This is a genomic window from Micromonospora sp. NPDC049559 (genome assembly GCF_040676675.1).
Lineage (GTDB): Bacteria > Actinomycetota > Actinomycetes > Mycobacteriales > Micromonosporaceae > JBFAPK01.
Genome location: NZ_JBFAPK010000054.1, coordinates 1 through 49,416, shown reverse-complemented (window position 1 = coordinate 49,416; position 49,416 = coordinate 1). Strand labels below are relative to the sequence as shown.

Here is a 49,416-nt window from a genome sequence, read left to right as displayed (position 1 = left end):
GAACCGGTCGCGCAGCTCCCGGTAGAGCGGCTCGTCGGTGACCAGCTGCTTCTCAAGCCTGACGGGCTTCGCGGGGCACGGCGGGCCCCACCCCAACCCCGCACGGCCAGGCCCCGCACGGCCAGGCCCGGAACGGCCAGGCCCGGAACGGCCAGGCCCGGAACGGCATGGTCAGGCCACGACCCGCGCCGGGTCGAGGCCCGGCGGGCGATCAGCTCGCCGACGAGGTACGCACCAGCGTGCGGATCTGCCGCAGCAGCACGGAGAGCGCCGCGAGATCGGCCCGCGACTCGTCGAACTCGCCCATCGCCTTGCGCGCCCGCGTCACCGACGTCGCGTTCGACTGCTCCCACTCCTGCACCCGCTCGTCCGGCGGGCGCGAGTCGGCGGTCGAGCCGAGCACCTCGGCGGTCAGCGCGGCGAGCGCGGCGTACAGGTCGTAGCGCAGCGCCATCCGGGCCAGGGTCTGCCAGCGGTCCTCCCGCGGCAGCAGCGAGATCTTCGACAGCAGCGAGTCGACCCGGAACCGGTCGGAGAGGACGAAGTAGACCGAGGCGACCTCCTGCACGTCGCGCCCGGTGCGGGTCGCCGTCTCCACCACGTCCAGCAGGCCGAAGCTGTACATCAGCCGGGTCGCCTGCCGCGCCAGTTCCCGTGGCAGGCCGCGGCCCTCCAGCATGTCGACGTGCGCCTCCAGCGCCTGCCGTTCGGCGCCGTAGAAGAGCCGCTCCAACTCGGGCAGGAGCCGGGAGACGCCGTCGCGCAGCCGCGCGATCTCCCCGGGTACGTCGATCGGGGAACGCCGGTTGGTGACCAGCCAGCGTACCGCCCGGTCGAGCAGTCGCCGGGTGTCCAGGTAGACGGAGGTCTGCACCTCGGTCGGCACCTTGTTGTCGAGCGCCTCGATCGCGCCCCAGATATCGCCCAGTCCGAAGACGTCGCGGACCACCACGTACGCCCGGATCACGTCGGCCGGGCTCGCCGCGGTCTCCTCCACCACCCGGTAGATGAACGAGATGCCGCCCCGGTTGATCGCCTCGTTGACCAGGACCGTGGTCACGATGTCCCGGCGCAGCCGGTGACCGGCCATCCGCTCGGCGTACCGCTCGCGCAGCGGGGTCGGGAAGTAGCCGGCCAGCACCTCGGAGGTCCACTCCTCGTCGGCGATCCCGTCGGCCAGGATCTCCCGCTCCAGCGAGATCTTGACGTACGCGAGCAGCACCGCGAACTCGGGCGCGGTGAGCCCGGACTCGGTCCGTACCGCCAACTCCTCGTCCGGCGGCAGCGCCTCCAGCTCGCGGTTGAGCTGCCCGGAGCGCTCCAGGTCGCAGATCATCCGTCGGTGCACCGGCAGCAGCGACGCGGCCTGCGCCTGCGCGTTGCCGATCGCCCGCGCCTGGTCGTAGTTGTCCCGCAGGACCAGCTCGGCCACCTCGTCGGTCATCTCGGCCAGCAGCTCGTCGCGCTGCTGCGGGGTGAGTTCGCCGTCGGAGACCGCGCCGCCGAGCAGGATCTTGATGTTCACCTCGTGGTCGGAGGTGTCCACGCCGGCCGCGTTGTCGATGAAGTCGGTGTAGATCCGGCCGCCCTGGAGGGCGTACTCGATCCGGCCCACCTGGGTGAAGCCGAGGTTGCCGCCCTCGCCCACCACCCGGGCCCGCAGCGCCCGGCCGTCGATACGGATCGCGTCGTTGGACTTGTCCCCCACCTCGGCGTTGGACTCGCTGGAAGCCTTCACGTACGTGCCGATGCCGCCGTTCCAGAACAGGTCCACGGGCGCGGTCAGGATCGCCCGCATCAGCTCCTGTGGGGACAGCGTCTCCACGCCCTCGTCGAGGCCGAGCACCCGCCGTACCTCGGGCGAGATCGGGATCGACTTCGCCGTACGCGGGTAGACCCCGCCGCCCGCGGAGATCAGCGACTCGTCGTAGTCCGCCCACGACGAACGCTCCATGTCGAACAGCCGGCGGCGCTCGGCGAACGAGCGGGCCGGGTCCGGGTCCGGATCGAGGAAGATGTGCCGGTGGTCGAAGGCGGCGACCAGTTTGATGTGTTCGGAGAGCAACATCCCGTTTCCGAAGACGTCGCCGGACATGTCGCCGACGCCGGTCACGGTGAAGTCCTCGCTCTGGATGTCCATCCCGAGGTCGCGGAAGTGCCGCTTGACCGACTCCCAGGCGCCGCGCGCCGTGATGCCCATCTTCTTGTGGTCGTAGCCGGCGGAGCCGCCCGAGGCGAACGCGTCGCCGAGCCAGAAGCCGTGCGAGTTCGAGATCTCGTTTGCGATGTCGGAGAAGCTCGCCGTGCCCTTGTCGGCCGCGACCACCAGGTACGGGTCGTCGGCGTCGTGCCGGACCACCTCGCGCGGGGGCACCACCTGCCCGCCGACCAGGTTGTCGGTGACGTCGAGCAGCGCCGAGATGAACTCCTTGTAGCAGCTCACGGCCTCGTCGCGGTCGCCCGGCTTCTGCTTGAGCACGAAGCCGCCCTTGGCTCCCACCGGCACGATCACGGCGTTCTTCACCATCTGCGCCTTGACCAGGCCGAGCACCTCGGTACGGAAGTCCTCCCGCCGGTCCGACCAGCGCAGGCCGCCGCGGGCCACCGGGCCGAAGCGCAGGTGCACGCCCTCGAATCGGGGCGAATACACGAATATCTCGTACTTCGGTCGGGGCGCCGGCAGGTCCGGCACCGCCTGGGGGTCCAGCTTGAACGCCACGTACGGCTTGGGCCGTCCGTCGGTACGGCGCTGGTAGAAGCTGGTCCGCAGGGTGGCCTGGATCAGCGTCAGGTACGAGCGCAGGATGCGGTCCTGGTCCAGGCTGGCCACGTCGTCCAGCTGCTGCCCGATGCTGGTGACCAGCTCCTTGCTGCGCAGCTGGCGCTCCTCGGTGCTGATCTGCAAGGTCGGCGAGAACCGCACCTCGAAGAGTTCGACCAGCAGCGAGGCGATGTTCGGGTACGCGATGAAGGTGGACTCCATGTACTCCTGGGAGAAGATCGTGCCCGCCTGGCGCAGGTACTTCGCGTACGCGCGGAGCACCACCACCTGCCGCCAGGTCAGCCCGCCCCGCAGCACCAGCTCGTTGAAACCGTCCACCTCGGCCTCGCCGCGCCACGTCGCCGAGAAGGCGTTCTCCACGTGCGGCCGGACCTCGGACAGCTCCCGCGCCCCGTCGGGCAGCTGCAACCCGAAGTCGTACAGGTAGATCCGCCCGTCGATCCGGTCCACCTCGTACGGGTGCTCGTCCACCACGCGCACGCCGAGGGAGTGCAGCACCGGCAGGACGGCCGAGAGGACCATCGGCTCGCCGTACCGGTAGACCTTGAACCGCACATCCAACCCGTCGTCCGGCCGCGCGTGGGTGTGCCCGTTCGCGCCGGTACGGGGCGGGTAGTGCTTACGGAACATGTGCATCTCGAGCTGGCCCGGCTCTTCGAGCAGCTCCAGCTTGGCGAGGTCCTTCATCGCCTCGTACGGGGTGTGGCCGTCCTTGTAGCCCTCCGGGAACGCGTCGGCGTACCGGTGGAACAGGTGCTTGGCCTGCTCGTCGCCGAGCTTGCGCTCCAGCACCAGCCGGTAGTCGTCGTCCCAGAGCCGGGTCGCGTCGGCCAGCTCCTCGGCCAGCACGTCGGCGTCGATCTCGCCGGGCGGGTTGCCCGGATCCGTACGCACGATGAAGTGCACCCGGGCCAGCATGGACTCCGTCACCCGGGTGGTGTAGTCGACCCCCACGCCGTTCAGCTCGCGCAGCAGGATCTCCTGCATCCGCAGCCGGTTCTGCGTGGTGAAGCGGTCCCGGGGCAGGTAGACCAGGCAGGAGATGAACCGCCCGTAGCCGTCGCGGCGCAGGAAGAGGCGCAGCTGGCGGCGGCCGGCCATGCGCAGCACGCCGATGACCGCATGGTAGAGGTCGTCCGTTTTGATCTGGAACAACTCGTCGCGCGGGTAGGTCTCCAGGATCTGGAGCAGCTCCTTGCCGGAGTGGCTGCGCGGGCTGAGCCCCGAACGCTCCAGCACCTCGGCGACCTTGCGCCGGACCACCGGCAGCTCGCGCACGCTGGTGCGGTAGGCCGAGGTGGAGAAGAGGCCGAGGAAGCGGCGTTCGCCCACCACCTCGCCGGCCTCGTTGAAGATCTTGAAGCCGATGTAGTCCAGGTAGGCCGACCGGTGCACGGTGGCGCGCGAGTTCGCCTTGGTGATGAAGAGCAGCCGCTTCTCCATCACCTTGTGGTACGCCTCGGGCGTCATCGAGGAGAGGACCCGGGCCTGGGTGGAGTCGCGGCGCAGGATGCCCAGGCCGGTGCCGAGGACGGCCTCCAGCGCCTTGTCGCTCCCGTCGACGCCGCTGGTGTCGCCGGTGTCGACCAGCCGGTACTCGCGGTAGCCGAGGAACGTAAAATGATCATGGGCCAGCCAGCGGAGCAGTTCCACCGAGTCGGTGATGTCCTTCTCGGGCACCGGCGGCCGGGTGTCGGAGGTACGCGTGGCGGCGAGTTCGTCGGCGAGCGAGAGCGCCCGCTGGCGCATCTTCGGCCAGTCCTCGACCGCCTCCCGCACGTCGGTGAGGACCCGTTGCAGCTCGGTGCGGAGCTTGTCGCGCGCGTCCGCGTCGCGGATCGGATCGATCTCTATCCGCATCCAGGATTCGATCACGTCGCCGTCGATCGCGTCGTCCGGCTCCACGTCCGCGGCCACCTCGGCGAGGCGGCCCAGCGGCTCGCGGCGGACCACGACCAGCGGGTGCACCAGCAGGTGCACGTCGAGGTGGTGCTGGGTCAGCAGCGCGGTGACCGAATCCACCAAAAAGGGCATATCGTCGGTTACTATCTCAATGACGGTATGCTGCTGCTCGGGCTCCGGCTCGTGGATACGCAGCTTCAGTTCGCCCGGTACGCGCTGTTTGGCCAGGTCACGGTGCTCGCGGGCGGCGGCCAGCATCTCCTCGGCCGTGAACCCGATCAGCTCCTCGTCCGGCGCGAACCGCCAGAACCGGTCCACCAGCGTGGCGGCGTCGTGGTCGTCGCCGGCCAGCGCGACCGCTTGGGCCACCAGCCGCTCGGCGTTCGGCACCGGCTCGTCCAGGTCGGCGTCCTCGACGTCGTCCGCCAGCGCCTCCGGCGGCAGACCCATGTCGTACAGGGTGTCGACGCTGGCCCCTGTTACGCCCGTGGCTCCTGTGTGGTAGGGGGTGCCGATGTCGTCATCGGTCGCCGTGTCGAAGTCGTCGTCCCCGCCGGCGTAAGCCCGCCGGACGTCGGGTTCCGGTTTGATCGCCGGACGCCGGTCCATCGGTGCACTCCCCTCGACCCACCCCATCGTGGGTCCGTCTCCGCTCCGCTCATGATGCCCTACGGGTGAAGTTCCTCCTCGGCGGACCATCGGCCGGACCTTCGGCCGACCCCGACTCCCTACCTGCGGCCCGCCGCGGATACGGGACAGACCCGGCCCTGAGTACCCCGACTCATCCCTTCTTCACACCCGCACGGGATCTTGTTTGCGGCCCTGGCCTGCGGCTGCCCGCGTCCGGGGTGACACGGGGCAGTACCGTCGGGGGGCATTTCGCGCCCGTACGGGCGATCAGCGGAAGGTGAACACATGCGCACTCGGTACCCGTCCCGTCACGCTGGACGCCGGCCGCACCACCGGTACGCGTCCGCCCTGGCGTGTCTCGCCCTGGCCGCCGGCGCGCTCGCCGGCTGCTCGGACGGGGACAGTCCGGAGAGCGCCGTCGATGCCTTCCTCGCCGGCTGGCCGACCGGCAAACTGGATCAGCTGGGTTTCGTCAACCCCGCCGGGGAGAAGATCGCCGCCACCGAGGTGGCCGAGCAGATCAAGCAACTCTCGGGCGAACTCGGCCGGACGCCGCCGAAGCTGCGACGTAACGGCGAGGTAAAGGTGATCAAGAACACCGGTACCGCCACCGCCAACGTGGACTGGACGCTCCCCGGCGACGTCCACTGGAGCTACCCCGTAACCATGCGGCTCAGCGTCGGTCCCGACGACGCCTGGCGGATCATCTGGGAACCGAGCGTGGTGCAGCCGCAGCTCACCTCGGGCGACAAGCTGGTCCTGCAGCGGTCGCCGGCGCAGCGGGCCGGCATCCTCGACGGCGCCGGGCAGCCGATCGTGGCCGCGCGCAAGGTCGTCGTGGTCGGCGTGCAGCCCGGCGAGGTCACCGACGTACCCGGCCTGGTCAAGGCGCTGGACACCGGCTTCAAGGCGATCCGCCCGGCGCTGAACCCGCCGATCGACCTGAGCGATCTCCCCGACCGGCTCAGGACGGCGGACCCGGGGGCGTTCGTCGACGTGGTGACCCTGCGGGATGAGGCGTACCAGCAGATCAAGCCGCGCATCTACGACCTGCCCGGGACCAAGTTCCGCCCGGAGACCCGGGACCTGGCGCCCACCCGGGAGTTCGCCCGCGCCCTGCTCGGCTCGGTGGACCCCGCGCAGAAGGACGACCTGGACGCCAACCCCGACCTCTACACCGCACAGGACCTGATCGGCCACGGTGGCCTCCAGGGCCGGTACGACAAGCAACTGCGCGGTACCCCCGGGACCAACGTGGTCATCGCCCGCAAGGGGCCGGAGGGCAACGTCGAGCCCACCTCCACCGTGGTGTTCCGCCAGGAACCCAAGCCCGGCACCCCGCTGCGGACCAGTCTCGACGTACGGGTCCAGACCGCCGCCGACGCCGCGCTCGCCCCCGAGCGGCGACGCAGCGCGCTGGTGGCGATCCGGATCAGCGACGGCGCGGTCCTGGCCGCCGCCAACGGGCCCGGCGCGGCGGCCGAGAACCTCGCCTTCACCGCCCAGGTGCCGCCCGGCTCCACCTTCAAGATGGTCAGCGCCTTCGGCCTGCTCGACGCCGGCGCGGTCGGCCTGGACACCCCGGTGGCCTGTCCGAAGACCTTCACCGCCGACGGCCGCTCGTTCAAGAACTCGGACAACTTCGAGCTCGGCACCGTGCCGTTCCGAACGGACTTCGCCAAGTCCTGCAACACCGCGTTCGCCTCGCTGGCGCCCAAGCTCGGCGCCGACGGGCTGGCCAACGCCGGACGCAGCCTCGGCCTGGAGGGTCAGTGGAACCTGGGCGCCGAGGCCTTCACCGGCAAGGTCTCCACCGGCGGCTCCGCCGCCGAGCGGGCCGCCGCCGCCTTCGGGCAGGGCACCACCGTGGTGAGCCCGCTGGCCATGGCGGGCGCCACCGCCGCCGTGGCCCGGGGTCAGTGGCAGCAGCCGAAGCTGATCCTCGACCCGTCCCCCGGCGAGCCGGCGAAGGCCGGGCCGCAGCTCAAGCCGGGCTCGGTCGAGCCGCTGCGCACCATGATGCGCGAGGTGGTCACGCAGGGTACGGCCACCGCGCTGCGGGACGTGCCGGGACCGCCGGTGCAGGGCAAGACCGGCACCGCCGAGTACGACAACGACCCGGCCCACACCCACGCGTGGTTCGTCGGGTGGCAGGGCGACGTCGCCTTCGCGGTCTTCGTCGAGCAGGGCGGGTCGAGCACGGCCAGCGCGGTACCGATCGCCGAGCGCTTCCTGCGCGGGCTGGGCACCCGCTGACCCCGGGGCTGGGCACCCGCTGACCCCGGGGCTGGGCACCCGCTGACCCCGGGGCTGGGCGCCCGCCGGCAGCCGGGCCTGGGTCGGCCGGGCGGGCGGTCAGGCGATGTCGGCCGCGGACCCGCCGCCACCGGCCTCGGGCGGACCCGAGCCCGCGTCGCCGTCCCCGTCGACGTCGGCCGCCCGGCGTAGTCGCCCCGGACCGGTGAGCAGGGGCGGTCCGACCAGCTCCGGTCCGGTCGGCTCCGGACGGTCCGACCCGGCCGGTCGCAACAGCTCCGGCAGCTCCGGTCCGGCCGTTGCCAGCGGTGGGGCGGGACGCAGCGGCGGGCCGGGGCGCCGCGACTGCTCGGCCGGGTCGGGCTGGCGTCCGGCGGGCCCCGGCTGGGCCGGTACCAGCCGGGTCGGCTGCGGCGTGGGCTGGCTGACCGGCGAGAGCCCGGCCACCAGCGTGCTGACGATCTCGGCCGCGTACGCCCCGTCCGGGTCGTAGTCCGGGTCGAAGACGGTGATCTCCACGCCGAGGCAGTGCGGCGTGTCGACCAGACCGGCCAGGAGCAGCTCCAACTCGGGAAAGGCGATGCCGCCGGGGTCGGGCGCGTCGACCGCGGGCATCACCGCCGGGTCGAGCACGTCGACGTCGATGTGCACCCAGTAGCCGGCGCAGTCGGCGAGCTGGTCGTGCGCCCACTGGGCGGTACGGGCCGCCCCCTCGGCGCGCAGCTGCGGCACCGGACGGGTGACGATCCCGGCCGCCTGCAGGTCCAACCGGTACTCGTCCTGCGCCCGGATGCCGAGGACCACCACGTCGATGTCGCGGAAGTACGGCCGGCGCCCCTCGATCGCCGCGAGGTCGGCCTGTCCCCGCCCCGTCACCAGGGCCAGGTCCTCCCCGGCCGCGGCGCCCACGTAGGAGGCGTTGCCGGGGTGGCGGAAGTCGGAGTGGCCGTCGACGAAGACCAGCCCGATCCGCCCGCCCACCGCCTCGCCGAGCCGGTGCATCGCCAGCGCCGAACCGATCAGGATCGAGCAGTCGCCGCCGAGCACGACCGGGAACTCGCCCTGGTCGATGATGGCCCCGATCCGCCCGGCCAGCGCCCGGGAGTAGGCCGCGATCGACCCGGCGTGGCAGACCCCGTCGCCGGGGCGCCAGTCGCCGGGGTCGTACCGCGGCGGGGTGAGACAGCCCGCGTCCCGGGCGCCCAGTCGGGCCACGAGATCGTGGTCCCGCAACGCCCCGGGCGCCTTCGCGCAGCCGGGTACCGAGGTGGCCGTCGGCGGGCGCAGGCCGAGATTCGACGGCGCGTCGAGGACCGCGATCCGGCGCGTCATAGGCTCCCGTCCTCTCGCTCGCCGCCCGGCTGGGTGGGTTGGCTCCTCGGGTCCGGTGTCTCAGAACAGCGCGCTGGCCAGGGCTCGTCGGGCCCGGGCCACCACCGGGTCGTCCGGCCCGGCGATGGTGAACAGCGACACCAGCCGCTGCCGGGCCGTCTCCCGGTCGTCCCCGGCGGTGCGGCGTACCACCGCGAGGAGCCGGTCGTACGCCTGCTCGGCCAGGCCGCTGAGCACCTCGACGTCGGCGGCGAGCAGCTGCGCCGCGACGTCGGCGGGGTCGGCCTGCGCCGCGGCGAGCGCGGCCGCGGCGTCCACCCCGGTGACCCGGCGGGCCAGCGCGACGTGGGCGAGCCCGGCCTCGGCGGCGGCGTCGGCCGGCGTGTCCGCCAGGATCTTCTTGTACGCCCGCTCGGCCGCGTCGAGATCCCCGCTCATCAGCGCGTCGTCGGCCTCGACCAGGCGCGGGTCCTCCTGCGGCGCGACCGCGACGCCACCGGCCTTGAGCACGGCGTCGATCCACTGTCGCAGCTGTGCCTCGGGGACCACCCCGGAGAACGCGTCCACCGGCTGCCCGCCGATCACCGCGTAGACCATCGGGATGCCCTGCACCCGGAACATCTGCGCGATCCGGGGATTGCTGTCGACGTCGATCTTGGCGAGTACCCAGGCGCCGCCGCCCTCGACGGCGAGGCGCTCCAGCACCGGCGAGAGCTGCTTGCACGGCTCGCACCACTCGGCCCAGAAGTCGATGACCACGGGGGTGGTCAGCGACCGCTCCAGCACCTCCGACTGGAAGGTCGCCTCGGTGACGTCGATCACCGTGACGCCGCCGGGTCCGGCCGCGGGTCCGGCACCGGCCGGTCCGCCGGGGGCGGGGGGCGCGGCGGCGGGCCGGGCAGGGGGCTGGGCGGCGCGCAGCGCGCCGAGGTCCACCGCGCCGCGGGTGAAGATCGACGGGTTGATCCGTGGGTCGCTCATGGTTGTCTAGTCTCGCACGCGTACCGCGCAACACCGCCCAGCCGGCGCTGCCACAAATGTGACCGTGGCCAGCGCCCCCGCCCGCCCCACCCCACTAGAAGCGGGCCGGCTCGCGGTAGACCCCCCACTCGGCCCGCAGCGCGTCGCAGATCTCGCCGAGCGTCGCCTCGGCCCGTACCGCGTCGAGCATCGCGGGGATCATGTTCTCGTCGGTACGCGAGACGGCGACCATCCGGGCCAGCGCCGCCTCGACCGCCGCGCCGTCGCGCTCGGCCTTGCGCCCGGCGAGCAGCCGCCGCTGCTCCAGCTCCACCTCGTGCGAGATGCGCAGGATCTCCAGCTCCTTGGCGACCGTACCGGTGTGGCAGTTGACTCCGACGATCTTCTTGTCGCCCCGCTCCAGGGCCTGCTGGTAGGTGAACGCGGCCTCGGCGATCTGCCCGGTGAACCAGCCGTCCTCGATCCCGCGCAGGATGCCGGAGGTCATCGGGCCGATCGGGTGCGGCCCGTCGCCACCGAGCTGCCGGATCCGGGCGAAGATCTCCTCGGCCTCGGCCTCGATCCTGTCCGTCAACGCCTCGACGTACCAGGAGCCGCCGAGCGGGTCGGCGACGTTGGTCACCCCGGTCTCCTCCATCAGCACCTGCTGGGTACGCAGCGCGATCTCGGCGGACTCGTCGGTCGGCAGGGCGAGGGTCTCGTCCAACGCGTTGGTGTGCAGCGAGTTCGTGCCGCCGAGCACCGCGGCGAGCGCCTCCACGGCGGTGCGTACCACGTTGTTGACGGGCTGCTGCGCGGTGAGCGAGACGCCCGCCGTCTGGGTGTGGAACCGCAGCCAGAGCGCGCGCTCGTCGGTCGCGCCGTAGACCTCGCGCAGCCAGCGGGCCCAGATCCGGCGGGCCGCGCGGAACTTCGCGATCTCCTCGAAGAAGTCGACGTGCGCGTCGAAGAAGAAGCTCAGCCCCGGCGCGAAGACGTTGACGTCCAGGCCCCGGGAGAGCCCCAGCTCGACGTAGCCGAAGCCGTCCGCCAGCGTGTACGCGAGCTCCTGCGCGGCGGTCGAACCGGCCTCGCGGATGTGGTAGCCCGAGACGGAGAGCGGCTTGTACCGGGGGATCTCCGTGGCGCAGTACGCCATCAGGTCGCCGATCAGGCGCAGGTGCGGCTCGGGCTCGAAGAGCCACTCCTTCTGCGCGATGTACTCCTTGAAGATGTCGGTCTGCAGCGTGCCGTCCAGGGTCGACAGGTCGGCGCCCTGCCGCTCGGCCGCGACCAGGTACATGCAGAAGACCGGTACCGCCGGTCCGGAGATCGTCATCGAGGTGGTGACCGCGGCGAGGTCGATGCCGGCGAAGAGGGTCTCCATGTCGGCGGCCGAGTCGATCGCCACCCCGCAGTGACCGACCTCGCCGAGCGCCTCCGGGTCGTCCGAGTCCCGCCCCATCAGCGTGGGCATGTCGAACGCCACCGACAGACCGCCACCGCCCGCGCCCAGGATCATCTTGTAGCGCTCGTTGGTCTGCTGCGCGTTGCCGAAGCCGGCGAACTGGCGGATGGTCCAGGTCCGGCCCCGGTAGCCGGTCGGGTAGAGCCCCCGGGTGTACGGGTACTCGCCCGGCCAGCCGATCCGCTCGAAGCCCGGATAGGCGCTGCCCTCCGGCGGTCCGTACACGGGCTCCAGCGGCAGGCCGGAAAGGGTGGTGAAGTCGGCGTCCCGCTTGCGCGCGGCGTCGTACCGGGCCTGCCAGCGGGCCCGACCGTCGGCGATCTCGTCGGCGTTCATCCGGGGCGCTCCTCCTCGAGTCCTCGACTGCCAGTCGAGTCTAGAGGGCACCCTGAACGATCGCTAAGCTGTGTATCCGCGCTCGCGCTTCGCGGCGCCCGAGAGGCGGTGCCTTCCCCTCCGCGGCGGTGTGAGTGGGTGGTTGCTCGCCGCGACGCTCCGGTCCAGACACCGCCGCGCCGCTACGCGCGCTCGCTGGGGGAGCCTGCGGAGCACGGCGGCTTCGCCGCGCGCTCCTCGGCTCCGGGAGTGCGGCGCTGCGCTCGCGGGGGCTTCTCGACACAGCTCGGCGCCGCGCCGCCGTGGTCACTCACGGTGGACGGCGCGGCGCCGGTGGGTGGTCCTCAGGCCGTGGCCGGCGGGGTGTTCAGTTCGATGTCGTCGACCTTGACGTTCACCTCGGTGACGGTCAGGCCGTACTTCTCCACCGCCTCCTCGACGGCGGCGCGGACCGCCTCGGTCACCTCGCTGACCACGCGGCCGGCCTCGATCACCAGCACCACGTTGATGACGGCGCTGGTCCCGGTCACCTTGGCCGAGACGCCCCGCCCCGCGTCCCCCACGTTGTCGAGCCCGACGCGGTCCAGGACGCTGTCGAAGAACCGGGCGACGTCGCCGCCGAGGTCCGCGACCCCGGGCACCTGCCGGGCCGCGGTACCGGCGATCTTCTCGATGACCTCCTCGGACACCTCGGTGCCGCCCCCGGCGTTGTTGGCCGGCGCGGCCGGCGCCGCGGTGTTCTCCGGCCCCCCGGCCGCGTCGTTCTGCACAGCCTCGCTCATTCTCGCTTCTCCCCTGGTCTTCGTGTCTCTTGCGGCGACATCAGCGTGCAGGGAGCCTACTCGTCGGCGGCAAGCCGATGGTGAACCCAACGGCTCCGATCTGCGCGGTTCCGATTTGTACCGTTGCAAGGCGCGTCCGGTTCGCACCGTCCACACCGGCCGGACGGGTGACGCCGCCGCCCGCGCCGGTGGCACCCCGGGCGCCCCGGCTCAGCCGAGTTCGCGCTCGTAGCAGACGGAGAGGGTCGAGCCGACGTAGCTGCCGAAGAGCGGGATCTCGCGGTACCCCTCGCGCTGGTAGAAGCGCCGCGCGTCCGGCTGGGCGGTCCCCGTCTCCAGCCGGAGCGTGCGCCATCCCCGGGCCACGGCGGCCTCCTCCAGGGCCCGCAGCAGGCGCGTGGCGACGCCGCTGCCCCGGGTGGCCGGCGTGACGAACATCCGCTTGACCTCGGCCGAGTCGCGGTCGAGCCGCCGGAGCGCGCCGCAGCCGACGGCCTCGCCCGAGGCGGTGTCGACCGCGACGAGGAAGACGGCGATGTCCTCGCCGGAGGGCGGCGGGCCGGGCTCGTGGTCGTCGCTGCCGTACCGGGCGTCGAGCTCCGCGCGCTGGCGGTCCCGCAGCGCCGCGCCCACCGGGTCGCCCCAGGGTCGCTCCTCGATCCTCCACCGCGCCTGGTCCACCGCCGCCGCCCCCGATCCGCTCCGTACCGCTCGTTTGGTAACGCATGTTACGGTAACGGTCGTTACGGTTTCAAGAGAGAAGGACGCCATGCCACGGAGGGCCGACCGCCCAGCCCAGGAAGCGCTGCTCTCGCGGGCCGTCTGGGACGTGCTCGCCCGCTCCGGGCCGGACGGGCTGACGATCCGCGCCGTCGCGGCGGCGGCGGGTTGCACCACGGGGCTGGTGATGCACCGGTTCCCCAACCGTCGCGCCCTGCTGGCGCACGCCCGCCGCCTGCTGCACGAGCGGACCCGGGCCCGCGTCGAGGCCCTGGAGGCGGGGGCGGCGTCACCCCGGGCCGCGCTGCGGGCCGTACTCGCCCAGGGGCTGGCGCTGGACGAGGAGACCCGCACCGAGAGCATCGTCTGGGTGGGCTTCCTGGCCGTGGCGATCGGCGACGAGGAACTACTCGCCCTGCACCGCGCCAACAACCGGGCCTGGCGGGACCGGGTGCAGCGGCTCGTCACCGCCGCCACGGGCTGGCCGGAACAGCGGGCGCGTACCGCGACGTACGGCCTGATCTCCCTGGTCGAGGGGGCGGCGGCGCTCGCCTGGGCCGACCCGGAGAGCTACCCGCCCGGCGTCCAGCTGGCGACGTTGGACGCCACCCTGGCCGCGCTCGACCTGGCCTGACGGGAGGCGCGGCCACCGGCCGGGCGAACGCGTCCCGGGGCGACCCCGGGTCGGGAGGTCAGCGGCTCCGCGTCCGGTCGAGCTGGTCGAGCAGCTCGCCGGCGGCGCCGTACGGATCCGCCTCCCCGGCGGCGACCCGCGCGGCGAGCGCCGCGAGCCCCGTACCGTCGCGGAGCGAGCCCATCCGCTCGCGCAGCACGCCCAGCGCGATCGCCTCGACCTCGGCGGCGGCCCGCACCTCGCGGCGGCGGCGCAGCTCGTCGTGCTCGACCAGCCAGGCCCGGTGCTTGTCGATCGCCGCGGCGATGTCGTCGATCCCCTCGCCCCGTGCCGCGACCGCGCGCACCACCTGGGGTCGCCACTGTCCCGGACCGCGCTCGCCGAGCGCGATCATGCCCTGGATGTCCCGCACGGTGGCGTCCGCGCCGTCCCGGTCCGCCTTGTTGACCACGAAGACGTCGGCGATCTCCAGGATCCCGGCCTTCACCGCCTGGATGGCGTCGCCCATGCCCGGCGCGAGCAGCACCAGCGTCGTGTCGGCCAGGGACGCGACCTCGACCTCGGCCTGGCCGACCCCGACCGTCTCCACCAGCACCACGTCGCAGCCGGCGCCCTCCAGCACCCGTACCGCCTGGGGCGTGGCCGCCGCCAGCCCGCCGAGGTGTCCCCGGCTGGACATGGAGCGGATGTAGACGCCCGGGTCGGTGGCGTGGTCCTGCATCCGAACCCGATCGCCGAGGATCGCCCCGCCGGTGAACGGGCTGGACGGGTCGACGGCGAGCACGCCCACCCGGTGCCCCCGCGCGCGCAGCGCCCGGACCAGCTCGTTCGTGGTGGTCGACTTGCCCACCCCGGGCGAACCGGTCAGGCCGACGACCTGGGCGCGGCCGGTGTACGGCGCGAGCGCCGCCGCGACCTGCGGCAACAGCTCGTCGCCGGACTCGACGAGCGTGATCAGCCGGGCCATCGCCCGGGGATCGCCCTCGCGGGCCCGCCGCACCAGCAGCGGTACGTCCCGGCTGCGGCGCACGCCGGCGCCGGACGGCTGGTCGGCCGGGGTCGCTCCCCCCGGCGGGGTCCGCTCGGTCATCACGCCCCGGGAACGTGGATGATCAGCGCGTCGCCCTGCCCGCCGCCGCCGCAGAGCGCCGCGGCACCGGTACCGCCGCCGCGGCGGCGCAGCTCCAGCGCGAGCGTCAGCACGAGCCGCGCACCCGACATGCCGATCGGGTGGCCGAGCGCGATGGCGCCACCGTTGACGTTGACGATCTCCGGGCTCACCCCGAGGTCGCGGGTGGACTTGATGCCCACCTGCGCGAACGCCTCGTTGATCTCGATGAGGTCGAGGTCGGCGACGCCCAGCCCGCTCTTGCGCAGCGCGTGGTTGATGGCGTTCGAGGGCTGGGAGTGCAGCGAGTTGTCCGGCCCCGCGACGTTGCCGTGCGCCCCCACCTCGGCGAGCCAGGTGAGTCCCAGCTCCTTGGCCTTGGCCCGGCTCATCACGACCACCGCGGCGGCACCGTCGGAGATCGGCGAGGAACTGCCGGCGGTGATGGTGCCGTCCGGGGTGAAGGCCGGCCGGAGCCGGGCGAGCGACTCGACGGTGGTGTCGGGGCGTACCCCCTCGTCCTCCGAGATCACGATCGGGTCGCCCTTGCGCTGCGGGATCACCACCGGCGTGATCTCCTCGGCGAAGACGCCGTTCTTCTGGGCGGCGGCGGCCCGCAGGTGGCTGGCCACGGCGAAGGCGTCCTGCTCGGCCCGGCTGATGTCGTGCCGCTGCCCGTGCCGCTCGGTCGACTCGCCCATCGCGCAGCAGTCCCAGGCGTCGGTGAGGCCGTCCAGCGCCATGTGGTCCTTGATCACCACGTCGCCGTACTTGTAGCCGGCGCGCTGGTTGAGCAGCAGGTGTGGGGCGTTGGTCATCGACTCCATGCCACCGGCCACCACGATGTCGAACTCGCCGGCCCGGATGAGCTGGTCGGCCAGGGCGATCGCGTCGAGGCCGGAGAGGCAGACCTTGTTGATGGTCAGGGCCGGTACGGACATCGGGATGCCCGCCTCGACCGCCGCCTGCCGCGCCGGGATCTGCCCCGCGCCGGCCTGGAGCACCTGACCCATGATCACGTACTGCACCTGGTCGGCGGGGACGCCCGCCCGCTCCAGCGCCGCCTTGATCGCGATGCCCCCGAGCTTGGCCGCCGGCAGGTCCTTGAGGTTGCCGAGCAGCCGCCCCATCGGGGTACGGGCGCCGGCGACGATCACGGAACCGGTCGCCCGTCCGACTTGCTCGTTCCTCGCGCTCACCGAAGCCATAATGTCGCCTCCGAGGGGATGGGTGGCTGGCCGTGCACCTTAACGTTCGGTCAGACTATCGCCATGGCAGAAGAGTCCCCCCGCGAGCCCGCTGCGGACTACGTCACAGGTATCGGGCTCCGACGCATCGACCATGTTGGTATCGCCGTCGCCGACCTCGACGCGGCGATCGAGTTCTACCAGCAGACGTTCGGCATGCGGTGCGTACACACCGAGACCAACGCCGAGCAGGGCGTACGGGAGGCGATGCTCGCGGTCGGGCCGGACACCGAGGGGGGCTGCGTGCAGCTGCTCGCCCCGCTCTCGCCGGAGTCGACGATCGCGAAGTTCCTGGACCGCAACGGGCCGGGCGTGCAGCAGGTGGCGTACACGGTGGCCGACGTCGACGCGGCCTGCGCGGCGCTGCGCGAACGGGGCCTGCGGCTGCTCTACGAGACCCCGCGACGCGGTACCGCCGGCTCGCGAATCAACTTCGTCCACCCGAAGGACGCCGGCGGCGTGCTGGTGGAGCTGGTCGAACCGGCCGAGGCACACTGAGCCGGGCCGGCCAACTCCCCCCGGGGCTCCGCCGCCTCCGGCCACCGCGACGGGCGCGTTGGTCCGCCTACCGGACGGGCGCGTTGATCCGCCTTACCGGACAGGCGCGTTGGTCCGCCTACCGGACAGGCGCGTTGGTCCGCCTACCGCGACCACCCGGCTAACGCCCGGCCGTGCGGTACGCCTCGACCAGCTCGGCGGGGATCGGGGCCAGGTCGGCCACCCGGCGGAAGTCGCCGAGGGTGGTGCCGGCGCAGGCGGAGTCGACGTTGTCGGCGCCGGCCCGGCTCGCCGCGTCCCCCCGGTCGACCGCACGGAAGTCGATCGAGAACCGGGTCCGGCCGGTGGTGTTCGGCACCGTGGCGTGCAGCTGGGCGCCGGAGAAGACGAGGATGCCGCCCGGCGGGGTGATCACCCGTAGCTCGCCCCCGTCGACCTCCTGCTCCAGCGCCGGTTGCTTGCGGGTCTCCACCTCGATCTGCCCGGCCGCGGCGGTACGCCCGTGCGCCACCCAGTCGGCGTAGTCGTACTCGCGGGAGCTGTTGCGCACCCCCACCCCGAAGTACGCCGGGTAGAAGGTCATCGCGTTCGCCTCCTGCACCTCGTAGACCGGCACCCAGAAGTTGAGCTGGCACATCGGCGCGGAGAACCAGGTGTCCCGGTGCGGCGCGAACTGCAGGGTCAGCCCCGCGTTGAGGTAGTCGCTGGTCATCGTGCGCAGCCGGGGCACGTCGAAGTAGGTCCGTACCGGGTCCACCCCGAGTTCGGCGAGGAGCAGCCGGACCAGCTCGGCGCTGCGCGGGTGGTTGATGAAGGTGGGCTTGAGCCCGGCGAGCACGTCGACGTACGCGGGGCCGGCCAGGTGGTGCTGCGCGTCGGGCGGGAAGTGCGGCGCGAAGGCGGACTCGGCCAGCTCGCGGGCGAAGGCGACCAGCTCCAGCGAGCGCGGCGTCGGCGAGTAGACGAAGAGGTCGCCGGCGTAGAGCCGGTGTCGCCGCTCCTCGTCGGGCCCGGGCCAGTCGAAGTACACCACCGTCATCGCGACCTCCCCTTCTCCGGCCAACCGCTGGTCACGGTAGTTTCCGCGGTTCGTTGCGCGGGCCGACAGGCGCGCGGAGGGCGCCCGTTGTCGTCGATCCGACTGCCCCACGCCGCACCGGCCCGGCATCGCGTCGCGGGTCGCACCCGGAGTGCGTCCCGGGCGCCGCCCGCGGTCGTACCGTCGCCCGATCCGCCAGGACGCGACGCGTTCACGGCTCGACCAACCCACGGGCACCAAACAACCCACGGGCACCAACAGCAACCCACGGGCACCAGGCAATTCACGGGCACGACGGGTTCACGGCACGGCAGGGAGGTTCGAGATCGGCGCTCCGCCACCGTTCCGGTTCACCGCCGCGATGCCCGCGCTGGACCGGCCGGTACCGCGCTGGCTCGACGAGGTACGCCGGATCGAGGACCTCGGCTTCAGCTCGGTCTCCATCTCCGATCACCTCACCGGCGGATGGGCGATGGACCCGCTGGTGGCGATGACGATGGCGGCGGCCGCGACGTCCCGGCTCCGGGTGCTCGGGCTGGTCTTCTGCAACGACTTCCGGCACCCGGCGCTGCTGCACCGGTCGCTGGCCAACCTCGACGTCTTCTCGGGCGGTCGGGTGGAGATCGGGCTGGGCGCCGGGTGGCTGCGCGACGACCACGACGCGGCCGGGCTGCCGTTCGACCCGCCCGGGGTACGCGTCGACCGGCTCGCCGAGTCGATCGAGGTGATCACCGCGCTCTTCGACGGCGTACCGGTCGACTTCACCGGGCGGTACTACCGGATAGGCGGGCTCGCCGGGGTGCCCGCGCCGGTGCAGCGGCCCCGGCCACCGCTGCTGGTCGGGGGCGGGAGCCGGCGGATCCTGGAGCTGGCCGGCAGCCGGGCCGACATCGTCGGGATCAACCCCCGGCTCGCGCCCGGCGTCGACCCGGGCGCCGCGCTGGCCGAGCTGACCGAGGAGCGGACCGCCCGAAAGATCTCCTGGGCCCGTACGGCGGCGCGCGCGGTCGGGCGCGACCCGCACGCGCTGGAGTTCCAGCTGCGGATGTTCGACGTCCGGGTCGTCCACCGTGGCCGGGAGCACCGCAGCTCCTCCAGCCACGCCCGAAGCCTCGGCACGACGCTGCCGGTCCGCTCCCCGGCCGTGCTGCACGGCGGCGTGGACGAGTGCGTGGAGCGGCTACTGGAGATCCGGGAACGGTTCGGGGTGAGCTATCTGCACCTCGGCGGCAACCTCGACGCGGCGGCGCCGATCGTGGCGCGCCTGGCCGGCAGGTAAGCCCCCGCCTCCGCGCCCGCCCCCGGCCGACGCCCCCCGCCCCCGTCCGCGTCCGCGTCCGCGTCCGCGCCGATCATGGACTTGTGGTCGAGAATTCGTCCGCTTTCGCGGCTTGTGTCTCGGCCACCTGTCCATGATCGACCGGGGTGATGGCGGTGGGAGCAAGGGGGCGAGGCGCGCACGACGGCGCGTTCGGCCCGGTCACCGCGCAGATACGCGCAGCTATCCGTCGATGTCGGTGCGGTTTTTCACAAACCGCTTCCGCCCCTTAACTACCGCTCAGTAACGTCCGCCCCCACAGCAGTACCGGCACCGGCGGTTGTGTCGCCCGCCGACATGGCGGCCCCCGCCGAACCCCGACGACGATGGCTTCGGCCGGCGGGGACACCGGGCCGGTCCGGACGAGCGGGAGGTCACACCGTGCAGGACATCCTGGAAGTGATCATGGACGCGGAGGCGGCCGCCACGGCCGGCGCGGACCCGGGCCGCCAGCTCGCGAGGATCGCCGACGTACCGGTGCCGCCCTGCTACCGGGGCGTGGTGGTCCGCGCCGAGGACGCCGGAATGTTCGACGGCACGCCGGTGCGCGACCGGGACCCGCGCAGGTCGCTGCGGCTCGCGGAGGTGCCGACCCCGCAGCTCGCGCCGGGCGAGGCGCTGGTCGCGGTGCTGGCCAGCGCGATCAACTACAACACGGTCTGGACCAGCATCTTCGAGCCGCTGCCGACCTTCCGGTTCCTCCGCCGCTACGCCCGGCTCTCCGAGCTGACCCGCCGGCACGACCTGCCGTACCACGTGGTGGGCTCGGACGCGGCCGGCGTCGTGCTGCGGGTCGGGCCCGGGGTGACCCGGTGGCGGCCCGGCGACGAGGTGGTGGCGCACTGCCTCTCGGTCGAGCTGGAGGACGCGGCGGGGCACGACGACACCATGCTCGACCCGCAGCAGCGGATCTGGGGCTTCGAGACGAACTTCGGCGGGCTGGCCGAGCTCGCCGTGGTGAAGGCGAACCAGCTGATGCCCAAGCCGCGCCACCTGAGCTGGGAGGAGGCGGCCAGCCCGGGGCTGGTCAACTCCACCGCGTACCGGCAGCTCGTCTCGCACCACGGCGCGGCGATGAAGCAGGGCGACGTGGTGCTGATCTGGGGCGCCTCCGGCGGCCTCGGCGGGTACGCCACCCAGCTCGCGCTGCACGGCGGGGCGATACCGGTCTGCGTGGTCTCCTCGCCCGAGAAGGCCGAGCTGTGCCGCCGGATGGGCGCCGAGCTGGTGATCGACCGAACGGCCGAGGGATTCCGGTTCTGGTCGGACGAGCAGACTCAGGACCCCGACGAGTGGCGCCGGTTCGGCGAGCGGATCCGCGAACTCACCGGTGGCGAGGACCCCGACATCGTCTTCGAGCATCCGGGCCGGGAGACCTTCGGCGCCAGCGTCTACGTCGCCAAACGCGGCGGTACCGTCGTCACCTGCGCCTCCACCAGCGGTTACCTGCACCAGTTCGACAACCGGTACCTGTGGATGCACCTCAAACGGATCATCGGCAGCCACTTCGCCAACTACCGGGAGGCGTGGGAGGCCAACCGGCTGGTCGCGCTCGGCCGGATCCACCCCACCGTCTCCCGGACCTATCCCCTGGAGCGGACCGGCCAGGCCGCGTACGAGGTGCACCGCAACGCGCACCAGGGCAAGGTCGGCGTGCGCTGCCTCGCGCCGGCCGAGGGGCTCGGCGTACGCGACCAGGAGCTGCGCGACCGGCACGCCACCGCGATCAACCGCTTCCGCGGCCACTGACCCGGGCGCGTCGCCACACCCTTCCCCTCCCGGTGATCACTGCGGATAATTCGTGGCACCAAACTTCATGACGGTCTCGGCCATCGAAGGTTTCCGCCACACCGGAGCCGCCGCGTCCGGACCGGCCCACGCCTGGAGAAGCCGTGCCCGAGCTGCCGTGGTCACCCCTGCGTCGCCCCCTCTCCCGCCGTACGCTCCTCGCCGGGGCCGCGGCCACCGCCGTGGCCGGCCTGACACCGGTACGCGCCGCCGCGGCCACGCCCGCCGCGCCGGCCCCGCCCGACCTCGACGCCGCCCGCGCGGCGATCACCCGGCTGCTGGCCGGGGACGCCGCCCGCGCCGGCCAGTTCGCCCTCCAGACGCTGACGCCCGACGGCGACGCCGACCGGTTCACCATCGGCGGCGCGCCCGGACGGGTCACGCTCGCCGGCACCAGCACCGTCGCCCTGGTCTCCGGCTTCCACTGGTGGCTCAAGTACGTGGCCGGTGGCCACCTCTCCTGGAACGGCGACCAGCTCGCGCTCCCCGGTACGCTCCCCGCGCCCGGCGCGCCGATCACCCGCCGTACCGAGCTGACCGACCGGTACGCCTACAACTTCTGCGTCTTCGGCTACACGGCGCCGTACTGGGGCTGGTCGGAGTGGGAACGCGAACTCGACTACCTCGCCGCCAGCGGGGTGAACCGGGCCCTGGCGCTGGTCGGCCAGGAGATCGTCTGGTACGAGACGCTCACCAGGTTCCGGCTGACCGCGGCACAGGTGCTCGGCTGGATCCCGCAGCCGGCGCACCAGCCCTGGCAGTGGTACGGCAGCATCTCCGCCGGCAACGGCCCGGTCACCACCGGGCAGCTGCAGCGCCGCGCCGACCTCGGGGCGCGGATCGTCGACCGGATGCGCGAGCTGGGCATCACCCCGGTCTTCCCCGCCTTCATCGGGCACGTGCCGAACGACATCTTCGCCGCCGCCAACCCGGGCGCCACCGTGGTGCCCCAGGGCACGTACAGCGGCCAGCCCCGCCCCGACTGGCTCGCCACCACCGACCCGCTGTACCGGTCCGTGGCCGCCGCGTTCTACCAGTCCCAGGCGGCGCACTTCGGCACCACCACCCACTACTCCAACGACCTGCTGCACGAGGGCGGCAGCCTCGGCGGGGTCGCGCTCGGGGCGGCCGGGCAGGCCGTGCAGGCGGCGCTGACCAGCGCCGCACCGGGCTCGGTCTGGATCCTCCAGGGCTGGGCGGGCAACCCGCGCCGGGAGCTGCTCGACGCGATCGACACCGACCGGGTCCTCGTGCTCGACCTGGACGCCGACGACGCCGCCCCGTGGCAGCGGACCGAGGCGTACTGGGGCGCGCCCTGGGCCTGGGGCTCGATCGGCAACTTCGGCGGGCGGCTCGGCATGTTCGGCAGCCTGCGCGAACCGGCCGGGACCCTGCCCGAGGTCCGCCGGCTCCCGGCCGCCGAGCGGGGCCGGCTGGCCGGCACCGCCTTCGTGCCCGAGGCGCACCACCACAACCCGGTCACCGGCGACCTGTGGAGCGAGACCGCCTGGCGGGACGAGCCGGTCGAGCTGGACGGCTGGGTACGCGACTACGCCCGACGCCGGTACGGCCGCGACGACCCGCACGCGGCGGCGGCCTGGCAGACGCTGCTGGCCACCGCCTACGCGTACCGCTTCACCGGCGACACCGGCGGCGAGGGACCGTTCGAGACCCCCTTCGCGGCCCTGCCCGCCCTCACCGTGGCCCAGTCGTCGCGGACCGGTGCGCGCGGCTGGCGGTACGACCCGGACCTCTTCCCGCCGGCGTTCGTCGAGCTGTTGGCGGCCGACCCGGCCGTGCGCGGGCTGCCGACGTACCGCTACGACCTGGTCGACGTCACCCGCCAACTGCTCGCCAACCGGGCCCGGCTGCTGCTCGACGAGATCCGGGCCGCGCACGCCGCCCTCGACGGGCCGCTGCTGCGCACCCTCACCGGACGGTTCCTGCGCTACCTCGACCGCACCGACGAACTGCTCGGCACCGACCGGTACTGGCTGCTGGGGCGCTGGCTCGCCGACGCCCGGGCGCTCGGCGCGACCGACGCGGAGCGGGCCGCCCTGGAGTACGACGCCCGCACGATCATCACCATCTGGACCTCGAAGGCGTACGAGCGGCTGCACGAGTACGCCAACCGGGAGTGGCACGGGCTGCTCGCCGACTACTACCGGCCCCGCTGGGCCAGCTACTTCTCCCAGCTCGTGGCCCGGGTGGAGGCCGGCAACGCGCAGCCGCCCAGCTCGGACGCGGCGACCTGGCAGGCGGCGAGCGAGGCGTGGACCCGGGCAACGAAGGCGTACCCGACCGAACCGGTCGGCGACCCGTACGAGGTGGCGACCCGGATCGTCGCCGAACTCACCGCCGAGCCCGGGCAGGGCGTGGTGCGGATCCTCGACCCGGACTCCCCGGTCTGCGCGCCGGGCGCGACGGCCACGCTCGACGTGCGGTTCACCAACCGCGACCCGGGCCGCCCCCGTACCGGCGTGACGATCGGCCTGACCGCGCCGGCCGGTACCACGGTGACGGCGACCGGGCCGACCAGCTTCGCCACGGTGCCGCCCGGTGCGTCCGTGGTCGTCGGCTGGCGGATCACCCCGGCGCCGACCCTGCCGGCCGGTACCGCGCTGGCCACGCTGGCGCTGACCGCCACCGCCGGGTACTCCGACGGCGGCACGCCGCACCAGGCCGGCGCGGTCGGCGTGTTGCGGGTGGGGCAGCCGCCGCAGGCGCCGAACCAGGTGCGCGCGGGCGACACCCGCTCCGGTGCCACCCAGAGCGGCGCCCGGTACGCGGTCTTCGCGGCCGGCGCCGACCTGTGGGGCCGCACGTACCAGTTCGGCGCGGTCTACCGGCAGGCGGCGCTCGGCTCGGGCGAGTCGGTCGTCACGACCGTGACCCGCCAGGACGACACGGGCCCGTGGGCCAAGGCCGGCATCCTGGTGCGCAACTCGCTGACCCGGGACGGTTCGGCCGGCTCGGTGCTGCTGGCCCGCACCCCCGGGCACGGCGTGACCCTCCAGTGGGACAGCACCGGCGGCGGCGCGCTGGACGGTACGACCACGCTCGCCTGGAGCGGGTCCCCGGTCTGGTTGAAGCTGACCAGGTCCGGCACCACCTTCACCGGGTACGCCAGCGCCGACGGCAGGACCTGGACCCAGGTCGGTACCGCCACCGCGCCCGGGGCCGCGTCCCGCCTCGACGCCGCGCTCTTCGTCACCCCGGTCGACGCCGCCGGCGCGGTCGGCACCGCCGAGTTCACCGGCTTCCGGATACTGCGGCCCGCCGGACCCGGCAACGACCTGCACCGGTACCAGTCGTCCGGGCGGGTGGTGAGCGCGCCCGACCTGGACGGGCGGCTGGAGACCTTCGTGGCGGCGGCCGACGGGGTCTGGCACCGCTGGCAGACCGCGACCAACGCCGGCTGGAGCGCCTGGGAGACGACCGGCGGCCCGGCGGGCGCCGCGTCGCTGGCGATCGGGCGGGACCCCGACGGCCGGTTGCAGCTCTTCGCCACCGGTCCGGCGGGGACCTGGCAGCGTGGCCAGACCGCCGTCAACGGCGGGTGGGGCGGCTGGGTGAGCTTCGGCCCGGGCGGGCGGGACGTCGTGCTCGGTCCGTCGGCCGACGGCCGGCTGGAGCTGTACCTGGCCGGATCGGCCGGCGTCTGGCACCGCTGGCGTACCCCCGACGGGAGCTGGTCGGACTGGGAGCAGACCGCCGGTCCGACCGACGCCGCCCTGGCGCTGGCCCGCAACGAGGACGGCACCCTGGTCGCCTTCGCGTCCGGCGCGGACGGCACGTACCAGCGGGACCAGGCGGCGGTGAACGGCGGGTGGGGCGGGTGGCTGCCGATCGGGCCCGCCGCCGCCGACCTGGCCGTGGCGCCCGCCGCGGACCGGCGGCTGGAGCTCTTCCTCGCCACCGCGACCGGGGTGCTCCACCGGTACCAGGCTTCGACCAGCGGCGACTGGACCGTCGCGGCGCCGGTGGGCGGGCCGAGCGGGGCCCGGCTCGGCCTCGGCCGGGACCCGCGCGGGCTGCTCCAACTGATCGCCGTCACCGCCACCGGGACGTGGCAGCGCCCGCAGACCTCGCCGAACGCCGGCTGGGGCGCCTGGCAGCAGCTCGGTGGCGGCGGTACGGACGTCGACGTGGCGACCAACCAGGACGGTCGGCTGGAGGCGCACGCCCTGCGGCCGGACCAGGTCTGGACGCGCTACCAGCGGACCGACTACACCTGGACCGACTGGCAGCCCGGCGGCGGCCCGCGCGGCTGAGCCCGGCCCGACCCGCGCGCCCGAACCGCCGTCTCCGGGGCGGTTCGGGCGGCGGGGCGGTCTTTCCCGGCGCGCCGCAGCGGTTCCGGCGGCGCGCCTGTGGTGTACGACGACGAAACGTTTTTCGAACTGCGCCGGTACGAACCGCGCGGGCGACAGCGATGATTTCGGCCGTTGCCGGAGGGCGATCACGCACCGGCGCGGGCCGGCCAAAGTTGACCATGTGAACCGGTCAGGAGAGGCACACCCCGGTCTTGCGAACCACCCTGGTGTGTCTGCAAGTATGTCCCAATGCCCCAGCAGCAGTCCTCCCCTCTTGCGTTCTTCGATAACGCGAACTCGCAACCAGACTTCACGGTCGCCCTGCGCGGTTACGACCGCGAGCAGGTCAACAGCCACCTCGGCCGGCTCAACGCCGCCCTGGCCCAGTCCGAGCAGGCCCGTGCCGAGGCCGAGCAGCGCATGAACGACGCGCAGCGCCGGCTGCGCCAGGCCGAACAGCGGCTCAACGCGGTGGAGCAGAAGCTCACCGACACCAACAAGCAGCTCGAGGAGAACAACCGGCCGACCCTCTCCGGCCTGGGCACCCGGGTCGAGCAGATCCTGCGGCTGGCCGAGGAGCAGGCCAACGACCACCGCGGCGAGGCCAAGCGCGAGTCGGAGGGGATCCTCTCCGCCGCCCGCCTCGAGGCGCGTGAGATCACCGACAAGGCCCGCGCCGAGGCCGCCGCCATGAAGGCCACCGCCGAGCGGGAGGCCGGCGCGGTGCGTACCGCCGCCGAGCGGGAGGCCGCCGAGGTCCGGGTGCAGGCTCGGCGGGAGGCCGACACGCTGCGCGCGGACGCCGACCGGGAGACCAAGCAGCTGCGTACGGTGACCGCGCACGAGGTCGCCGAGCTGAAGTCGACGGTGGAGCGGGAGGTGGCGACCCTCCGCGCGACCGCCGAGCGCGAGATCACCCAGCTGCGGGCGAAGGCGGCCCGGGAGGCCGAGGAGAAGCGCGCCGAGGCGACCAAGCTGCTCACCGACGCCCGGGACAAGCGCGACAAGGACCTGCAGGCGCTGGAGCTGCAGCTGGCCGAGCGCCGGGAGCGGGCCGAGCGGGAGGAGTCCGAGCGGCACGCCGCCCAGGTCGCGCAGACCCAGAAGCTGGTCGGCGAGGCCGAGCAGCGCGCCCGGGCCGCCCAGGACCGGGCCAAGGAGATCGAGCAGCGCGCCGAGGCACGCCGGATCGAGTCCGAGCGCAACGCCGCCGAGACCATCGACAAGGCGAAGGCGCTGGCCGACAAGACCCTCAACGAGGCCCGGGCGGAGGCGCACCGGCTGCTCAGCGAGGCGAAGACCGAGGCGGAGCTGACCACGCAGGCGGCCCGCCGCGAGGTCGAGGACCTCACCCGTCAGAAGGACGCGGTCACCTCGCAGCTCGGCCAGATGCTCTCCGGCCTGGCCGGCATCGTCCCGACTGTTGGGAACGCCCAGAAGTCCGACAAGGACGGCGCGGACGTGCCCGCCGAGACGGCCAGCTGACCGGCTGACCAGCGGGCGCGAGGCGCCCGACCCCGGCTCCGGGACACATCCCACCCGGTGCCGGCCAGCCAGGCAAGACCCACCAAAGCGGGGCATGCGCGGGTGATACGGGGCCGCGCCGGTACGATCCGGCTCGGCCCCGTATTCGTACGCCACGGTTTCCGCAGGTCGGGCGGTTGCCGGGGCAGGTAAGTGCATCCCGTAGGGCGGTCGGTATTGCCGCGCGGGGGCACGATGCGTGTGAGGATGAGAGCATGTCGCACGGCGAGGAACTGTTCGCTCTTGGCGGGGACGTGACCACGGAGCCCAACTTCGAGTCGGCCCTGCGGGGGTATGACAAACGGCAGGTAGACCGGTACGTCGCTCGGGCCGAGCACGAGATCGCCACCCTGGCGACGGAGCGCGAACAGGCGTACACACAGATCCACAAGCTCGCCGGGCAGGTCGAGGTGCTGCAACGCGACCTCGCCGCCGTACGCCGACAGGTGGGTGTGGTCGACCGGGCCTCGTTCCGGCACCTCGGCCCCCGGGTCGAACAGATCCTCACGCTCGCCGAGGAACAGGCCGAGGCGATCCAGACCAGCGCGACCCAGGAGTTGGAGGCGCGCCGCGCCGAGGCGGAACAGATCCTCGCCGAGGCGCGCGAGCAGGCCGCGACCGCGCTGCGGGACTTCGAGATCGCGCTCGCCGCCCGCCGTGCGGAGGAGGAGAAGGCCAGCAACGCCCGCCGCGCCCAGGCCGAGGCGCTGGTGACCGCCGCCACCGAGGAGGCCACCCGGCTGCGCGAGGCCGGCGAGGCCGCGCACGCGAAGGCCCAGCAGGAGGCGAAGCGCCTGCGCGAGGCCGGCGAGGCGGCGCACGCCAAGGCCCAGCAGGAGGCGAAGCGCCTGCGCGAGGCCGGCGAGGCCGCGCACGCCAAGGCCCAGCAGGAGGCGAAGCGGATCACCGAGCAGACCGCCGAGTCCGTCCGGCGCAGCCGGGCCGAGACCGACGCCTACGTCCAGCGGATGCGCAGCGAGACCGAGGCGTACGTCCAGCAGACCCGCAGCCAGACCCAGCAGGAGCTGGCCGCGTTGCGGGCGCGGGTCGAGCAGGAGATCACCGCCAAGCAGACCGCTGCCGACAAGGAGATCGTGGCCCGCCGGACCGCCGTCGAGCAGGAGTTCGCGCAGTGGCGGGACGGCCTGGAGCAGCAGTACGCGGCGAAGCGCGAGGAGGTCGAGCGGCACGCCGCCGAGCTGCGGCGCTCGGCCGAGGAGCACGCCGCCGAGGTACGCCGGCAGGCCGAGGAGCACGCCGCGCGGGTGACCACGGAGGCCGAGGAACTCGCCGCGCGGGTCACCGCCGAGGCCGAGGAGAAGCGGAACCAGCTGCTCGCCGGCGTCGAGGAGGTCGCCGCCGAGATCCGCCGCAAGGCGGACGAGCACGCCACCGAGGTCCGCAAGCAGGCCGACGAGTACGTCTCGGTCTCCAAGCGGCAGTACGAGGAGTACGCCGCCACCGCACAGCAGCGCCTCGCCACCGCACAGCAGCAGCTCGCCACGACCCAGCAGGAGGCGATGGCGGGGCGGCAGGAACTGGTCGAGGTGATGCAGGAGATCGCCCAGGCCCAGCAGTCCCTGGCCGACCTGCGGCAGGAGACCTGGGCCTCGCGCCAGGAGTCGGACGAGATCCAGCGGGAGCTGCTCGACCTGCGGCGGCAGCTCGCCGAGGTACGCCAACAGGTGGCCGAGGTCCGGCCCGAGGCGGCCGCCGCGACGGCCGCCGCTGCCGAACCGGCCGCCCCGGTCGAGCCCGCCGCCCCTGCCGAGCCGGCGCTGGTGACCGCCGCCACGGCAGCGGACGGGCCGGACCCGACGGAGTCCGCCGCGGCCGGACCCGAGGGGGTCGACGGCGAGCCGACGGTGGCCACGGTCCCGGGCGAGGCGGGTCGCGCCCCGGTCGCCACGAAGATCACGAGCACCGGCGACTCGGGCAAACTGCCGGTGAAGCCGGCGGCCGAGGAGCGCACCACGAAGCCCAAGAAGGTGGCCGTCGAATCCGAGTGAGCCCCGTCGCGGTTCCGCTCGGAATGGGACCGCGTACGCCGCGCCGGTTGTCGCGAGGGCGCGTCACGTCTGGCCTGGCGCGGACACTCCGGATAACCTCCCGACAGGAGTCCGAGACGGGGGAGGCCCGGGTGGCGGTCGAGGAGCCAGAGTCGGAGGTCGTCCGGGTTCCCGCGCAGGGTGCCGCGGAGCGGGGCTCGACCGAGCGGGTCGATCGGGAGGCCGGAGCGGGCGCGGACGACGGCGGTACGACCAGCGGCGACGACAGCCACGAGGACCTGGCCGACCCGGCGCGGCTGGTCGGCGGGCACGACGAGCGCCGGTTCGGGGCGCCCGGCCGCCCGCTGCGCCAGAACCCGTTCCTGATCGGTTTCACCGGCGGCCTGGGCGTGCTGCTGGCCTACGCGGTGTACCTCGCGGTACGCAACGCCGGCGGGATGCTCGTCCTGATCTTCGTCGCGCTCTTCCTGGCGATCGGGCTCAACCCGGCGGTGGCCCGCTTGCGCTCCTGGGGGCTGCCCCGGGGGCTCGCCGTGGCGGCCGTGACGCTCACCGTCGTGCTGCTGCTCGCGGGCGGGGTGTTCGCGCTGGTACCGCCGGTGGTGACGCAGTCGGGCCAGTTCGTCGAGCAGCTACCGCACTACCTCGACTCGCTGCGGCAGAACGACACCATCAACGACCTGGTCGAGCGGTACCACCTGATGGAGCGGGTGCAGTCGGCGGCGACCGCGCAGAACATCAGCCGGGCCCTGGGCGGGGTCTTCGGCGGCGCCCGGCTCATCTTCGGCACGATCTTCAACGTCCTGACGGTGCTGGTGCTGACGATCTACTTCCTGGCCGCCTTCGACCAGATCAGGACGCTCGGGTACGGGATGGTGCCGGCCTCCCGCCGGGACCGGGTACGCCTCATCGGCGACGAGATCCTCACCAAGGTCGGCGCGTACATGGTGGGCGCGCTGGCGATCGCGGTACTGGCCGGGGTGAGCACCTTCGTCTTCGCCGCGATCATCGGCCTGGCGTACCCGTTCGCGCTGGCGGTCGTGGTGGCCGTCTGCGACCTGATCCCGCAGATCGGCGCGACGATCGGGGCGGTGATCGTCAGCCTGGTCGGCTTCGCCACCGAACTGCCGCTCGGCATCGCCTGCGTGATCTTCTTCGTGATCTACCAGCAGGTGGAGAACTACCTCATCTACCCGAAGGTGATGCGCAAGTCGGTCGAGGTGAGCGACGTGGCGGCGATCGTCGGCGCGCTGCTCGGCGTCGCGCTTTTCGGGGTGCTCGGCGCGCTGGTGGCCATCCCGGCGGTGGCGGCGTTGCAGCTGATCCTGCGTGAGGTGGTCCTCCCGCGCCAGCAGTCGCGCTGAGGGGGACGCCCCGCCGAGGCGGCGCCCCCCGGGTCGCCGAGGCTACTTCCCCGCCGTTCCGGATTTGCCGCGGATGGACTCCTGATGGATGTCCGCGTAGGTGCGCGAGTCCTTCACCAGGTCGTCACAGAAGGCCGCGACGTCGGTGCCGACGAGTTCCAGGACTCCCTTGCCGGCGGCCACGCCCTCCTCGAAGAAATCGAGGATCCCCGAGAGCAGGGACCCGTCCGCCAGCCCGACCGGCCCGACCTTGAAGAGGTACCGCTGGATCTCCTTGTAGACGATCTGGTAGTCCCGTGGGAGCGCCTTGACCCGGGCCAGGTGCGCCCGCCACTGCCTCTTGCCCTCGATGATGTCCTGGATACCCACGTCAGCCTCCTAGCTGGCCCAGTTTCCTGGCGACGTTCCTGTTCAACTGCTCACGCCAGCGGTCGCGATAGGTCCGCGCCTCTTGGCCGCCGGCCAGCGCCGCGCAGAAACCCTCGATGTCGTCACCCAGCACCTCGTGAATGCTCTGCCCATCGGACGCCGTCTCTTCGAGCAGCCCCAGGGCGCCGTCGGCGATCGGTGTCAGGTTGCGACCCGTGAAGCTGCCGTATGGGAAGAGGTGAACCACGATCTGTCCCCATGCCGCCCGGTAGTCGGGCGGCAATGCCGCGGCCCGGGCCTCGAACTGCTTCCACTCCCTGGTGAGATCGCTGCCGGTCATGGTCTCCCAGAAGCTCATTCCCCGCCCTCCCTGAGCTTGTCGATCCGCGATGAGACGTACTCCCATTTCGCCCAGAACGCCGCGAGTTCCTCGCGCCCCGCGTCGTTGAGCGCATAGAACTTGCGCGGCGGGCCGAGTCCGGACGGTCGTTTGGTGACCCGGACGAGCCCCCTCTTCTCCAACCGCAGCAGGATGGTGTAGACCGTCCCCTCGATGACGTCGACGAAGCCGAGTTCGTTCAGCCGACGCGTGATGGCGTACCCGTAGGTCTCCTCCCTGCCGATGATCTGAAGCACGCAGCCTTCGAGCGTGCCCTTCAGCATCTCCGTCAGGTCGTCCATCCCGCTCCTCCCGGCCGCACCAGTACCTCGTGTCACCAAGTACCACTATACGGTACCACTGAATAGCGCGGCCACCCCGGCAGGCCGCATCAACGGCGCGGAAACGGCGCCTTTCCGGGATGACGGATAGGCCCAGTGTGTCCGCAATCCGTCTGATCGAAAACTGTCACGCGCTCGGTACTTCTTGTAACGTTCGGGACGTTCGGAGCGGCATTTCCTGCACGCCCACCCTGGACGTTGGTGCTCTCCCGAGGGGGGAAGAAATGTCCAGCATCGACCCCGCGACCAGGGCACAGTCACCGCCCGATCCCGCCCGGTCCCGCCGCCGATCCGGCCGTGGAGGCCGACCCCGACCGGACCGCCGCCGGTTTCGGCTCGCCGGGCTGGCCGCGCTCGCCAGCCTCGGCCTCGTACTCGGCGCGGGCGGGCTCGCGGTGCTGACCCGGCCCGAGCCCGCCGTCGGCCCGCCGCTGGTCATCACCGTGTCCGGTACCGAACTCTGGAACGAGACCATCGACCGCCCGATCGAGATCGCGGCGAACAACGTCAGCCTGCACGGGGTGACGGTCCGCACCGGCGGCCCGGCGGCGATCCGTATCCGCCATGGCGTCGAGGGCTTCTTCGCCGAGAACACCGACATCCGCTGCCGTACCGACCACACCGACGGCATCGTGCCCGGCAACTACTCGGCGCTGCGGGTACGCGCCCACGGCTGCCGCAACGCCTTCGTCCGCAGCGATCTGGAGCCGGCGACCGTGATGGAGTCCCAGCGGGACGGGCGGCCGTACTCGACCAACCGGGCATCCGCTCCGGCGCGGGCGCCCGGGCCGCTGGACCGGATGCCGTCCGGGGCGAACCCGGCGGGGCCGGGTGCTCCCCCGGGGGTGCTGGCCACCCCGCCGACGCCGATCACGTACTGGCCCGGGCCGACGACCACCGGCGTGCCGGCCGGTACGACCCTGCGCAACTCCGGCTCGCTGAGCCTGCGTACCGCCGGTCAGGTGGTCAGCGGTCTCAACATCACCGGGTGCGTCAGCGTCTTCGCCAGCAACGTGACGATCCAACGCTCCCGGATCACCTGCTCGATCCCGACCTACTCGGTACGCGTCTACAGCCCGGCCACCAACGTGATCGTCCAGGACGTCGAGATCAACGGTACGGGGCAGACGTCCGCCACGGTCTGTTGCGGCAACTACACGATACGGCGGGCCAACATCTACAACACCATCGACGGGCCCCGGCTCGGGGACAACTCCACCATCGCCGACTCCTGGGTACACGACCTGGCCCGGATCCCCGACTCGCACAACGACGCGTTGCAGACCACGGCCGGGGTGAACATCGTGATCCGGCACAACCGGCTGGAGCCGTACAACGCGCCGCTGCGGGACCCGATGAACGCCTGCATCATGATCGGCTCGACCACCGGCCCGACCGTGACGAACCTGCTGATGGAGGACAACTACTGCAACGGCGGAAACTACTCGATCGGCATCCGCAAGGATCTCGTCTCCTCGCTGATCAACATTCGGGGCAACAAGTTCGGCCGCGACTACCGGTACGGCATCGTGGTGAACGTCCGGCTGCTCGGGATCAACTGGGATCCCGTCACCAACGTCTGGTTCGACAACGGCCGGCCCGTGCCGTTCAGCTGACCCCGTCCGGCTACTCGTACGGCACCAGCTCGGCCGGCTCGCGCAGCCGCTTGCGCCGGATCCGGCGCAGCGTACCGACGGTGGACTGCAGCTTCTGCCTCGTCGACAGGTGCCGCCACCAGAGCCCGGCCATCGGCAGCCGGCGGAGCCGGGGCGCCATCAGGCCGGCCGCCCGAAGCGTGACCAGCCGGCCCCAGACAGCACCCCGGGCGCGCAGCAGGTTGGGCTGCGAGGCCGGCAGGATGCCCGGTTCCCCCGGCGCCAGCACCAGCGCGCCCGCCGCGATCGCCGCCTCGACCAGGCGTACGCCGCGCTCGGTGCGGGCCAGCACCAGCGAGCGGCCCGGGTCGTCGCCGGTCGGCCGGTACCACGGGTCGCCGACCGCGACGTCGGCGAACTCGCCGGTGTGGTCGGCGCAGAGGTAACAGCGCCACTGCCGGTGTTTCTGCAGGATCTCGCCCCAGGACTGCTCGTAGCTGAGCGTCCGCTCCCGCCCGGGCGGGTCGTCGCCGAGCCGCGCCCGGGCCCGGCCGGGCCAGCCGTTACCGCGGTAGTGCACCGAGGCGAGCCGGGCCGGGTCGGGCACCCCGAGCCGGTCGAGCATCTCCAGCGTGCCGCGGGTGCTGGGCGTGCCGGCGCAGAAGACCGCGATGGTGAGGCCGACCCGCGCGTCGAGCGACGGTCGGGTCCGCCGGGCCATCCGTACCGCCGCCACGTCGCAGGGTTTGCCGATGAAGACGCAGGGGCCGTCGGCGGTCTCCACCAGGTCGAGCCGCTCGCAGGGGCTGGCCGGGGCGTACCGGGAACCGGCGGCGGCGAGCAGCTCGGCGCGGTCGCGCGACAGCCGGGCCTCGTTGAGGTACGGCACGTCCGCCCGGGCACCGATGTGCAGCACCCCGGCCATCCCCTCGCCCTCCAGGCAGTACGCGGCCAGCGCGGTGGCCACCCCGCCGCTGGAGCCGGCGAACCGGATGGCCGGGTCGGCCGCGTACCCCTCCCAGATCGCCCGGACCGGCCCCCACGCCGCGCGCAGCTCGGCGATCTCGCCGGGCGCCGGGCGGTGGCTCTCGTGCTCCAGCCGGATGCCGGGGCAGCAGCCCAGGGCGGCGCGGGCGCCGTCCCCGCCGGTCGCCCCCGCGCCGCGACCGTCGGGTCCGCCCGTCCCGCAGCCGCCGCCACCCGCGCCGCGAGCGTCGACCGCATCCGTACCGCAGCCGCCCGCGCGGGGCGTCGGGACCACCGGCAGCGGCCGCCGGCCGTGGTCGAGCACGTCGACCATGCGTACCTCGTCCGGGGCGAGGTAGGCGCAGACCCCGCAGCCGGTGCAGAGCTTGCGGGCCGCCACGTCGTGTACGTCGCGGGGCCGCCACGCGCGGGCGTACCGGCGGCCGGCCCGCCTCACCGCCGCGCCCCGGCGGCGGTACGGCTCGCGTGCTCGGCGCGGGCCAGCCCGAGGATCTCGTCCATCTGCCGCCCGGCGCGGTCGATGGCGGCCGGGGCCCGTTCGGCCAGCTCGGCGGCGGTGCCGGCCCGGGTGCTCCAGGAGCGCCAGAGCGCGGCGAGCAGGTCCTCGTCGCCCAGCCGGCGGGCGTCGGCCACGTGCCGCTCCTGGCCGACGCTGGCGAAGACCCCGCGCGCCTTGCGGCTGTAGGCGAGGATGGCCGCCGGTACGCCGGAGGAGAGCGCGGCGATGGTGGCGTGCATCCGCATGCCGCAGAACCAGGAGGTCCGGCCGATTACCCACTTGGTCTGGTGCGGGTCGAGCCCGGGCGGCGTGATCGCCACCCGGTCGCCGTGCCGGCCGGCCAGCTCGGCGTAGAGCCGTTCGCTGATCACCGCGTCGTCGTCGGTACCGTGCCCGCTGCGCACGTGCGGCACGATGATCACGCGGGTGTCGGGCTCTTCGAGCAGCCGCTCGCCGAGGCGCCGGGCGACGCTGCCGGCGTTGCCGGTGAGGCCGAACCGGGCGATCCCCTCGGCGCGCGACATCAGGCCGCTGACGTTGAGTCCGGCGACCGGGCCCGGCGCGGCGGCGAACCACTCGCCCAGCCGGTCGGCCACGGAGTCCTCGGGTGCCCGCGGCTCCAGCGCGAAGGCGACGTCCACCCCCTCCCGGTGCCGGTCCGGGTCCAGGTCGGGACCGAGCAGCTCGGCGAGGGCCCGGTAGCTGTCCGGATCCCGGGCCCAGGCCATGGCCGAGCGTCGCACCAGCGCGGCGGCCTCGGCGCCGACCCGCGGGGAGCGGAACGGGCCGTAGGTCTGCGGCAACAGCACCAGCGGGCGGCGGCGCAGCAGGGCCAACCGCTTCGGCCAGACCACGGTGCGGAACCGGTGCTCGCCGTAGATGTCGCTGAAGCTGTCCCCGCCGCTGACGTCGAGGACCACGTCGGCGCCGTCGATGCGGGCGAGGCCGGCGTTGCCGAGCCCGCCGAGGGCCGCGCTGACCCGCATGTTCAGGTACGACTCGGGACGGTGGAAGCGGCGGGAGTGCCGGGCGCCGGCGAGCGCGATCGGTACCGGCCGGCCGGCGACGAAGGCGCGTCCGGCGCGCTGGCCCCAGCCGTCGTCGAAGACCGTCACCTCGGCGTCGGGTGCCCGGGAGAGCAGGCCGCCGACGGTGGCCGCCCGCAGCGCCCCGACGCCGAGGTTGAACTGCGCCCCGGGCACCCCGAAGAGGCACGCCGACAGGCCGGGACCGGCGGAGTCGCGGTCACGCGTACGCCGGCTCACAGCTGGATCACCGCCTTCTCGCACCGGAACGCCTCGGCGTACCGGGCCCGGCACTCGGTGCCGCGCAGCCGGGCGAGGCCGAGGAAGACCTCGTCGTCCCACCAGTCCCGGGACTTCTGTGACGGATAACTCACGTTGAGTAGCTCCACTTTGCGCCGTACCTGCTCTTCGTCCATGGGTAGGTAGAAGTTGCGGCGTACCAGGTCGCCGTCCCACTTCGGGATCTCGTACTGCAACACCGGGGCGTCCCGGAAGGCGGTGGGGACCAGCTCGGCGAGGAGCCGGTGGTCCTGGTGCGCGTCGTCGGGGGCGGGCGCGACGACCAGGTCGGCCTCGACCCGCGCCGCCGCCTCGTTCACGATCCGCTTGGCCGCCTCCCAGTAGGCCGGCAGCCGGGCGTCGGGCAGGTCGTGCAGCGCCATCGTGAGCCGGGCGGCGGGCAGGAAGGCCCGCGCCGCCGTCCGCGCCTCCTCCTGCCGCGACGGCGCGCCGGTCAGCAGCACGTAGTGCACCCGCAGCCCGGGGCGCTCCCCCAGCGCGAGCATCAGGCCCCCCGCGCCGATCTCGATGTCGTCGGGGTGCGCGCCGAGGAGCACCACGCCGCGCAGGCCGGTCGGGCGGAGCGGGAGCATCACCGGGCCAGCGCCGGCAGGTCGAGCGCGTCCAGCCGGGCCGACGCGCCGGGTCCGCCGTGGCGGTTGACGTCCCAGAGCATCCACGGGCAGCGTCCCGAGTGGTACAGCTGCTCCAGCTCGGCCCGGTCCTTGAAGGTGTCCGCCGCCCGCCAGAAGCCGGTGTACCGCTGGGCGAGCAGCCGGCCGTCCGGCAGCAGCCGCTCGAACCCGTGCGGCACCAGGTCCTCGCCGGGGCGCAGCACCGAGAAGATCTCCGGCCGGAGGACGAAGTAGCCGCCGTTCTCCCACTGCATCAGGTCGCGAATCGGGCGTACCCGGGTGACCTCGTCCCGCTCCCCCACGTCGATCACGTGGTGCGTCGACTGCACCGGTACGGCGAGCAGGCCGGCGGTGGCGCCGCTCGCGCCGAACCGGTCGATCATCGAGGCCAGCGGCGCGTCGGTGAGGGTGTCCGCGTAGTTGGCCAGGAACATCGGCTCGTCCTCGACGTACTCGCGGACCCGCATCAGCCGCTCGCCGATGGTGCTGCCCAGGCCGGTGTCGATGAAGGTGATGTTCCAGTCGGTGATGTCGGTGGCGAACAGGCGCACCGCCCGGCCGTCCATGGTGAGGGTGAAGTCGTTGGAGAGGGTCTCGTCGTAGTGCAGGAAGTAGTCCTTCACGGCCGCGGCGCCGTACCCGAGGCAGAGAATAAAGTCGGTGTGTCCGAAGTGGGCGTAGTAGCGCATTACGTGCCAGAGCAGCGGCCGGTTGCCGATCATCGCCATCGGCTTGGGTACGGAGGCGGCGCCCTCCCGCATCCGCATGCCCAGCCCGCCGCAGAAGAGGACCACCTTCATCAGACCACCTCCAGGTGCGGGATGGGGAAGACCAACCGGCCACCCCACCGGCGTACGTAGTCGAGCTGGGCGGAGAGCTCCGAGCGCAGGTTCCACGGGAGGACGAGCACGTAGTCGGGACGGTCCTCGGCGATCCGCTCGGGCGGGTGGACCGGGATGTGCGTACCGGGCAGGAACCGCCCCTGCTTGTACGGGTTCCGGTCGACGGTGTACGCCAGCAGGTCGGCCCGGACGCCACAGTGGTTGAGCAGCGTGTTCCCCTTGCCCGGCGCGCCGTAGCCGACCACCGACCGGCCCTGGGCGCGGGCGGCGAGCAGGAAGTCGACCAGGTTGCGCCGGATGTCGAAGACGGCGTCGGCGAAGCCCCGGTGCCCGGCCAGCGTGTGCAGGCCCGACTCGGCCTCGGCCTCCAGCACCGACTTGACGTTGCTGGAGGGTTCGAGCGCCGCCGTCGCGGGGCGGGCGTGGATCCGCAGCGACCCGCCGTGCGAGGAGAGCTCCTCGACGTCGACCACCACCAGGCCGGCGGTGGCCAGCGCCCGCCGCGCGGTCAGCAGCGAGAGGTACTGGTAGTGCTCGTGGTAGATCGTGTCGTACTGCCGGCGCTCGATCAGCCGCAGCAGGTGCGGGAACTCGCAGGTCAGCAGCCCGCTCGGCCCGAGCAGGGCGGCCAGCCCGGCGACGAAACCCACCAGGTCCGGCACGTGGGCCAGCACGTTGTTCGCCACCACCAGGTCGGCCCGGCCGTAGCGCCGCGCCAGCGCGGCGCCCGTTTCGGCGCCGAGGAAGCAGACCTCGGTACGCACGCCGCGCCCGGTCGCCACGGCGGCCACGTTGGCGGCCGGCTCGACCCCGAGCACCGGTACGCCCCGCGCCACGAAGTGCCGCAGCAGGTAGCCGTCGTTGCTGGCGACCTCGGTCACCAGGCTCCCGGGCCCGAGGCCGAGCTGCTCGGTCATGGTCTCGGCGTACCGGCGGGCGTGCGCCACCCAGGAGTCGGAGTACGAGGAGAAGTACGCGTAGTCGGAGAAAATCTCCTCGCCGGGCACGTACGCGGGCAGCTGGACCAGCAGGCAGTCCGGGCAGACGCGCACGTGCAGCGGGTAGAACGTCTCGGGCTCGTCCAACCGATCGGCCGGCAGATAACTCTCGCACAGCGGGGACATGCCCAGATCCACAAACGTCTCGGTCAATTCCGTGGCGCAGAGCCGACATCGCACAATGGTCATGCCCACCCACTCCGAAGATTATTCGGGATTCTCCAGCGCGGAGAAACTGCGAGAAAGAATCGCATTCACCACCGGCGGCACCCGTCGGGCACGCGCTCCGGCCACGCTAGCCAGACCACCTCCGACCAGCAGTGTTAAGTAAGAAGTCCGACAAACGTCCGCACCACCCCGAGGCCGGGTAAATAAAATTCCCCGGCACGCCAAGCCGACCTTCGGGAGATGTCCATGCGCGTTCTCGTGACCGGCCATCATGGCTATCTCGGCAGCGTTCTCACGCCGATATTGGTAGCCGCCGGACATGAGGTGGTCGGACTGGACGCGAACCTGTACGCGGATTGTCTGCTGGGACCGGCGCCGCCCGCCGTACCGACGCTGGAGCTGGACCTGCGCGACGTGCGGCCCGAGCACTGCGCCGGATTCGACGCGGTCTGCCACCTGGCCGCCGTCTGCAACGACCCGGTCGGCAACCTCGACCCCGAGGTCACCTACGACATCAACCACCTGGGCACGCTCCGGCTGGCCCGGGCGGCGAAGGCGGCCGGGGTGCCGCGCTTCCTCTTCTCCTCCTCGTGCAGCCTCTACGGCGCCGGGCCGGACGACCGGCCGCTGGACGAGAACGCCCGGTTCGCCCCGATCACCCCGTACGGGACGTCGAAGGTTCGCGCCGAGCGGGGGCTGGCCGAGCTGGCCGACGACGACTTCTGCCCGGTCTTCCTGCGCAACGCCACCGCGTACGGCTTCTCGCCCCGGCTCCGCGGCGACCTGGTGGTCAACGACCTGACCGCGCACGCGCTGCTCGCCGGCGAGGTCCGGCTCCGCTCCGACGGGTCCGCCTGGCGGCCGCTCGTGCACGCCGAGGACATCGCCGGGGCGTTCCTCGCGCTGCTGCGGGCTCCTCGCGAGCTGGTGCGCGCGCGGGCGTACAACGTCGGCAGCAGCGGCGAGAACTACCGGATCCGCCAGGTCGCGGAGCTGGTCGCCGAGGTGGTGCCGGGCGCCGAGATCACCTTCGTCGGCGGCGCCGGCGCGGACCGGCGCAACTACCGGGTCGACTGCGACCGGATCGCCGCCGAGGTGCCCGACTTCCGTCCCCGGTGGACGGTTCGCAAGGGCATCGAGGAGCTGGTCGAGGCGTACCGACGGTACGGGCTGACCCTGGCCGACCTCACGGGCGAGCGCCACCAGCGACTCGGCCGCGTCCAGGCCCTGCAACGCGCCCGCCGCCTCGGCCCCGACCTACGGTGGACCGCTGGCCTCGGCTCCGCCGGCGCGACTCGCGGAGCTGCTGGCCTCGGCTCCGCCTCGGCGGCTCGCGCGCCCGAAGAGCCGCCCTGTAGGCCCCAGTCGCTCCAGTCGCTGCGCTCCCTCCGCTTGGTGGCGCCTGCGGGCGGCGGCGCGACTCGCGGTGCTGCTGGCCTCTGTTCGGCCTGTGGGGAGGGCGAGCTGGAGGTCTTCGCGGAGCTGGGCGAGATGCCGGTCCGGTGCGGGGTGCACTGGGCCACCCGGGAGGAGGCGCTCGCCTCGCCGCTGGGCCGGGTGACGCTGGCCTGCTGCCGCGGCTGCGGGTACGTGCGCAACGTCGCGTACGACCCGGTCGCGCTGGTCTACGACACCACGATGGACACCAACCTGCACCACTCGCCGGCGTTCCGGTCCTTCTCGACGGAGCTGGTGAAACACCTGGCCGAGCGGTACCGGCTGCGCGGCGCCACGGTGCTGGACGTCGGCTGCGGCCAGGGCGAGTTCCTGCGCGAGCTGTGCCACGTGGCCGGCTGCCACGGGGTGGGCTACGACCCGATGTACGCCGGCCCGACCGGCCCGGACCCCTCCGGCGCGGTCTTCCACCGCCGGCACGCCCCGCTGGACCGGACCACGCCCCGCTTCGACCTGGTCACCTCGCGACACTGGTTCGAGCACCTGGACGACCCGTACGGGTTCCTCGTGCGGTTGGCGGAGCTGGCCGGCGACCGGCCGGTCAACGCCTACCTGGAGGTACCGGACGCCGGCTACGACCTGGCCACCGCCGGCTGGGAGGTGATCTACCCGCACGTCTCCTACTTCGGCGGCCACCCGTTGCGGCGCATCGCCGAGCGGGCCGGCTGGCGGGTGGAGGCGACCGGTCCGCTCTTCGCGGGCATGTTCCGGTACGTCGAGATCTCCCGCAACGCGCCGGAGCGCGCCGCCGCGCCGCCGCTGCCCGGTACCGCCGAACGGGACCGCCTGCTCGCCGCGATCGACGGGTTCGCCGAGCGGCACGCCGCCGAGCTGCGGCGCTGGCGGGAGACGATCGACCGGCTGGTCTCGGCCGGTGCCGCCCCGGTGCTCTGGGGCGCGGGTTCGCGCGGGGTGCAGTTCCTGCACCTGGCCGACCCGGGGCGCCGGCTCGTCGCCGTGGTCGACGTCAACCCGCGCAAGTGGGGGCGGTACCTGCCGGTGACCGGCCACCGGGTCGGTCCGCCGGACGAGCTGGTCACGCTCGGCACCCGCGCGGTGATCATCACCAATCCGGCCTACCGCGACGAGATCGACGCCGCGCTGCGCCGGCTCGGCGTCGAGGCGGAGCTGCTGACCGCCTGACCCCGCGCGCCGCGCCCCGGAGGAGAACGGATGGAAGGTACGCCCCGAGTGAGTCTCGGCGTGCCGCTCTACAACGCCGAACGCTATCTCGAAGAGTGCCTGGACGCCCTGCTCGCCCAGGACTATCCCGACTTCGAGGTCATCGTCAGCGACAACGCGTCGACCGACCGGACCTGGGAGATCGCCCAGCGGTACGCCGCCGCCGATGCCCGCATCCGGCTGTACCGCAACCCGCGCAATCTCGGCGGGCACGCCAACTACGCCCGGGTGGTCCAGCTCGCCCGGGGCGAGCTGTTCAAGTGGGTCGCCTACGACGACGTCTGCCTGCCGTCGTACGTCAGCACCTGCGTACGGGCGCTCGACGCGGCCGGACCGCGCGCCGTGCTGGCGTACCCGCGTACCGTCCTCATCGACGAGCACGGCGCGCCGCTCGGCGCGTACGCCGACGGGCTTGACCTGCGCGACCGGCGCCCGTGGCGGCGGGTGGCCGGGGTGGCCGACAACATCAACCTCTGTCACGCCCACTTCGGGGTCTTCCGCCTCGACGCCCTGCGCCGGACCGGGCTGATCCGGCCCTACCTCTCCTCCGACTACACGCTGGTGGCGGAGGTGGCCCGGCTCGGCGAGATCCACGAGGTCGACCCGCCCCTGTTCCACCGCCGGGTGCACCCGCGCTCCACCCGCCAGGCCGGCGGCAGCACCCGTGCCGCCGCGGTGACCTGGTTCGCCCCGGACGGTGCCGACCGGACCCGCTGGCCCCGGCAGCGGATGCTGGTCGAGACGGTACGCGTGCTCGCCACCGGCGAGCACCGCCTGAGCACCCGGCTCAGCTCGGCCGGCGCCTTCCTCGTCGCCTGGTGGTTGCGGCGCCTGCGGGTCCGGCTGGGACGGCTGCGTCGCCGGCTCTGCGACCGGATGTGCGGCCCGCTCACCCGGTGGCTCTGCCAGCAGCTGTCCCGCCGGTCGGTCCGCCGGCTGCTGCGCTGGACGCAGACCGCCACGACGAAGGGCAGCAGCTAGTGGTCGCCACCCCCGAGACGCCCACCGGTGTCCCGCCGACCCCACCCCGAGGTCGGGTCCGCTCGGCGATCGGCTGGTCGTACGTCCTGACCGGCGGCCGGGTCGGCTCCTCGATCGTCGTGACGTTCCTGCTCGCGAAGCTGCTCGGACCGCACGAGTTCGGGCTGGTGACGATGGCAGGCGTCTTCATCGCGGTCGGGCAGACCCTCATCCAGCAGGGTCTGGTCTCGGCGATCGTGCAGCGCGACCGGCTCACCGCCGAGCACCTGGACGCCGCCTTCGGCGTGCTGCTCCTCGCCGGCCTGGCCGGCACCGCGCTCACCGTCGCGCTGAGCCCGATCTGGGCCCTGGTCAACCGGCAGCCGGGGCTCACCGCGGTCTGCCTCGCGCTCGCCCCGCTGGTGCTGTTGCAGGGGCTGGCGACCGTACCGGAGTCGGTGCTCCGCCGCGAGCTGCAGTTCCGCGCGGTCGCCATCCGTACCCTGGTCGCCGCGCTGGCCAGCGGCGTGGTCGGGGTGGCGCTGGCGCTCGCCGGGGCGGGAATCTGGGCGCTGGTCGCCCAGCAGTTGGTGAACGCGGCCATCGGCGTGGTCGTGCTCTGGGTGATCTGTCCCTGGCGGCCGAGCCGCCGCCCGCGGCTCGGCGCCATCCGGGAACTCTGGGGCTACTCCGCCCACTCGGCCAACGCCGGCATCGGGCTGATGCTCAGCTCCCGCGCCGACATCATCTTCGCCGGCATCTTCTTCGGGCCGGTGGCCACCGGCATCTACCGGCTCGCCTCCCGGCTGCCCGACATGCTGGTCGAGGTCACCGTGCGGTCGTTGCAGCAGGTGGCGCTGCCGTCGCTGTCCCGGTTGCAGACCGACCGGCGCCGCTTCGCCGCGCACCTGACCGAGTTGCAGCACTTCGGCGCGGTCGCGGGGCTGCCCGTGCTCGGGGTGCTCTCGGCCGTCGCCGACCCGCTGGTGCGGTTCCTCGGGCCGCAGTGGGCCGGCACCGCGACACCGCTGCGCCTGCTCTGCCTCTTCGGCGCCGTCAACGTCTTCGGGCTGCTGCTCGGCCCGGCGCTCCAGGCGATCGGCCAGCCCGGTCGACTCGCCGCGCTGCTCTGGTCGCGCGCGGTACTGGGGGTGGCCACGCTCGCCGCCGTCGGCGCCCTGCTGACCGGCCGGCACGCCGTGGTCCAGGCGAGCGCCATCGCGCTGGCCGGGATCGGGATGCAGCTCGCGGTCACCGCGGCGACGGTCTGGGTCACCGTACGGCGGGCCGCCGACGCGCCGGTGGGACGCTTCCTGGCCCCGACCGTGCCGGCCGTACTGGCCGCGCTCGCCGCCGCGCTGGTGCCGCTGGCGACCGGCCGCTTCGGCGGCGGCGAGTTGGGGCCCCTGCCCGAACTGCTGCTCACGGGCGCCGCCGCCGGCCTGGTCGCCGGCGTCGTGCTCGGCTGCGCCGACGGGCCGCTGCGCCGGCTGCTCCTGGTCCGCCTGCGGCGACCCCGGACGCCGCCGGACGGGACGGAACTGCCGGGTGGGACGGGGCTGCCGGGCGGGACGGGGCTGCCGGGACCGGCCCCCCGCCCCGCCGAGGGCGGCGGCGCGGTCACCCCGGCGGGGTGAAGACGATCGCCCGGTTGTTGCCGAGCGAGGCGGTGTCGAGCGAGCGGACCAGGGCGACCGTGCCCGGGGCGTTCTCGATGCCGACCGTCGCCGAGTCGCCCAGCTCGCGGGGCTTGCTGGCGGTCAGGTCCGCGTAGTTGAACGTGATCTCACCCCGCTCCGTGAGCACCGCCTCGAAGGTGATCCGCGCCGACGACGACCCGTACAGCCCGATGTTGCGCCACTCGACCACGAACCGGCGGTCGGGGACCGTACCGAGGACGGCGGTACGGATGCTGGAGTCGGCCCGTACCACCAGGTCGTCCCAGAACGGGTAGAGCGCGGCGTTCGGCGCCGCCTCGTCCGGCAGCGGACCGTTCGCGCCCGAGGCGCGGACCGGAGGCAGGAAGGAGAGCCGGCCGTCGACGTCGACCCACGCGCTCGCGTACGTCTGGCCGTAGAACCGGACCGGGAACGGCAGCGGCACCTGGGTGACCGCGTCGTCGCCGGTCAGCGGCAGGACCGTCTGGTCGGCGCGGACCAACGGCCGGTTCGGGACAGTGGCGCAGGTATAGCCGAAGTTGTCGGCGCAGTACGTGTTGCTGACGAACGTCGCCGTGTACGTGGTGGGGCGGGCCGGAGCGACCACCACGTGCGTCCGGGCGCCCCCGTCCGACCAGTTCTCGAACTCGTACGTCACGCCGACGGTCGGCTGCTGCACCGGCGCGCTGAGCGTGGTCGTCGACCCGACGATGGCTCGGGTGGTGGCCGGGGTCGTGTAGTCGATCCCGTCCAGGTTGAGCCGCAGCCCGACGGGGTTGCTGACCAGCGAGATCTCCACGGTCTTCGGGTCCAGCCGCAGGGTCGTGCTGGCGCTGAGCCCGTCCGAGTCGGTGGCGGTCAGGGTCAGCTCCAGGTAGGACGGATACTCGTGGTCCGGGCCGAGAAACGAGCCGCCGCGCACCCCCGACGCGTCGCGCATCACGTGGGTGTGGCAGCTGTCGAGGTCGGTGCAGTGCCGGTTGGCCAGGTGCCAGGAGAGCGCCGAGGCCGGCAGCGTCCCGTCCTGCGGGTCGGTCGCGGTACCGGCGTAGTAGATGGTCTGCCCGACCGACCAGGTGGTGCCGGTGAGCGGCTTGGTGATCACCGGCACCGGCGCGTTGGTGCCGACCAGGACCCGTACCGTCGCCGTGTCGACCAGGCCGGCCAGGTCGGTGACCCGCAGCCGGGCGGTGTACGTGCCGACGGCGGGGTAGGTGTGCGCCACGGTCACCCCGGTCGCGTCGTACGTGCCGTCGTCGGTGAAGTCCCACTGGTAGTTCAGGATCTCGCCGGGGTCCGGGTCGGTCGATCCGGCCGCGTCGAAGGAGACCGGCAGCGGGGCGTTGCCCTCCAGCGGCGTCGCCGCGATCCGCGCCGTGGGCGGCTGGTTGCCGGAGCTGTAGTGGAACCGGCGGACGGTCCCGCCGACCAGGTCCACGTAGTACAGGTCGCGGTCCGGGCCGATCTCCAGGTCGACCGGGCCGGCCGCGGTCGACGAGAAGGGCACGATCGAGCCCGGGTCCGGCAGCCCGTCGGCGCCCGCGCGCATCGCCCAGATGCAGTTGCGCGAGTAGTCGGCGAAGAAGAGCGCGCCGGCGTAGGCGCGCGGGTAGCTGCCGCCACCGGCCGGGTAGAACGCCATGCCGGTGGGTGAGGAGCCGCCGGTACGGCAGCCGTCCTCGGTCGCCACGGTCTGGGTGTGGGCGTACGTGTAGTAGGGCGGGGTGACGGTACCGGCCGGCGCGGTGTAGAGGCTCTCGCAGAGCGTGAGGTTGGCGGCGTTGTAGCCGTGCTGCGGCGCGTTCCCCTCGTAGCAGGGCCAGCCGTAGTTGCGCACCGGTCCGGCCGCCGGGTTGGTGATCCGGTTGACCTCCTCCCAGGTGCGCCAGCCGACGTCGGCCGCCCAGATCTCGCCGGTGCCGGGCCGGAACGTCCAGCGGTACGCGTTGCGCAGCCCGTACGCGACGATCCGGCGGGTGTTGGCTTCGGCGCTCGCGGCCAGCGGGTTGTCCGGCAGGGCCGCCCCGGTGCTCGGGTCGACCCGGACCAGCGTGCCGGAAAGGCCGGTCGGGTCGCCCGGCGTACGCAGGTCCTGGGCCCGCAGCGCGCCCCCCTCGGACGTCGGCGGGGTCAGCGCCCCGCCAACCGGAGCGGGCGGGTCGCCGCACGGGTTGGTGGGGTTGCCGGCCTGGCCGTAGTCGGTGAAGGTGGCCGAGGCGCCGTCGCCGCCGGTGACGTAGAGGGCGCCGTCCGGGCCGAAGCCGAGGTCGCCGATCGAGTGGCTGTCGATCTGGGTGCACCAGTCGTGCAGCAGCACCTGCTCGGCGCCGGTCATCGTGTCCCCGTCGGCCCGCAGCCGGGAGACCCGGGCGCTGGAGCGGCAGTTGCCGACGACCGCGCAGGTGTCGTGGTACGTGGGCGCGCCGCCGCCGATGACGCCGTCGTAGCTGTAGCTGACGTAGACGTACGGGTCGGCGGGGAAGTTGGGCGCCAGCGCCAGCCCGATCAGCCCCAGGTCCTCCAGGTCGTACACCTGTGCCCGCAGGTCCGCGAAGACCGTCGGGGTACGGTCGGAGAGCCCGTCGAAGACCTTGATGACGCCGTTCTTCTGAGCCACGAAGACCCGCCCGTCGGGCGAGAAGGCCAGCTTGGTCGGCAGGGTGAGCCCCGAGAGGACCACCTGCTGGGTGAAGCCCGGTGGCGCCGGGGCGGCGCGCGCGGGCGTGCGCGGACCGGCCGCCGACGCGAGCCCGACCGGTACCCCGAGCACGAGCGCGAGTAGCCCCACCCCGGCCTGTCTGATCTTCCTCCGCATGACCGCCCCTCCCCTGCCACGCACTGACCATCTAGGCAAAATGCCTGGTCAGAGCATGTGCGAGCGGCGCCGGGCCGGGCTGTCAGGTGCCGGACCTGCCCGCTGGGCCGACCGGGCGTACTTCCTCCCCCGATCAGTGCCCGATCCCACCCGCCCAGCCCCACCGACCGCCCGACGGGCCGTCCGCCGTCCCGCCTGTTCAGTTCGAGCTTTGGTCTTCCGGTGCCGGACTGGGATGACCTCCGCGCCGAACTGCACGACGGCGACGAGGATGCGCTCGCCACGGAACGCGCCCGCACCCAGGCGTGGGTCGCCGCCCTCCACCTGGCGGAGGAGCGGAAGCGCCTCGGGCTGACGCAGCGCGCCCCCAACCCCGCCGGCCGACCCGCGGGTCCCGGTCAGCCGAAGCGGAGCCGGCGCACCGTGCCGCCGGTCAGGTCGACGTAGTAGAGGTTCCGGTCCGGGCCAACCTGGAGATCGACGACGCCACCGGCGGTGTTGGACATGAGCGTGATGGTGGCCGGGTCGGGCAGCCCGGTGGCGCCGGCCCGCATCGCCCAGACGCAGCCGCGCCGGTAGTCGGCGAAGAAGAGCGCCCGGCGGTACGCGGCCGGGAAACCGCCGCCGCTGGCCGGGTAGAAGGCGAGACCGCTGATCACCCCGGCCGGCACCGGGCAGCCGTCGCCCGGGACGACGGGCTGGCTGCGGGCGTACGCGTAGTAGGGCGGTGTGACGGTACCGGCCGGGGCGGCGTACAGGCTGCGGCAGAGGTTCAGCCCGACGGTGTGGTACGGCGGCTGCACGGCCGGACCCTCGTAGCAGGGCCAACCGTAGTTGCGTACCGGCGCGACCGCCGGGGTGCGCACCCGGTCGATCTCCTCCCAGAGCCGCCAGCCGACGTCGCCGATCCAGACCTCTCCGGTGCCCGGCCGGAACGTCCAGCGGAACGCGTTGCGCAGCCCGTACGCGACGATCCGGCGGGTGTTGCGGTCGGCGCTGGCGGCGAGCGGGTTGTCCGCCAGCGCCTGGCCGGTGGTCGGGTGGACCCGGATCAGGGTGCCGTCGAGCCCGGTCGGGTCGGTCGGGGTCCGCACGTCCTGGGAGCGCAGCGCGCCGCCCTCGGCGGTGGGTGGCGACATCACGCCGCCGACCGGGGCCGGCGGGTCGCCGCAGGGGTTGGCGGGAGCGCCGAGTTGCCCGTAGTCGATCACGCTGCCGGAGGCGCCGTCCCCGCCGCCGACGTAGAGCGCCCCGTCCGGCCCGAAGCCGATGTCCCCGATGGAGTGGGTGTCGCTCTGCTGGCACCAGTCGTGCAGCAGCACCCGCTCCGGCAGGTTCATCACGTTCCCGCTGATGTGCAGGAGGGAGACCCGGGCGCTGGCCAGGCAGGTGTTCGGCGCCGGGCAGCTGTCGCCGTAGGTCGGCGCGGTGCCGCCGATCGGCCCGTCGTAGGTGTAGCTGACGTAGACCCAGGGGTCGGCCGGGAAGCCGGGCGGCAGCGCCAGGCCGACCAGTCCCAGGTCGGCGTAGTCGTAGACCTGCGGTCGCAGGTCGGCGAAGACGGTCGGCGTGGGGTCGGTCAGGCTGTCGAAAATCTTGATGATGCCGTTCTTCTGGGCCACGAAGACCCGCCCGTCCGGGGCGAACGCCAGCTTCGTCGGCTGGGTCAGTCCGGCGAGGACCACCTGCTCGGTGAAGCCCGGGGGCACCACGGCCCGCGCGGGCCCAGCCCCCGGTCCGGCCACCGGTCCGAGTACGACGGCCAGTCCGGCCACGACAGCCAGCGCCCGTACCCGCGCACGCCTGGATTCTTCCGCCATGACCGCCCTCCCGTCGGACACAGCCCGCCCACCTGGGGCATAACCGCTGCTCAGAGCATGTGTGGGACGCGCCGACGCCGGCTGTCAGCTACCGGACCGCCGACCCACCGATCAGGGACTCCGGACGGCACGCGGCACACGGCAGCCGGCAAGGCGGCAGCGGCAGCGGCAGCGGCAGCGGCAGCGGCAGCGGCAGCGGCAGCGGCAGCGGCAGCGGCAGCGGCAGCGGCACGAATTATGCACGTTAATTAATGAGTTCAATTCGCTTTCACGATCCCTTTGTTAACGAACGGGGACTGCGCGTGTCAGACCACGGGCGACACCGAGCGAGCAAATTATGATGAGCGATTGAAAGAGCAATCGACCGACCGTACTCGCTCATGTAAGTAACGCGACAATGTCCAGCGTTCGCGTCATCCTTGCCCTGAACGCGCTGGTAGAGCAGTGTCTTGATAGAACAGAACCAGTTCAGTTGGGTACGTGCGTTTCGGCCGTCGCGCAGAACATTCACGCCGCGCGACCGCCCCATCGGAGCATTGTCCGAGCAACCCGGATGGGATTCACAGATGGTCGATCGGCGCCCGCATGTCGTCATCGTGGTCGTCAACCTGCCGGCGGAACGGGATCGCCGGGTGATCCGGGAGTGCCGGGCGCTGGAGGAGGCCGGCTATCGCGCCACGGTGATCTGCCCGCGCGGACCGCACCGGCCCGGGCTGTTGCCCGGCACGGCGGAGACCCGCATCCACTCCTTCCCGCAGCCGTTCGCCGGTTCGGGGCTGTTCTCCTTCGCCGCCGAGTTCGCCTGGGCGTTCGCCGCCGTCACGGGCCGCCTGGCCGCCCTGGCGCTGCGCGAGCGGATCGACGCGGTCCAGGCGTGCAACCCGCCCGACGTCTTCTGGCCCGTCGGGCTGGCGATGCGGGCGCTCGGCCGGCCGTTCGTCTTCGACCACCACGACCTGAGCCCCGAGCTGTACGAGTGCAAGACCGACCGGCCCAACCCGCTCGCCCTGCGCCTGCTGCGGCTCTTCGAGCGCCTCTCCTGGCGCTGCGCCGCCGCGGTGATCGCCACGAACGAGTCGTACCGCGAACTCGCCATCCTCCGTGGCGGCTGCGACCCGGACCGGGTGGTCGTCGTCCGCAACGGCCCCACCCTCGCCGAGGTCGGCACGGGACGGACCGGCGCGACGGCCGGGACCGCCGTAAAGGTGGGGCCCACCGTGCCCGACGAAGACATCAAGCCTGACGGGATTCGTCGGGCACGGTGGGGCCCCCCCCCCGCGCGCCCGCCCCCCCCCCCCCCCCCCGCCCCGGCCCCCCCCCCCCCCCCCCCCCCCCCCCCCCCGCCCCCCCCCCCCCCCCCCCCCCCCCCCCCCCCCCCCCCCCCCCCCCCCCCCCC

35 protein-coding genes are annotated in these 49,416 nt (G+C 73.1%); 15 read left to right on the top strand and 20 right to left on the bottom strand.

The annotated features are described in order from the left end of the window. Positions 1-211: 211 nt before the first annotated feature. Positions 212-5,293, bottom strand: coding sequence for an NAD-glutamate dehydrogenase (locus AB0J86_RS36130; RefSeq protein ID WP_363862442.1), 5,082 nt, complete (start codon positions 5,291-5,293; stop codon positions 212-214). 306 nt (positions 5,294-5,599) lie between these two features. Between AB0J86_RS36130 and AB0J86_RS36125 the strand changes: the two genes are divergently transcribed. Then, positions 5,600-7,570: a penicillin-binding transpeptidase domain-containing protein gene (locus AB0J86_RS36125; RefSeq protein WP_363862439.1), complete on the top strand. Its 1,971-nt coding sequence runs from the start codon at positions 5,600-5,602 to the stop codon at positions 7,568-7,570. 99 nt (positions 7,571-7,669) lie between these two features. Here the strand turns inward: AB0J86_RS36125 and AB0J86_RS36120 are convergent, their stop codons facing one another. The 5 genes from AB0J86_RS36120 to AB0J86_RS36100 form a co-directional block, all read right to left on the bottom strand. After that, positions 7,670-8,902 (bottom strand): arginase family protein, encoded by a 1,233-nt coding sequence (locus AB0J86_RS36120; protein ID WP_363862436.1) that lies wholly within the window; start codon positions 8,900-8,902, stop codon positions 7,670-7,672. A 60-nt stretch (positions 8,903-8,962) separates the two neighbouring features. Continuing rightward, positions 8,963-9,883 carry a tetratricopeptide repeat protein gene (locus tag AB0J86_RS36115; RefSeq protein ID WP_363862433.1) on the bottom strand — a complete coding sequence of 307 codons (921 nt, stop codon included), beginning with the start codon at positions 9,881-9,883 and terminating at the stop codon, positions 8,963-8,965. Positions 9,884-9,977: 94 nt separating this feature from the next. Next, a complete protein-coding gene (locus tag AB0J86_RS36110; protein WP_363862430.1) occupies positions 9,978-11,666 on the bottom strand; it encodes a methylmalonyl-CoA mutase family protein in 1,689 nt (562 codons plus the stop codon). Between the two features lie 344 nt (positions 11,667-12,010). Beyond that, entirely contained in the window at positions 12,011-12,448 is a 438-nt protein-coding gene (locus AB0J86_RS36105) for an Asp23/Gls24 family envelope stress response protein (protein WP_363862427.1), read from the bottom strand. A gap of 210 nt (positions 12,449-12,658) precedes the next feature. Beyond that, the gene (locus AB0J86_RS36100; RefSeq protein ID WP_363862424.1) at positions 12,659-13,129 is read right to left on the bottom strand and encodes a GNAT family N-acetyltransferase; all 471 of its coding nucleotides are present in this window, start codon (positions 13,127-13,129) and stop codon (positions 12,659-12,661) included. A gap of 88 nt (positions 13,130-13,217) precedes the next feature. Here AB0J86_RS36100 and AB0J86_RS36095 point away from each other — a divergent pair, with 88 nt between their 5' ends. Beyond that, positions 13,218-13,802, top strand: coding sequence for a TetR/AcrR family transcriptional regulator (locus AB0J86_RS36095; RefSeq protein WP_363862421.1), 585 nt, complete (start codon positions 13,218-13,220; stop codon positions 13,800-13,802). 58 nt (positions 13,803-13,860) lie between these two features. On the opposite strand, the gene meaB is transcribed toward AB0J86_RS36095, so the two are convergent. Together meaB and AB0J86_RS36085 are read right to left on the bottom strand one after the other, a co-directional pair. Further along, on the bottom strand, positions 13,861-14,892 hold the full coding sequence (gene meaB / locus AB0J86_RS36090; RefSeq protein WP_363862451.1) for a methylmalonyl Co-A mutase-associated GTPase MeaB: 1,032 nt from the start codon (positions 14,890-14,892) through the stop codon (positions 13,861-13,863). Next, positions 14,892-16,109, bottom strand: coding sequence for an acetyl-CoA C-acetyltransferase (locus AB0J86_RS36085; RefSeq protein WP_363862418.1), 1,218 nt, complete (start codon positions 16,107-16,109; stop codon positions 14,892-14,894). The genes meaB and AB0J86_RS36085 overlap by 1 nt, the downstream gene beginning before the upstream one ends. Before the next feature lie 72 nt (positions 16,110-16,181). Here AB0J86_RS36085 and mce point away from each other — a divergent pair, with 72 nt between their 5' ends. Next, positions 16,182-16,655: a methylmalonyl-CoA epimerase gene (gene mce, locus AB0J86_RS36080; protein ID WP_363862415.1), complete on the top strand. Its 474-nt coding sequence runs from the start codon at positions 16,182-16,184 to the stop codon at positions 16,653-16,655. Between the two features lie 160 nt (positions 16,656-16,815). Here the strand turns inward: mce and AB0J86_RS36075 are convergent, their stop codons facing one another. Next, a complete protein-coding gene (locus AB0J86_RS36075) occupies positions 16,816-17,694 on the bottom strand; it encodes a hypothetical protein (RefSeq protein ID WP_363862412.1) in 879 nt (292 codons plus the stop codon). Positions 17,695-17,845: 151 nt separating this feature from the next. Between AB0J86_RS36075 and AB0J86_RS36070 the strand changes: the two genes are divergently transcribed. The 6 genes from AB0J86_RS36070 to AB0J86_RS36045 all read left to right on the top strand — a co-directional run bounded on the left by AB0J86_RS36070 (position 17,846) and on the right by AB0J86_RS36045 (position 30,013). Next, positions 17,846-18,973 (top strand): TIGR03621 family F420-dependent LLM class oxidoreductase, encoded by a 1,128-nt coding sequence (locus tag AB0J86_RS36070; protein ID WP_363862410.1) that lies wholly within the window; start codon positions 17,846-17,848, stop codon positions 18,971-18,973. 420 nt (positions 18,974-19,393) lie between these two features. Further along, positions 19,394-20,761, top strand: coding sequence for a crotonyl-CoA carboxylase/reductase (gene ccrA, locus AB0J86_RS36065; RefSeq protein ID WP_363862407.1), 1,368 nt, complete (start codon positions 19,394-19,396; stop codon positions 20,759-20,761). A gap of 143 nt (positions 20,762-20,904) precedes the next feature. Next, a complete protein-coding gene (locus tag AB0J86_RS36060; RefSeq protein WP_363862404.1) occupies positions 20,905-25,074 on the top strand; it encodes an alpha-N-acetylglucosaminidase TIM-barrel domain-containing protein in 4,170 nt (1,389 codons plus the stop codon). A gap of 291 nt (positions 25,075-25,365) precedes the next feature. Further along, positions 25,366-26,601 carry a cell division protein DivIVA gene (locus AB0J86_RS36055; protein WP_363862401.1) on the top strand — a complete coding sequence of 412 codons (1,236 nt, stop codon included), beginning with the start codon at positions 25,366-25,368 and terminating at the stop codon, positions 26,599-26,601. Between the two features lie 254 nt (positions 26,602-26,855). Then, positions 26,856-28,649 (top strand): hypothetical protein, encoded by a 1,794-nt coding sequence (locus AB0J86_RS36050; RefSeq protein WP_363862398.1) that lies wholly within the window; start codon positions 26,856-26,858, stop codon positions 28,647-28,649. A 278-nt stretch (positions 28,650-28,927) separates the two neighbouring features. Beyond that, positions 28,928-30,013, top strand: coding sequence for an AI-2E family transporter (locus AB0J86_RS36045; protein WP_363862448.1), 1,086 nt, complete (start codon positions 28,928-28,930; stop codon positions 30,011-30,013). A 42-nt stretch (positions 30,014-30,055) separates the two neighbouring features. On the opposite strand, the gene AB0J86_RS36040 is transcribed toward AB0J86_RS36045, so the two are convergent. Genes AB0J86_RS36040 through AB0J86_RS36030 form a run of 3 tightly spaced genes read right to left on the bottom strand, consistent with a single transcriptional unit; the run spans position 30,056 to position 31,063 of the window. Further along, positions 30,056-30,382: a DUF1048 domain-containing protein gene (locus AB0J86_RS36040; RefSeq protein ID WP_363862395.1), complete on the bottom strand. Its 327-nt coding sequence runs from the start codon at positions 30,380-30,382 to the stop codon at positions 30,056-30,058. 1 nt (position 30,383) lies between these two features. Then, the gene (locus AB0J86_RS36035) at positions 30,384-30,740 is read right to left on the bottom strand and encodes a DUF1048 domain-containing protein (RefSeq protein ID WP_363862392.1); all 357 of its coding nucleotides are present in this window, start codon (positions 30,738-30,740) and stop codon (positions 30,384-30,386) included. After that, positions 30,737-31,063, bottom strand: coding sequence for a PadR family transcriptional regulator (locus AB0J86_RS36030; RefSeq protein WP_363862389.1), 327 nt, complete (start codon positions 31,061-31,063; stop codon positions 30,737-30,739). Before AB0J86_RS36030 ends, AB0J86_RS36035 begins: the two co-directional genes overlap by 4 nt. 263 nt (positions 31,064-31,326) lie before the next feature. Between AB0J86_RS36030 and AB0J86_RS36025 the strand changes: the two genes are divergently transcribed. Further along, on the top strand, positions 31,327-32,718 hold the full coding sequence (locus tag AB0J86_RS36025) for a hypothetical protein (protein WP_363862386.1): 1,392 nt from the start codon (positions 31,327-31,329) through the stop codon (positions 32,716-32,718). 10 nt (positions 32,719-32,728) lie between these two features. On the opposite strand, the gene AB0J86_RS36020 is transcribed toward AB0J86_RS36025, so the two are convergent. The 5 genes from AB0J86_RS36020 to AB0J86_RS36000 are packed head-to-tail and all read right to left on the bottom strand — an operon-like array spanning position 32,729 to position 38,151. Beyond that, a complete protein-coding gene (locus AB0J86_RS36020) occupies positions 32,729-34,120 on the bottom strand; it encodes a Coenzyme F420 hydrogenase/dehydrogenase, beta subunit C-terminal domain (protein WP_363862383.1) in 1,392 nt (463 codons plus the stop codon). After that, a complete protein-coding gene (locus tag AB0J86_RS36015) occupies positions 34,117-35,448 on the bottom strand; it encodes a polysaccharide pyruvyl transferase family protein (protein WP_363862380.1) in 1,332 nt (443 codons plus the stop codon). The genes AB0J86_RS36020 and AB0J86_RS36015 overlap by 4 nt, the downstream gene beginning before the upstream one ends. Next, a complete protein-coding gene (locus AB0J86_RS36010) occupies positions 35,445-36,080 on the bottom strand; it encodes a PIG-L family deacetylase (protein ID WP_363862445.1) in 636 nt (211 codons plus the stop codon). Before AB0J86_RS36010 ends, AB0J86_RS36015 begins: the two co-directional genes overlap by 4 nt. Further along, entirely contained in the window at positions 36,080-36,922 is an 843-nt protein-coding gene (locus AB0J86_RS36005; protein WP_363862377.1) for a glucose-1-phosphate cytidylyltransferase, read from the bottom strand. The genes AB0J86_RS36010 and AB0J86_RS36005 overlap by 1 nt, the downstream gene beginning before the upstream one ends. After that, complete coding sequence (locus AB0J86_RS36000) at positions 36,922-38,151, bottom strand: class I SAM-dependent methyltransferase (RefSeq protein WP_363862374.1); 1,230 nt, start codon at positions 38,149-38,151, stop codon at positions 36,922-36,924. The genes AB0J86_RS36005 and AB0J86_RS36000 overlap by 1 nt, the downstream gene beginning before the upstream one ends. A 225-nt stretch (positions 38,152-38,376) precedes the next feature. Here AB0J86_RS36000 and AB0J86_RS35995 point away from each other — a divergent pair, with 225 nt between their 5' ends. Genes AB0J86_RS35995 through AB0J86_RS35985 form a run of 3 tightly spaced genes read left to right on the top strand, consistent with a single transcriptional unit; the run spans position 38,377 to position 43,364 of the window. Next, positions 38,377-40,728: an NAD-dependent epimerase/dehydratase family protein gene (locus AB0J86_RS35995; RefSeq protein ID WP_363862371.1), complete on the top strand. Its 2,352-nt coding sequence runs from the start codon at positions 38,377-38,379 to the stop codon at positions 40,726-40,728. Positions 40,729-40,758: 30 nt separating this feature from the next. Further along, on the top strand, positions 40,759-41,748 hold the full coding sequence (locus AB0J86_RS35990) for a glycosyltransferase family A protein (RefSeq protein WP_363862368.1): 990 nt from the start codon (positions 40,759-40,761) through the stop codon (positions 41,746-41,748). After that, positions 41,748-43,364 carry a lipopolysaccharide biosynthesis protein gene (locus AB0J86_RS35985; protein ID WP_363862365.1) on the top strand — a complete coding sequence of 539 codons (1,617 nt, stop codon included), beginning with the start codon at positions 41,748-41,750 and terminating at the stop codon, positions 43,362-43,364. Before AB0J86_RS35990 ends, AB0J86_RS35985 begins: the two co-directional genes overlap by 1 nt. Here the strand turns inward: AB0J86_RS35985 and AB0J86_RS35980 are convergent. Then, positions 43,348-46,200 (bottom strand): PQQ-dependent sugar dehydrogenase, encoded by a 2,853-nt coding sequence (locus tag AB0J86_RS35980; RefSeq protein WP_363862362.1) that lies wholly within the window; start codon positions 46,198-46,200, stop codon positions 43,348-43,350. The two genes, AB0J86_RS35985 and AB0J86_RS35980, sit on opposite strands and share 17 nt — an antisense overlap. A 222-nt stretch (positions 46,201-46,422) precedes the next feature. Between AB0J86_RS35980 and AB0J86_RS35975 the strand changes: the two genes are divergently transcribed. Then, positions 46,423-46,647 carry a hypothetical protein gene (locus AB0J86_RS35975; protein WP_363862359.1) on the top strand — a complete coding sequence of 75 codons (225 nt, stop codon included), beginning with the start codon at positions 46,423-46,425 and terminating at the stop codon, positions 46,645-46,647. Here AB0J86_RS35975 and AB0J86_RS35970 read toward each other — a convergent pair. Next, on the bottom strand, positions 46,599-48,020 hold the full coding sequence (locus tag AB0J86_RS35970) for a PQQ-dependent sugar dehydrogenase (RefSeq protein ID WP_363862356.1): 1,422 nt from the start codon (positions 48,018-48,020) through the stop codon (positions 46,599-46,601). The genes AB0J86_RS35975 and AB0J86_RS35970 overlap by 49 nt on opposite strands. An 88-nt stretch (positions 48,021-48,108) precedes the next feature. Further along, positions 48,109-48,252 (bottom strand): hypothetical protein, encoded by a 144-nt coding sequence (locus AB0J86_RS35965; protein ID WP_363862353.1) that lies wholly within the window; start codon positions 48,250-48,252, stop codon positions 48,109-48,111. Between the two features lie 334 nt (positions 48,253-48,586). Here AB0J86_RS35965 and AB0J86_RS35960 point away from each other — a divergent pair. After that, positions 48,587-49,416, top strand: an 830-nt coding sequence (locus AB0J86_RS35960) for a glycosyltransferase (RefSeq protein WP_363862350.1), incomplete at its 3' end; no start/stop codon positions are given.

Coding starts and splice junctions, on each gene's coding strand:
- AB0J86_RS36130 (WP_363862442.1), bottom strand. CDS start 5,293: ATGGACCGGCGTCCGGCGATCAAACCGGAACCCGACGTCCGGCGGGCT.
- AB0J86_RS36125 (WP_363862439.1), top strand. CDS start 5,600: ATGCGCACTCGGTACCCGTCCCGTCACGCTGGACGCCGGCCGCACCAC.
- AB0J86_RS36120 (WP_363862436.1), bottom strand. CDS start 8,902: ATGACGCGCCGGATCGCGGTCCTCGACGCGCCGTCGAATCTCGGCCTG.
- AB0J86_RS36115 (WP_363862433.1), bottom strand. CDS start 9,883: ATGAGCGACCCACGGATCAACCCGTCGATCTTCACCCGCGGCGCGGTG.
- AB0J86_RS36110 (WP_363862430.1), bottom strand. CDS start 11,666: ATGAACGCCGACGAGATCGCCGACGGTCGGGCCCGCTGGCAGGCCCGG.
- AB0J86_RS36105 (WP_363862427.1), bottom strand. CDS start 12,448: ATGAGCGAGGCTGTGCAGAACGACGCGGCCGGGGGGCCGGAGAACACC.
- AB0J86_RS36095 (WP_363862421.1), top strand. CDS start 13,218: ATGCCACGGAGGGCCGACCGCCCAGCCCAGGAAGCGCTGCTCTCGCGG.
- meaB (WP_363862451.1), bottom strand. CDS start 14,892: ATGACCGAGCGGACCCCGCCGGGGGGAGCGACCCCGGCCGACCAGCCG.
- mce (WP_363862415.1), top strand. CDS start 16,182: ATGGCAGAAGAGTCCCCCCGCGAGCCCGCTGCGGACTACGTCACAGGT.
- AB0J86_RS36075 (WP_363862412.1), bottom strand. CDS start 17,694: ATGACGGTGGTGTACTTCGACTGGCCCGGGCCCGACGAGGAGCGGCGA.
- AB0J86_RS36055 (WP_363862401.1), top strand. CDS start 25,366: ATGCCCCAGCAGCAGTCCTCCCCTCTTGCGTTCTTCGATAACGCGAAC.
- AB0J86_RS36050 (WP_363862398.1), top strand. CDS start 26,856: ATGTCGCACGGCGAGGAACTGTTCGCTCTTGGCGGGGACGTGACCACG.
- AB0J86_RS36035 (WP_363862392.1), bottom strand. CDS start 30,740: ATGAGCTTCTGGGAGACCATGACCGGCAGCGATCTCACCAGGGAGTGG.
- AB0J86_RS36030 (WP_363862389.1), bottom strand. CDS start 31,063: ATGGACGACCTGACGGAGATGCTGAAGGGCACGCTCGAAGGCTGCGTG.
- AB0J86_RS36025 (WP_363862386.1), top strand. CDS start 31,327: ATGTCCAGCATCGACCCCGCGACCAGGGCACAGTCACCGCCCGATCCC.
- AB0J86_RS36010 (WP_363862445.1), bottom strand. CDS start 36,080: ATGCTCCCGCTCCGCCCGACCGGCCTGCGCGGCGTGGTGCTCCTCGGC.
- AB0J86_RS36005 (WP_363862377.1), bottom strand. CDS start 36,922: ATGAAGGTGGTCCTCTTCTGCGGCGGGCTGGGCATGCGGATGCGGGAG.
- AB0J86_RS36000 (WP_363862374.1), bottom strand. CDS start 38,151: ATGACCATTGTGCGATGTCGGCTCTGCGCCACGGAATTGACCGAGACG.
- AB0J86_RS35995 (WP_363862371.1), top strand. CDS start 38,377: ATGCGCGTTCTCGTGACCGGCCATCATGGCTATCTCGGCAGCGTTCTC.
- AB0J86_RS35990 (WP_363862368.1), top strand. CDS start 40,759: ATGGAAGGTACGCCCCGAGTGAGTCTCGGCGTGCCGCTCTACAACGCC.
- AB0J86_RS35980 (WP_363862362.1), bottom strand. CDS start 46,200: ATGCGGAGGAAGATCAGACAGGCCGGGGTGGGGCTACTCGCGCTCGTG.
- AB0J86_RS35970 (WP_363862356.1), bottom strand. CDS start 48,020: ATGGCGGAAGAATCCAGGCGTGCGCGGGTACGGGCGCTGGCTGTCGTG.